58 protein-coding genes, 2 pseudogenes and 1 CRISPR repeat array (1 of these 61 running past the window's edge) are annotated in these 57,671 nt (G+C 33.5%); of the genes and pseudogenes, 25 read left to right on the forward strand and 35 right to left on the reverse strand.

Going from position 1 to position 57,671, the window contains the following annotated elements; genetic code table 11:
- The 9 genes from CCY99_RS03125 to CCY99_RS03165 all read right to left on the reverse strand — a co-directional run.
- A partial coding sequence (locus tag CCY99_RS03125; RefSeq protein ID WP_146744923.1) for a type II secretion system protein occupies window positions 1–324 on the reverse strand: 324 nt, incomplete at its 3' end.
- A gap of 128 nt (window positions 325–452) precedes the next feature.
- A complete protein-coding gene (locus tag CCY99_RS03130; RefSeq protein ID WP_112059963.1) occupies window positions 453–1,505 on the reverse strand; it encodes an LptF/LptG family permease in 1,053 nt (350 codons plus the stop codon).
- A gap of 7 nt (window positions 1,506–1,512) precedes the next feature.
- A complete protein-coding gene (pth, locus tag CCY99_RS03135; RefSeq protein WP_112059964.1) occupies window positions 1,513–2,109 on the reverse strand; it encodes an aminoacyl-tRNA hydrolase in 597 nt (198 codons plus the stop codon).
- Window positions 2,110–2,112: 3 nt separating this feature from the next.
- Complete coding sequence (locus CCY99_RS03140) at window positions 2,113–2,649, reverse strand: 50S ribosomal protein L25/general stress protein Ctc (protein WP_112059965.1); 537 nt, start codon at window positions 2,647–2,649, stop codon at window positions 2,113–2,115.
- 87 nt (window positions 2,650–2,736) lie between these two features.
- Window positions 2,737–4,077, reverse strand: a complete 1,341-nt coding sequence (radA, locus tag CCY99_RS03145) for a DNA repair protein RadA (protein WP_112060108.1) — start codon at window positions 4,075–4,077, stop codon at window positions 2,737–2,739.
- A 5-nt stretch (window positions 4,078–4,082) separates the two neighbouring features.
- Window positions 4,083–4,934: a signal recognition particle-docking protein FtsY gene (ftsY, locus tag CCY99_RS03150; RefSeq protein WP_112059966.1), complete on the reverse strand. Its 852-nt coding sequence runs from the start codon at window positions 4,932–4,934 to the stop codon at window positions 4,083–4,085.
- Window positions 4,934–5,446, reverse strand: coding sequence for a TlpA disulfide reductase family protein (locus CCY99_RS03155; protein ID WP_181646811.1), 513 nt, complete (start codon window positions 5,444–5,446; stop codon window positions 4,934–4,936). Before CCY99_RS03155 ends, ftsY begins: the two co-directional genes overlap by 1 nt.
- A 2-nt stretch (window positions 5,447–5,448) precedes the next feature.
- Window positions 5,449–6,015: an NUDIX domain-containing protein gene (locus CCY99_RS03160; protein ID WP_146744924.1), complete on the reverse strand. Its 567-nt coding sequence runs from the start codon at window positions 6,013–6,015 to the stop codon at window positions 5,449–5,451.
- The gene (locus CCY99_RS03165; protein ID WP_258443229.1) at window positions 5,999–7,168 is read right to left on the reverse strand and encodes a peptidoglycan DD-metalloendopeptidase family protein; all 1,170 of its coding nucleotides are present in this window, start codon (window positions 7,166–7,168) and stop codon (window positions 5,999–6,001) included. Before CCY99_RS03165 ends, CCY99_RS03160 begins: the two co-directional genes overlap by 17 nt.
- Window positions 7,169–7,293: 125 nt before the next feature.
- On the opposite strand from CCY99_RS03165, the gene CCY99_RS03170 reads away from it, so the two are divergent.
- From CCY99_RS03170 to CCY99_RS03195, 5 genes are all read left to right on the forward strand, one after another.
- A complete protein-coding gene (locus CCY99_RS03170) occupies window positions 7,294–7,482 on the forward strand; it encodes a hypothetical protein (protein ID WP_112059969.1) in 189 nt (62 codons plus the stop codon).
- A 109-nt stretch (window positions 7,483–7,591) separates the two neighbouring features.
- Window positions 7,592–7,846 (forward strand): flagellar biosynthesis anti-sigma factor FlgM, encoded by a 255-nt coding sequence (flgM, locus tag CCY99_RS03175; RefSeq protein WP_112059970.1) that lies wholly within the window; start codon window positions 7,592–7,594, stop codon window positions 7,844–7,846.
- A 25-nt stretch (window positions 7,847–7,871) separates the two neighbouring features.
- A complete protein-coding gene (locus tag CCY99_RS03180) occupies window positions 7,872–8,300 on the forward strand; it encodes a hypothetical protein (protein ID WP_112059971.1) in 429 nt (142 codons plus the stop codon).
- A 10-nt stretch (window positions 8,301–8,310) separates the two neighbouring features.
- Entirely contained in the window at window positions 8,311–10,131 is a 1,821-nt protein-coding gene (flgK, locus tag CCY99_RS03185) for a flagellar hook-associated protein FlgK (RefSeq protein WP_112059972.1), read from the forward strand.
- A 184-nt stretch (window positions 10,132–10,315) separates the two neighbouring features.
- Window positions 10,316–11,662, forward strand: coding sequence for a major outer membrane protein (locus CCY99_RS03195; RefSeq protein ID WP_112059974.1), 1,347 nt, complete (start codon window positions 10,316–10,318; stop codon window positions 11,660–11,662).
- Between the two features lie 34 nt (window positions 11,663–11,696).
- On the opposite strand, the gene CCY99_RS03200 is transcribed toward CCY99_RS03195, so the two are convergent.
- The 7 genes from CCY99_RS03200 to CCY99_RS03230 form a co-directional block, all read right to left on the reverse strand.
- The gene (locus tag CCY99_RS03200) at window positions 11,697–12,443 is read right to left on the reverse strand and encodes an amino acid ABC transporter ATP-binding protein (protein WP_112059975.1); all 747 of its coding nucleotides are present in this window, start codon (window positions 12,441–12,443) and stop codon (window positions 11,697–11,699) included.
- Window positions 12,440–13,156 (reverse strand): amino acid ABC transporter permease, encoded by a 717-nt coding sequence (locus CCY99_RS03205; RefSeq protein WP_112059976.1) that lies wholly within the window; start codon window positions 13,154–13,156, stop codon window positions 12,440–12,442. The genes CCY99_RS03200 and CCY99_RS03205 overlap by 4 nt, the downstream gene beginning before the upstream one ends.
- A complete protein-coding gene (locus CCY99_RS03210) occupies window positions 13,157–13,951 on the reverse strand; it encodes a transporter substrate-binding domain-containing protein (protein WP_112059977.1) in 795 nt (264 codons plus the stop codon).
- A 24-nt stretch (window positions 13,952–13,975) separates the two neighbouring features.
- Complete coding sequence (locus CCY99_RS03215) at window positions 13,976–15,136, reverse strand: PLP-dependent aspartate aminotransferase family protein (RefSeq protein WP_112059978.1); 1,161 nt, start codon at window positions 15,134–15,136, stop codon at window positions 13,976–13,978.
- Between the two features lie 79 nt (window positions 15,137–15,215).
- Window positions 15,216–15,968, reverse strand: a complete 753-nt coding sequence (fliP, locus tag CCY99_RS03220) for a flagellar type III secretion system pore protein FliP (RefSeq protein WP_112060110.1) — start codon at window positions 15,966–15,968, stop codon at window positions 15,216–15,218.
- A 77-nt stretch (window positions 15,969–16,045) separates the two neighbouring features.
- A complete protein-coding gene (locus CCY99_RS03225; protein ID WP_112059979.1) occupies window positions 16,046–16,759 on the reverse strand; it encodes a flagellar motor protein MotB in 714 nt (237 codons plus the stop codon).
- A gap of 13 nt (window positions 16,760–16,772) precedes the next feature.
- Window positions 16,773–17,537: a motility protein A gene (locus CCY99_RS03230; RefSeq protein WP_112059980.1), complete on the reverse strand. Its 765-nt coding sequence runs from the start codon at window positions 17,535–17,537 to the stop codon at window positions 16,773–16,775.
- Window positions 17,538–17,653: 116 nt separating this feature from the next.
- On the opposite strand from CCY99_RS03230, the gene glmU reads away from it, so the two are divergent.
- The 4 genes from glmU to CCY99_RS03250 all read left to right on the forward strand — a co-directional run bounded on the left by glmU (window position 17,654) and on the right by CCY99_RS03250 (window position 21,467).
- Complete coding sequence (gene glmU / locus CCY99_RS03235; RefSeq protein WP_346436787.1) at window positions 17,654–19,003, forward strand: bifunctional UDP-N-acetylglucosamine diphosphorylase/glucosamine-1-phosphate N-acetyltransferase GlmU; 1,350 nt, start codon at window positions 17,654–17,656, stop codon at window positions 19,001–19,003.
- Window positions 19,000–19,200, forward strand: a complete 201-nt coding sequence (thiS, locus tag CCY99_RS03240) for a sulfur carrier protein ThiS (RefSeq protein ID WP_112059981.1) — start codon at window positions 19,000–19,002, stop codon at window positions 19,198–19,200. Before glmU ends, thiS begins: the two co-directional genes overlap by 4 nt.
- An 81-nt stretch (window positions 19,201–19,281) precedes the next feature.
- Window positions 19,282–20,847, forward strand: a complete 1,566-nt coding sequence (locus CCY99_RS03245; protein ID WP_112059982.1) for a hypothetical protein — start codon at window positions 19,282–19,284, stop codon at window positions 20,845–20,847.
- Window positions 20,848–21,119: 272 nt separating this feature from the next.
- The gene (locus tag CCY99_RS03250; protein WP_112059983.1) at window positions 21,120–21,467 is read left to right on the forward strand and encodes a hypothetical protein; all 348 of its coding nucleotides are present in this window, start codon (window positions 21,120–21,122) and stop codon (window positions 21,465–21,467) included.
- A 355-nt stretch (window positions 21,468–21,822) separates the two neighbouring features.
- A CRISPR array of direct repeats spans window positions 21,823–22,841; the repeat unit is 36 nt; unit sequence GTTTTAAGAGCCCCCTAAGCGTCTAATCTGTATAAT.
- A 251-nt stretch (window positions 22,842–23,092) separates the two neighbouring features.
- Here the strand turns inward: CCY99_RS03250 and cas2 are convergent.
- The 3 genes from cas2 to cas9 form a co-directional block, all read right to left on the reverse strand.
- The gene (cas2, locus tag CCY99_RS03255; protein ID WP_181646812.1) at window positions 23,093–23,422 is read right to left on the reverse strand and encodes a CRISPR-associated endonuclease Cas2; all 330 of its coding nucleotides are present in this window, start codon (window positions 23,420–23,422) and stop codon (window positions 23,093–23,095) included.
- 36 nt (window positions 23,423–23,458) lie between these two features.
- A complete protein-coding gene (gene cas1 / locus CCY99_RS03260; RefSeq protein ID WP_112059984.1) occupies window positions 23,459–24,550 on the reverse strand; it encodes a type II CRISPR-associated endonuclease Cas1 in 1,092 nt (363 codons plus the stop codon).
- A gap of 104 nt (window positions 24,551–24,654) precedes the next feature.
- Complete coding sequence (gene cas9, locus CCY99_RS03265) at window positions 24,655–28,440, reverse strand: type II CRISPR RNA-guided endonuclease Cas9 (RefSeq protein WP_181646813.1); 3,786 nt, start codon at window positions 28,438–28,440, stop codon at window positions 24,655–24,657.
- A gap of 233 nt (window positions 28,441–28,673) precedes the next feature.
- Between cas9 and CCY99_RS09840 the strand changes: the two genes are divergently transcribed.
- From CCY99_RS09840 to CCY99_RS03285, 4 genes are read left to right on the forward strand one after another with little or no spacing between them, the layout of a single operon-like run.
- Window positions 28,674–29,924 (forward strand): NAGSA dehydrogenase family protein, encoded by a 1,251-nt coding sequence (locus tag CCY99_RS09840; RefSeq protein ID WP_112059986.1) that lies wholly within the window; start codon window positions 28,674–28,676, stop codon window positions 29,922–29,924.
- Window positions 29,914–30,798, forward strand: a complete 885-nt coding sequence (locus CCY99_RS03275) for a metallophosphoesterase (protein WP_112059987.1) — start codon at window positions 29,914–29,916, stop codon at window positions 30,796–30,798. Before CCY99_RS09840 ends, CCY99_RS03275 begins: the two co-directional genes overlap by 11 nt.
- Before the next feature lie 56 nt (window positions 30,799–30,854).
- Window positions 30,855–33,263, forward strand: coding sequence for a chemotaxis protein CheW (locus tag CCY99_RS03280; protein WP_112059988.1), 2,409 nt, complete (start codon window positions 30,855–30,857; stop codon window positions 33,261–33,263).
- 11 nt (window positions 33,264–33,274) lie between these two features.
- The gene (locus tag CCY99_RS03285) at window positions 33,275–33,763 is read left to right on the forward strand and encodes a chemotaxis protein CheW (RefSeq protein ID WP_112059989.1); all 489 of its coding nucleotides are present in this window, start codon (window positions 33,275–33,277) and stop codon (window positions 33,761–33,763) included.
- 824 nt (window positions 33,764–34,587) lie between these two features.
- On the opposite strand, the gene yedE is transcribed toward CCY99_RS03285, so the two are convergent.
- The 11 genes and pseudogenes from yedE to CCY99_RS03340 form a co-directional block, all read right to left on the reverse strand.
- Window positions 34,588–36,117 (reverse strand): selenium metabolism membrane protein YedE/FdhT, encoded by a 1,530-nt coding sequence (yedE, locus tag CCY99_RS03290; RefSeq protein ID WP_112059990.1) that lies wholly within the window; start codon window positions 36,115–36,117, stop codon window positions 34,588–34,590.
- A gap of 13 nt (window positions 36,118–36,130) precedes the next feature.
- A complete protein-coding gene (gene yedF, locus CCY99_RS03295) occupies window positions 36,131–36,370 on the reverse strand; it encodes a sulfurtransferase-like selenium metabolism protein YedF (RefSeq protein ID WP_112059991.1) in 240 nt (79 codons plus the stop codon).
- 445 nt (window positions 36,371–36,815) lie between these two features.
- Window positions 36,816–37,019 (reverse strand): hypothetical protein, encoded by a 204-nt coding sequence (locus tag CCY99_RS09845; protein ID WP_146744926.1) that lies wholly within the window; start codon window positions 37,017–37,019, stop codon window positions 36,816–36,818.
- Between the two features lie 22 nt (window positions 37,020–37,041).
- A pseudogene (locus tag CCY99_RS09850) lies at window positions 37,042–37,203 on the reverse strand (phosphate starvation-inducible protein PhoH); the annotation flags it as partial.
- A gap of 14 nt (window positions 37,204–37,217) precedes the next feature.
- Entirely contained in the window at window positions 37,218–37,994 is a 777-nt protein-coding gene (locus CCY99_RS03305) for a site-specific DNA-methyltransferase (protein WP_258443347.1), read from the reverse strand.
- 323 nt (window positions 37,995–38,317) lie between these two features.
- A pseudogene (locus CCY99_RS03310) lies at window positions 38,318–38,906 on the reverse strand (BsaWI family type II restriction enzyme); the annotation flags it as partial.
- Between the two features lie 246 nt (window positions 38,907–39,152).
- Window positions 39,153–39,854 (reverse strand): bifunctional phosphoribosyl-AMP cyclohydrolase/phosphoribosyl-ATP diphosphatase HisIE, encoded by a 702-nt coding sequence (gene hisIE, locus CCY99_RS03320; protein ID WP_258443246.1) that lies wholly within the window; start codon window positions 39,852–39,854, stop codon window positions 39,153–39,155.
- Window positions 39,855–39,856: 2 nt separating this feature from the next.
- On the reverse strand, window positions 39,857–40,117 hold the full coding sequence (locus tag CCY99_RS03325; RefSeq protein ID WP_112059995.1) for a hypothetical protein: 261 nt from the start codon (window positions 40,115–40,117) through the stop codon (window positions 39,857–39,859).
- A 53-nt stretch (window positions 40,118–40,170) separates the two neighbouring features.
- Window positions 40,171–41,286 carry an SPFH domain-containing protein gene (locus CCY99_RS03330; RefSeq protein WP_112059996.1) on the reverse strand — a complete coding sequence of 372 codons (1,116 nt, stop codon included), beginning with the start codon at window positions 41,284–41,286 and terminating at the stop codon, window positions 40,171–40,173.
- A gap of 10 nt (window positions 41,287–41,296) precedes the next feature.
- Window positions 41,297–42,223 (reverse strand): branched-chain amino acid transaminase, encoded by a 927-nt coding sequence (locus CCY99_RS03335; RefSeq protein ID WP_112059997.1) that lies wholly within the window; start codon window positions 42,221–42,223, stop codon window positions 41,297–41,299.
- A gap of 83 nt (window positions 42,224–42,306) precedes the next feature.
- A complete protein-coding gene (locus CCY99_RS03340) occupies window positions 42,307–44,499 on the reverse strand; it encodes a DNA translocase FtsK (protein ID WP_112059998.1) in 2,193 nt (730 codons plus the stop codon).
- A 173-nt stretch (window positions 44,500–44,672) separates the two neighbouring features.
- Between CCY99_RS03340 and CCY99_RS09310 the strand changes: the two genes are divergently transcribed.
- Genes CCY99_RS09310 through cutA form a run of 4 tightly spaced genes read left to right on the forward strand, consistent with a single transcriptional unit; the run spans window position 44,673 to window position 47,511 of the window.
- The gene (locus tag CCY99_RS09310; RefSeq protein ID WP_181646815.1) at window positions 44,673–44,849 is read left to right on the forward strand and encodes a hypothetical protein; all 177 of its coding nucleotides are present in this window, start codon (window positions 44,673–44,675) and stop codon (window positions 44,847–44,849) included.
- Window positions 44,834–46,282 carry a hypothetical protein gene (locus CCY99_RS03345; protein WP_112059999.1) on the forward strand — a complete coding sequence of 483 codons (1,449 nt, stop codon included), beginning with the start codon at window positions 44,834–44,836 and terminating at the stop codon, window positions 46,280–46,282. The genes CCY99_RS09310 and CCY99_RS03345 overlap by 16 nt, the downstream gene beginning before the upstream one ends.
- Window positions 46,283–46,307: 25 nt before the next feature.
- Window positions 46,308–47,144, forward strand: coding sequence for an FkbM family methyltransferase (locus CCY99_RS03350; protein WP_112060000.1), 837 nt, complete (start codon window positions 46,308–46,310; stop codon window positions 47,142–47,144).
- Between the two features lie 58 nt (window positions 47,145–47,202).
- Window positions 47,203–47,511: a divalent cation tolerance protein CutA gene (gene cutA, locus CCY99_RS03355; RefSeq protein WP_146744928.1), complete on the forward strand. Its 309-nt coding sequence runs from the start codon at window positions 47,203–47,205 to the stop codon at window positions 47,509–47,511.
- Between the two features lie 3 nt (window positions 47,512–47,514).
- On the opposite strand, the gene mqnE is transcribed toward cutA, so the two are convergent.
- Window positions 47,515–48,558: an aminofutalosine synthase MqnE gene (mqnE, locus tag CCY99_RS03360; protein WP_112060002.1), complete on the reverse strand. Its 1,044-nt coding sequence runs from the start codon at window positions 48,556–48,558 to the stop codon at window positions 47,515–47,517.
- Between the two features lie 215 nt (window positions 48,559–48,773).
- Between mqnE and CCY99_RS03365 the strand changes: the two genes are divergently transcribed.
- From CCY99_RS03365 to sodC, 4 genes are all read left to right on the forward strand, one after another.
- Window positions 48,774–49,589 (forward strand): ATP-binding protein, encoded by an 816-nt coding sequence (locus CCY99_RS03365; RefSeq protein WP_112060003.1) that lies wholly within the window; start codon window positions 48,774–48,776, stop codon window positions 49,587–49,589.
- Entirely contained in the window at window positions 49,579–50,214 is a 636-nt protein-coding gene (locus CCY99_RS03370) for an SH3 domain-containing protein (protein ID WP_112060004.1), read from the forward strand. Before CCY99_RS03365 ends, CCY99_RS03370 begins: the two co-directional genes overlap by 11 nt.
- Entirely contained in the window at window positions 50,211–51,032 is an 822-nt protein-coding gene (locus tag CCY99_RS03375) for a shikimate dehydrogenase (RefSeq protein WP_112060005.1), read from the forward strand. The genes CCY99_RS03370 and CCY99_RS03375 overlap by 4 nt, the downstream gene beginning before the upstream one ends.
- 111 nt (window positions 51,033–51,143) lie before the next feature.
- Window positions 51,144–51,677: a superoxide dismutase family protein gene (gene sodC, locus CCY99_RS03380; protein WP_112060006.1), complete on the forward strand. Its 534-nt coding sequence runs from the start codon at window positions 51,144–51,146 to the stop codon at window positions 51,675–51,677.
- A 186-nt stretch (window positions 51,678–51,863) separates the two neighbouring features.
- Here the strand turns inward: sodC and CCY99_RS03385 are convergent, their stop codons facing one another.
- On the reverse strand, window positions 51,864–52,832 hold the full coding sequence (locus tag CCY99_RS03385) for an SLAC1 anion channel family protein (protein ID WP_112060007.1): 969 nt from the start codon (window positions 52,830–52,832) through the stop codon (window positions 51,864–51,866).
- 209 nt (window positions 52,833–53,041) lie between these two features.
- Between CCY99_RS03385 and CCY99_RS03390 the strand changes: the two genes are divergently transcribed.
- The gene (locus tag CCY99_RS03390) at window positions 53,042–54,598 is read left to right on the forward strand and encodes a bifunctional anthranilate synthase component I family protein/class IV aminotransferase (protein ID WP_112060008.1); all 1,557 of its coding nucleotides are present in this window, start codon (window positions 53,042–53,044) and stop codon (window positions 54,596–54,598) included.
- Window positions 54,592–55,158, forward strand: coding sequence for an aminodeoxychorismate/anthranilate synthase component II (locus CCY99_RS03395; RefSeq protein WP_112060009.1), 567 nt, complete (start codon window positions 54,592–54,594; stop codon window positions 55,156–55,158). The genes CCY99_RS03390 and CCY99_RS03395 overlap by 7 nt, the downstream gene beginning before the upstream one ends.
- A gap of 158 nt (window positions 55,159–55,316) precedes the next feature.
- On the opposite strand, the gene CCY99_RS09855 is transcribed toward CCY99_RS03395, so the two are convergent.
- Window positions 55,317–55,448: a hypothetical protein gene (locus CCY99_RS09855; protein ID WP_258443258.1), complete on the reverse strand. Its 132-nt coding sequence runs from the start codon at window positions 55,446–55,448 to the stop codon at window positions 55,317–55,319.
- 104 nt (window positions 55,449–55,552) lie between these two features.
- Between CCY99_RS09855 and CCY99_RS03400 the strand changes: the two genes are divergently transcribed.
- Together CCY99_RS03400 and CCY99_RS09455 are read left to right on the forward strand one after the other, a co-directional pair.
- Window positions 55,553–55,786 carry a hypothetical protein gene (locus tag CCY99_RS03400; protein ID WP_112060010.1) on the forward strand — a complete coding sequence of 78 codons (234 nt, stop codon included), beginning with the start codon at window positions 55,553–55,555 and terminating at the stop codon, window positions 55,784–55,786.
- Window positions 55,787–56,038: 252 nt separating this feature from the next.
- Window positions 56,039–56,215, forward strand: coding sequence for a hypothetical protein (locus tag CCY99_RS09455; RefSeq protein WP_181646816.1), 177 nt, complete (start codon window positions 56,039–56,041; stop codon window positions 56,213–56,215).
- A gap of 162 nt (window positions 56,216–56,377) precedes the next feature.
- On the opposite strand, the gene CCY99_RS03405 is transcribed toward CCY99_RS09455, so the two are convergent.
- Together CCY99_RS03405 and aspA are read right to left on the reverse strand one after the other, a co-directional pair.
- Window positions 56,378–56,926 carry a YceI family protein gene (locus CCY99_RS03405; RefSeq protein WP_112060011.1) on the reverse strand — a complete coding sequence of 183 codons (549 nt, stop codon included), beginning with the start codon at window positions 56,924–56,926 and terminating at the stop codon, window positions 56,378–56,380.
- Window positions 56,927–57,018: 92 nt separating this feature from the next.
- Window positions 57,019–57,671, reverse strand: the end of a protein-coding gene (aspA, locus tag CCY99_RS03410; protein WP_112060012.1) for an aspartate ammonia-lyase. The gene runs 730 nt beyond the window's last position; only the last 653 of its 1,383 coding nucleotides appear in the window; the start codon falls outside the window, past its right edge — the gene reads right to left on this strand; its stop codon occupies window positions 57,019–57,021.

The raw sequence follows: 57,671 nt of genomic DNA on the forward strand, positions 1-57,671 counted from the left end.
AGTATTTGATGTTGCAAATGGTGCAACTCCACTTTGATTTCCTATTGTCATTGCCACCCATCTACCTCTATCTAATCCACCTGTATCTATTATCCATTCACCCCAGCTTGAGAATCCTGTTGGAGCAGAAGCTGTTGGGTCTAGATTCTCAGCGAAGATTCTAGCTGGAATTGCTTTTAGCGTTGAGGCTATATCACTTCTTAGCATTGCAACTTGTGCATCTGTCCTAGTTGTTACAAATCTAGGAACAGCAACTGCGGCTAAAACTCCTAGTATAACAATAACAAAAACTAATTCAATCATTGAGAAAGCATTTCTTTTCATATATTTATCCCCCTTTATTAATAGAAATATACAATTAAATAATATTAACGAATATTAAATAATATAATAAATGAATTATAAACAATATTTTTTTAATAATTCTTTAAATAAATGTATAAAATTGTATATTATATTTGTTTGTAATAATAAAGGGAGATAGAAATGAATAGAATAAGTGGAATAATAACACCAACTTCTGGAAATAAAAATCCACTTATAGATAGCTTAGTAAGCATAAAGAATAATCCCCATATAATCAAACAAAATAACACAAATATAAATCCTAATTTTGCTAGATTGGTATATCTTAAGAGATTAGGGACATAAAAAGATATGATGATGATAGAAAATGGGATAGAAAATGGAATAGCTATAAATGAATATAAAATGGAGCGGATTTTATCTGTGCTGGAATCTTGATTTGAGAGTAAAATAAATGCATTAAAAGCATCAGTTATTGAGACATTTGGTTTGTTTTGATAGATGGTATCTAGTATTTTTGGTTTAAAGTTTTTTAGTATTTGATAGTTTTGGACTTCTTGTATTTTTAGATTATCCTTATTGAATTCTAGATTTTTTGGGATAGATGTTATAGTGGCAGTTTTAAGATTCCACCAAGTGCCATCGAATTGTGCTTCGCTAGATTCTATAAATCTATTTACAAATAAACCCTCCGTTTCAAAAACCTTGATATTTTCTGCTTTTTGCAATATTGGGAAAATCTTGCCAATATAAACATAGTTATTATTATGCTTGACTAAAATATCCGTTTTTGCGTCATTAATACCACCTCTTTGTATGATATTATCGATATTTTCCTGTGCATAAACAAATGGCGTTGCATTAAGCCCGATATAAAATAGATTTAAAATAATAGATATTAATAGAATTGGAAATAAAATATTCTTTTTTGAGTATCCAATAGATAGAATCGCCGTTAGCTGATTTGACTTAATCAACATAATATAAGTAACGATTGAAGCTAGTAAAGTAGCGATTGGGAATGTGTAATTTAAAGCATATAAAAAATCATATGCGATAAATAAAACAAATAAATTCGCAGATTCAGGTAGGTTATCCGAATATTTTAATATATCAATTCCCATAAAAAATATTTGCAATGCGATAAAAATGAGAAATATAAACTTAAGATAAATAAAGCCTACAAACCTAAAAAGCATATTATTCCTAAATCACATTGCGTGTATATTTATTTTGTAAGGACATTAAACTTTCATCATTTATAAAAGATTCTATTGCATTTTTTGTTATTTCAAAAATATTCTGCAAAGATTCTAGCTCATTTGTGCTAAATTTTTCTAGCACATAGTCAATAACATCTTTTTGAATAATATTTTCGATATTTGTAGAATCTTGGGTATTTTTAGGCGGTCGTCCAATGCCTATCCTAAGTCTTAAATAATCTTTTGTGATATATTCATCGATGGATTTTAGCCCATTATGTCCGCCACTTCCACCACCAAATTTTAATCTAATAGCCCCCAAAGCCAAATCCAAATCATCGTGGATAACCATTATTTGTTCTATTTTATAAAAATCTTTAACTGCTTTTAGTGCTACTCCAGAGAGATTCATATAGGTTTGAGGTTTGATAAATATGGCATTATTTGTTTTTATAATCTGGGATTGAAATTTTTTATCGTTTATAAATGGTAGTTTGAAGCTGGCATCTTGAATATAATAATCAAGTGCCATAAAGCCTATATTATGCCTTGTGTATTGATATTTAGCACCCGGATTCCCGAGACCTACTACAAGTTTCAATTGTTATTTAGCCTTTATAACTCCAACAATAGCCACATTAGGCTTTTCTATAATTTTTATATTTTCTAATTCTCCTAAATCGCGTATTAAAATCGCATCACCAATATCAAGCTTCGTAACATCAATCTTAATATTATCTACTAGATTTTCTGGTAGGCATTTTACGGCGATTCTCTTTTTAGAAAATAACAAAATACCCTTATTTTTTACACCTACTGCATTTCCCTCTAGCACAACTGGAATCTTAAAGTTTGTTAGGATTCCCTTTTGAACGAGTAGTAAATCCACATGTAAAATTTTTGAAGTAACAGGGTCTTTTTGATACTCCTGAACAACAACATCTAAGGTTTTTTCACCAACTTTTACTTGAAAAACAATACCTTTTTTTGTCTTTAAAGTTTTTATAAACTCATTAGTTTTAAATGCACAATGTATATTTTCTGTGCCTTTACCATAGATATTTGCTATTAGATAACCATCATTTCTTAAAGCCTTATTTGAGGACTTCGAAACACTCTCTCTAATTATTCCTTCCAACATATTTGTCCTTTTTTTAAAATAAAGATGGAATTATAATAGTTTTTAACAAAAATAAAGTTTAAAAATCGATGAATTTTTTATACTACTCTACATCCATTGTAAGATTTTTGTTACATCTAATACCTCAAATATCTTTAATCCATAGCGATTTTTCGGCTTTTTTGGGATAATCACATTAGTAAATCCATAAGATTCCAACTCTTTTAATCGTAAATCAATATTGCTAACTTCTCTTATATCGCCAACAAGGCTTACTTCGCCTATGAATGCACTTTTAGAATTTAATGGGCGATTTTTATATGATGATATGATTGCAGCAACTAAAGCCAAATCCACCGCAGTTTCATTGATTTTCATACCACCTACAACATTTATAAATACATCATATCTACCAAATGGAAACTCCAATTTACGCTCCAATAAGGCTAAAAGCATATTTAAGCGATTTAATTCAAATCCTGTAGCAGAGCGACGAGGAAATGAGCTTTCACTAACAAGAGCTTGAATCTCCAATACAATCGGTCTGCTACCCTCTAAAATTACGCTAATCGCACTTCCAGACATTGAATCTTTTTGGCTAAAAAACATTTTTGAAGCATCTTTGGCACTTATTAATCCTTTTTGTCCCATTTCAAATATGCCTATTTCATTGGTTGCCCCGAAGCGATTTTTAAAACTCCTTAGGATTCTTATCTCACGACTTGGGTCGCCCTCAAAATACAGCACACAATCCACCATATGCTCTAAGATTCTAGGTCCAGCAATTGAACCCTCTTTGGTAATATGCCCGATTATAAAAATGCTAATTTGCAATTCCTTTGCTAAGCGAAGCAATAAAAATGTGCATTCTCTAACCTGCGACACAGAGCCCGGAGCAGATGAGATAGCAGAACTAAACATTGTTTGAATGCTATCTATTACGCAGATTTGATATTTTTTAGAGCGGAGATTCTGCTCGATACTTTCTAAATCAATGGAATTTAATAAATATAGATTCTCCTCAATCTTACCAAGTCTCTCCGCCCTTAATCGTATTTGTGCAGCACTTTCCTCGCCACTTACATATAGCACATTTTTATTTTTTGATAGATTTATTGAGGTTTTTAATAATAATGTGGATTTTCCCACACCCGGGCTTCCACCTATTAGATAAAGTCCACCGGGAACTATCCCACCGCCTAAAACAATATCTAATTCGCTCTCAAGTGAGCTAAATTTATCAACAATATCAATTTCTACTTTCTTAATAGAAATAGCTTGATTTTCTAGATTCAATATAGAATCCGCTTTTCGTATAATCTCTAAATCTTTTTGTTTTATTTCTATTAAACTATCCCAAGAGCCACAATTTACACATTTACCAGACCATTTTGTGCTTTGTGCTCCACAATGTTGGCATTCAAAAACACTTGATTGTTTTTTCGCCATAGGAATTAATCTTGTGAAAAAATATAATCTAATAGATTTTTCATATACCAATCCAAATCAAAAGGTATAAAATCATCTTTCCCCTCGCCTATACCCACATATAAAATAGGCAATCGCAAGGTAGACATTATGCTAATAAGGCTACCGCCTTTGCTTGTGCCGTCCATTTTAGTGATGATTATACCATCAATATTTAATGATTCATTAAAAACTTTTGCTTGACTTATTGCCTGTGTGCCTTGTGTGCCATCAAGAACAAGTATTTTATAAAATTCCGCACCATTTAATGTTTTTGAGCAGGTATTTGATATTTTTATCAATTCATTTTTAAGATTAATTTTATTATCTAATCTCCCCGCTGTATCTATTAATGCTATATCCATATCCCTTGCTTTTGCTGCATTTATTGTATCAAATGCCACAGATGAGGGGTCTGCACCAAATTTAGAGCTTACACAGGGAATATCCAATCTCTCGCCCCAAGCACAAAGCTGCGAAGAAGCTGCCGCACGAAATGTATCTCCTGCACCAAAAATCACCTTTTTATTTTGCTTTTTATAGATATTGCCAAGCTTCGCTATTGTAGTAGTTTTACCCGCACCATTTACACCAATAATTAGATATATCAATGGTTTTGTGGTAATCTGCCTTAATGATAATGTATCATAGAAACTTTCCTTATTTAGGAATCTAAGGAGATTTACTTCTAATTCGCTTCTTTTGATTTTTCCATTTGTAGAATCTAGGATTTTCTCGACAATATCATATTCAATATCACTTTCAATTAATCGCTCTTCAAGCAAATCTTTTGTAATTACTTCTTGTGAAGATTTAGTATTTTTAAAAAAAGAAAACATTATTTTACTTCTTGTAATATTTTTTTTATATCAAATGCTATCATTTCTTCAGGGGTGATTCCATCATAGCTCATTATAAGATTCCCATTTTTATCATATAAAAGTAGGAATGGAAAAGTTTTGATATGATAGAAATCCACTAAATGTGCTATATCGCCTTTGTAAAACCAAGTAAATTTCGTATTAGAATCTGCCACAAACTTTTTTAGTTCATCTATATTCTCATCTTTATCTACAAAGATTCCATATATATTTATATTATCGCTAAATTCTTCATTTAGATTCGCCAAATGCTGTGCCTGTCCTAAACAATAATCACACCAAGTGCTTAAAAATACCAAAAGATAGGGTTTATTATAGTTTGTAGATAAAATATCTTCTCTCCTATCAAATATAATCTTCTTAGAATCCAAGCTAATCAACGAATAAGATTCCTTTTTCTTTGCTGATTTATCATCACTACAAGACACAAACAAAAACACAATTAGTGTTAAAAATAATATTTTTTTCATTTTCATTCTTTAATATTTTTATTAAAAATAAACCACATAAATGCAAATCCAATTGATGGCGTGATATTTGGCTTATTTAGTATATCTTTTATTTGATTTAGCGGAATCTCAATAATCTCTATACATTCATTATCAACACCGCCTCCACAAGCCACTTTGTCATTGTTTGTTATTTCTGCATAGAATATACTCTGCCTACTAGCACTTGTGCCAACAGATGAGTAAAATTCTGCTATTTTTGTAACAGAATCTACCTTATATCCACATTCTTCATAAACTTCTTCTATGGCGATTTCTTCTATTGTTTTATTTGCTTTATCAACTAATCCGGAGCATAATTCATACATATATCCATTATTATTTCTTAGAAATACTGCTGGGCGAAACTGCTTAACAATAATAATAGAGCGATTATCTTTATTATAAAGCAAAATAGAAACACTATCGTGGGAGCTGACTATATCCCAAGTTTTTTGGATTCCATCTTCGATATAAGACATTTGTTTGATTTTTATATATTTAGAATCCTTGCAATCATAGATTCTTATGCTTTTAGTATCTATTGACATTTTTATTATATGCAAAATAACTTGGAGATTCACCGCTAAAATTATCCATTATGGCTATTCTTAACTTATCTTCATAGTTTTTTGCAATCTCTAAAAATTCTTTTTTCTGCGCTTTTGATAAAACACTCTTTGTGGATTTTATATTTGAGAGTGGGTTTATAGGTTTATTATTTTTATATAAACCAAAATGCAAATGCGGTCCCGTGCTTAAGCCACTATTGCCAACCTTACCAATAACTTGCCCTGCTTTTACACTTTGATTTTTTTTGACATTGATTTGATGTAAATGCGCATATAAGGTTTTTAAGCCATTATTATGGGTTACTTCCACAACCCTACCATATCCAGATTTACTTCCTGCAAATATTACCCTGCCACTAGCTGCAGCTCTAACACTTGTGCCTATCGGTGCGGCATAATCAACGCCATAATGTGGACGACGAACTTTCAATATAGGATGCATTCTACTTAGGGAGAATCTTGATGAGATTCTGGCATTTCTAACTGGAACTTGTAAAAATAATCCCGTTACTTCATTGCCTTTTTCATTGTAATATTTCCCATCATTAAACGCAAAAAGAAAATTTGGTTTTTTATTTGTTTCAATTAATGATGCTTTTATTTCAGGATTCCCAAAATTTCGCCCAAGTCGGTATTTGTAATGGTAAATTAATGCTAATTTATCATTTTTTATAACACTCTTGCTAAAATCAATGGCATTTTTGTAGATATTAATAAACTCATTTGCTAGATTTGTATCGCCACTTAATTCGACTAAATCTTGATAAGGGGATTTTTGAATAGCTAATGCAATTGAATTTGTCGAGGAGAAATATTTCACAGGGATAAAATCCACACTATAAGTATCATTATTTTTAAATATATGGATTTGTGTTTCGTCATTTAATGGGATTAAAGCTTGTAGTAATGAGCCATCTTTATCTACAAGAGTATAATACCTAACTCCTGCGTAAATCTCTGCTGTAAGCTCTTTATCTTCGCCATATAGATTCCAATATACACTAGCTGGTATATTATAAGATTCTAGGAATTTTAAAAAGGTATATCCCTTTTCCCAGATATAATTATTACTAGTTGCAGCAAAGCTAAATGTGCTAAACAACAATATACAAACAAGATTTTTAAGTATCACAACATTCCTTGATAGATAAAATTAAAATCTAAAAGCAGAATTATACAATAAATTTCATTTTAATAAATTATTTACATAATTGCGATATATTTACAATGTAATTTTGTAATTTTACGAGGTATATAATGAAAGATTGGATTTTCCCTTCGATGGCATTTTTAGTATTTTTATATGGAATATTTTTCGCGGGCTTATACATATATAATTATAAAAATTCAAGTGTAAGTATTTTTGCAGGCTCTAAAGATACGCCAGTAAATCAAAGTATTGGCATTGATGATTTCTTACAAGAAATTTCTAAATCTTTTAAGTGAAAGCAAAATTATGACGATTTATTCTTACTTTTGTTAAAAATTTACTTTAAGAATCCAAGCCATATTCTTAAAGTAAATATAATGGAGAATTTTTTAAGGAGAATCTATAATGATAATTAGAACAGGTGGATTGCCTAGCACATTAACCACACATACACAGCAATCTCAGCCAAACGATACTAATACCAAAAAACAAGATTCTACTACAAATATATCGAGTGCAGCCAATGTTGTTGAGAACGCAAATGGAATTGATAATACTAAAAAAGTAGAAGATATTAAAAAACAAATTGATGATGGAACATATAAAGTTGATGTAGAAAAGAGTGCCGATAAAATGGCACAAGATTTGCTTTTAAAATAATTAAATATTTATAAAGGTAGATTCTATGTTGCATAAATTCTTAAGTGATGCTGTAAGTGATTTAGAATATTTGATAAATATCAGCAATCTTGATATTAACGACATAAAAGAAGCTAATCACGAAGCTATTTTTTCGCGACTAGAATCTAAAAATAAAACTATTTTTTCATTTGAGCATAATAAAAATCTAGCAAAAGATGAAATGCTTAGACTCGCAAAAGAAAATCCAAATAAAAATATAGAAGAGCTACTAGATTCCAACACTGCTATATTAATAGATAAAATGCGGAATAATCTAAAAATATTGCGAGATTTGAATAAGCATTATGCAAAAAGTGTTGTAGCAGTTTATGAATTTTATAATTCATTACTAGAATCCATTGTGCCAAGCCAAAGAGATGGATACTCAAATAAATCTTATTCAAAAGTAGATTTACTACATATAGAAGCCTAAGAAGTTTAAAATGGGCGGAATCTTATCATCATTAAACACATCACAAACAGGACTTAATGCACATCAATTAATGGTTGATGTAACGGGCAATAATATCGCAAATGCAAGTGATGAATTTTACTCAAGGCAGCGAGTTGTAGTTAGCCCAGAAAAGCCACTTTATTTTCAAAAGTATAATTTAGGTCGTGGCGTAGATATAGAAACAATCCAGAGAATCCACGATGAATTTACATTCTCACGATATAGAAAAGCCGCAAGCGACGCACAATTTTACGATACAGAATTTACCACTTTAAGAGAGGCTTCGGCATTTTTCCCGGAAGTCGATGGCGTTGGAATTTATAATGATATTGAGCAGTATTTTAATGCATGGAAAGATGTTGAGAAAAACGCCTCCGACCCAGCACAAAAGCAAGTTTTAGCACAAAATACCCAAACGCTAATAACCAATATCAAAGACACGAGGCGACGACTTTTTGAACTCCAAGTAAAGCAAAGCGAGGAATTAAAAGTTACGATTGAAGAGATTAATTCCATAGGAAAACAAATCGCAGAAATCAATAAAAAATTAGGCGAAATGGAAGATTCTAGAGAGCTAAAACAAGCAAATGAACTGCGTGATAGGCGAGATGAATTAGAATTTAATCTCTCTAAATTAATTAGTAATAATGTTTTCAAAGATAAGCTAAAAAGCCAATCCAAGCTAAATAGCGAGAGTGCGGATTTTGACTATGGATATACGCTAAATATCGCAGGAGGATTTAATATCGTAGATGGTCCAATCCACCACCCAATTATCATCGATAATAGCGACAATGAAAACGGGCTTTATAGCATATATTTCCAAGGAGATGATTTTAAAAGAGTTGATATTACAGATAAAATCACAGGCGGAAAAAGTGGGGCATTGCTAGATTTAGTAGCATATGGGAAAAATGGCGGAAAGATTGGCAAACTCCAAGAATATATCAATAATCTAGACACATTTGCAAGAGGATTTATCGAGGCTACAAATGGGATATATGCACAAAGTGCGACAAATGAGATAAAAAGTGAAGTATTAGCAATAAGTAAAGATGATGTTTTGTCAAATTCTATCTACAATATTAAAAATGGCGGATTTGATGTAATAGTTTATGATACAAAAGGTAACGAGATGCTTCGCAAAAGTATCCAAATTGATGGAATTACCACAATGGAAGATATTGTAAATACTCTAAATAAAAACACTGATGATAAGAATGACAATAATCCGCTAAATGATTTTGATGATTATTTTACAGCGTATTATGATGATGAAGCAAGGCAATTTCAAATATTACCAAAAGATAGCTCGATGGGATTAAATGTTAGTATCGAGGATAAGGGGAGCAATTTCACCGGGGCAATAGGTATTAATCGCTTTTTTGATGGAAGTAATGCAAATGATATTGCATTAAATACTACATATGTCAATGACCCAACTTTGATTCGCCAGTGGAAAGCTCCTGTTAGTGGGAATTTTGACATAGCTACTATGATGTTAGAATTGCAACATAATAATAGCGAGTTTTATCCCGTGCGTGGGGCAAAGCAAGAGATGAGTATCCCACAATATTTTCAATTTGTTACAGGCAAAGTCGCCACAGATACCAATGAAGTTCAAGTTTTAGGCGACACAAAGCAATCCGTTCTAGCTGCTGTAAAAAAAGAATTTTTAGCCATTAGTCAAGTTAGCATTGATGAAGAAATGGTAAATCTAATCAAATTCCAAAGCGGATATGCCGCAAATGCCAAAGTCATAACTACAATAGATAGAATGATTGATACACTTCTAACTATCAAGCAATAGATTCTCCAAATTAAATTTTATATGGCTTTTAAATATCCAATTTTGCATAAAATTAGGTGTTTTTATAAAGATTCTATGATTTTTTGTCAAGATTCTATGATTTTTTTGTGTTTGTTGTTTAAATAAAGAAATTTTTTTGGCTATAATATTAGCCGTTCCAACTAAAAACAAGGAGATTAAGAATATGAAGAAGATTTCATTAGTTACAGCTTTGGCTTTGGCAGCTTCATCTTTGAGTGCTGCACCTATTGAAGAGCTTATTAAAGGTGCTTCGATAGATGGTTCAGCATTTTTTAGATATATTTCCAATAGCGGTAGAAATGCTGGTGGTCAAGGATTTGTATCAAGGGTTGTGGCAGATTTGAATAGCGGTAGTATAGAAGGATTTAGCTTTAACTTAGGGCTTTTCTACCACTATGGCGGAACACCTACACAAGGAAGTAAATCCGATGGTAATGTAGGTGGCTCAAGGGCAACTAGAGATTTATTTACGACTGGTGGAAATGCTTTTGGTGTTAGCACACTATATGGTAAATATGCTTTTGAAGCTAGTAAAACTTCTATAGTCGCTGGGAAGCTAAAGTTAGCTACTCCTATAACTAGTGCTGCTACTGATAGAGGTTTAGGTGTGCAGGTAACAAACTCCGATGTTAGTGGGCTAACTATGGCTGCTGCATTCTTCGATAGCTGGGCGGCAGACCACGAGTATATTAGTGGTGTAATGTCAGTTAGAGGAACTACTAACCCTGAAGTTGATACTAGAGGAAGTAGTTTTGGAAATAATCTATCTGCAGTTGCATTTATAGGAAACTATGACCCTGTTACTTTCCAAGTATGGTATTTTAATGCAGATAAATTGCTAAATTCCGTATTTGGTGAGATAGCTATTGGTAGCACATATCAATTTAAAGCTCAAATAGCATATACAGATATGTATAATAGCCCAACATTAAAATTAGGATATGGGGGAAACTATAGTGGTGCAACTAGATTAGCAGGACCATTCTTTGATGGTGGTGCTAATGGTGCAAGTGCAAGAGGTCTTTATACACTTCAATTCTCAGCTAAGCCTATTCAAGAATTTGGTGTTAGAGTGGGCTTTGTAGGTAGCTTTGCTAATGGATATGGTGTATCTGTAAATAATGAAGGGGCATTCTCCAAAGGTGGTAAATACTGGTTTGACAACTGGGGGGATGGTAGAAGTGGATTCTCCGCATTTGGTGATGGTGGATTTGACAATACCCATATAAATGTATGGTATCTAGCTCTTACTTCTAAAGTATCTATTGTAGATATTGGATTAGATATAGCTGGAATCAGCGGTAAAAACCACTACACAGTTGATGCTGACAAAGCTCCTAATGGAGATAAGATAACTTCGACTAATCATGGCAATAGAACTTTCTATGAAGTAACTCCATCTATAGATATAAATATCACTAAACAAGCTAAAGTTACTGCTTACTATGCGGTAGTTTTCGGGCAAATCAATGCTCAAAGATTCTGGACTCAAATGAGTTATAAATTCTAAAAAATATTAGATTCTAGCTAAAGCTAGAATCTAATTAAATCACATAATCTACATTATTATTAAATTTACTTAGAAACATTTTTGCCCTTTGGGTTTGTGGATGATTAAAAAATGCTTCTGGTGTGCTCTGCTCTATTATCTTTCCATCACTCATAAATATAATCTCATTAGCGATTTTTCTAGCAAAATTAAGCTCATGTGTTACTAGAATCATTGTTTTATTTTTAATGATTTTAATGACATTTAGCACCTCATCAACAAGCTCTGGGTCAAGGGCACTTGTAGGCTCATCAAATAATATAATCTCCGGATTAAACGCCAAAGCCCTAGCTATGCCTATCCTTTGCTGTTGTCCGCCACTTAACATACTTGGATAATGATTTGCCTTATCACTTAGCCCAACAATATTTAGATACTCAAATCCTATCTCATTTGCTTTCGCTTTGCTGTATTTATGAACAGTTATTAAGGACTGCGTTATATTTTGTAATGCTGTTTTATTTGCAAATAGATTATAGTTTTGAAAAACCATTCCTACATTTTTTCTAATCTTTAACATATCATTTTTATGGATATTGCTAAAATCTATATCTAAATCCCTTATTTTCATATGCCCACTATCTGGAATCTCAAGTAGGTTTATACATCGTAAAAGTGTGCTTTTCCCACTACCACTTCGCCCAAGAATGGCATAAATCTTATTCTTAGCAATATGTAGATTAATGGAATCTAAAACGAGATGTTTATTAAAACTTTTATTTAGATTTGTTATTTCTATCATTTAGCACCTACGATTTTCTTATATGTTGTTACTCGCTTTTCTAAGATGGCAAATATTTTTTCCAAAACAATACTTATAGTCCAATAAAATAATGCTGCGATTATATATACTTCTAGGAATTTTGAGCTTCTATCTGCTTCTAGTGTCGCTACTCCCATAATCTCCGGAACGGAAGCAGCAAATACTAGCGATGTTTCTTTTATCAACATTATAAAGAAATTCAATATATTTGGTAGGGCTAATAATAGGCTTTGAGGCAGGATTATGAGTATTAGACTTTGTGCTGTAGTCATTCCTACGCTATAACTTGCCTCTAATTGTCCTTTATCTATGCTAAGTATAGCACTACGAAAAATTTCGCTTAAATAAGCAGAGCAATAGAGGGAATAAACGAGATACATAAAATAAATTGCCCCGATATTTGATATATCAATATCTAATCCATATTTTTGATTAAAATACCTAATCACAAGCGGAATCCCATAGTATGCCAAAAATATTTGCACCAAAACGGGAATGCCACGAAAAAATGATATATAGATTGTCGCTAATTGAAATAAAACGGGAATCTTATATATCCTAATAAGACTTAATATCAATCCAACAATAGAGCCTACGATAAACCCCACAATAGCTATCGCTAAGGATAAAGGAACACCTTTTGAAATAGCTGGAATGGCACTTAGGGCATATTCAAAATCGAATAATTGCATTTATTTGCTTTGGTCTATACCGAAAAATCTAATTGACAATTCGCTAAGCTTCCCTGAATCTTTGGCTTTTTGCAATGCTGTATCGATTTTGTCTATTAACTCTTTTGATTTATCCTCTTTTCTAAATATAAAATAAACATTGCTTTGTGAGATTCTCTCATCTAGTATTTTTAATGCTAGATTCTGCTCTCTTACAATATCAATGATACTTGCTGGGTCATTCAAATGCACATCTATACGCTTATTTACCAAATCTTGTAAAAGCGGACTTAAATCCTTGTAATATCGTATTTCTAGGATTTTTCCATTTTTATTATTCCAATCTTCTAGTATCTTCGTATGTGCTGAGCCTACAACGCCACCTGCAATCTTGCCTTTGAAATCATTTGTAGAATTTATAGTATTGTCATTGCTTCTTGTTATAAATTGCGAGGTTGAGACAAAATAACTATTATTGTTAAGCAAATATCGCTCTTCGCGTTCCTTTGTCTTTATGATTTGATTCGCCAACATATCAAACCTAGCGGAATCTAGCCCCAAAAATAGCGAATTCCAAGGTGCATAATTAAAATCAAATGATAGAGTGGAATCTATTTCTTGTAATAATCGTAAAACCTCTACATCATATCCTGTTATTTTCCCATCTTTATCTACATAGCTAAATGGTTTATAAGCCCCTTCACTGCCAACTTTTATCGTTACTTGTGGGGTTTGTGTATTTTCTTTGCTATTTTCACCGCCACAGCCGATTATAAATAATGATATGCTTATTAAAAATATATGTATAAATCTCATTATATTCCTTTGATAAATCTTGCTCTATATTTTATTTAAAGCAGATTTTAATGCCTCTATTAAATCATCTATATTTTCGATACCGATAGATAATCTAAGTAGATTTTTAGTGATATTTAATTGTTCTTTAATGCTCTCATCTACGCTTCCATGACTCATATAATAAGGACAACCAAAAAGGCTTTCCACGCCGCCCAAGCTTTCAGCTAAAATAAAAATATCAAGATTCTTGGCAAATATTTCCATTTGCTTATCATCTGCATCTAAATACACAGAAACCACACCGCCAAAAAGCCCATTCATTTGCTCTTTTGCTAGTTTGTGTTGCGGATGTGAGCTAAGCCCGGGGTATATTACTTTTTTGATTTTATTGTGAGATTCCAAGAATTGTGCTATTTTTAGGGCATTATCACAATGTTTTTCCATTCTTATTTGTAATGTTTTTAAACCTCTTGCATTTAGATATGAATCAAATGGCGATAAAACCATTCCCGTAGAATTTGATACAAATCGTAATCGCTCATATAATTCATCATCATTTAGCACAACTGCCCCAGCAATGCTATCACTATGCCCGTTAATATATTTTGTCATACTATGGACTACGATACTAGCACCCAAATCAAGTGGTTTTTGTAAAAAAGGAGTTGCAAATGTATTATCAACAATACTTAGGATATTATGTTTTTTTGCAATACCGCAAATAGCTTTTATATCGCAAATCTGCAAAAGTGGATTTGTTGGAGATTCTAACCAAATAGCCTTTGTTTTACTTGTGATTGCGGATTCTACATTTTCTATAATCGTCATATCAATATATCTTACATTTATATCAAAACTATCAAAAACCTTACTTAGCAATCGCCTAGTGCCACCATAAATATCATCAAAACATAGTATTTCATCGCCTGATTTTAAAAAGCTAAGTAAAGTAACACATTCCGCTGCTTGACCACTAGCATAACAAATCGCATATTTTGCATTTTCTAAAGCTGCTAATTTATTTTCTATTACTTCTCTTGTGGGATTTGTAAGTCTTGAATATCCGTGCCCCCCTGTAGTGCTTTCAAAATCGGCTTTTGCAAAAGTGCTGGATAAATGTATGGGGCTTATTACATCGCTTGAGGTTTCGCCGCTTAGGTTTGGATTTTCAGCTGTTATTACTGCTTTTGTGCTAAATTTCATAATAGTTCCTTATATTTTATAGATTAAATTTGCGTATTTTACTATTAAATCTTTATAAATACAATATGTTTTTATAAAATTATTTAAAACTATGGACAAGATTCCCCACAAGTAAATTAAATCCATCTACTAATATAAAAATTAGAATCTTAAAAGGCAATGAAATCATAATCGGTGGCAACATCATCATTCCAAGTGCCATTAATAGTGAGCTTACCACCATATCAATTACCAAAAATGGCAAGTAAAGCAAGAATCCAATTTGAAATGCCGTTTTTAGCTCACTTATCATAAATGCCGGAAGAAGCACGGTTAGCGGGACATCTTCTATTGTTTGGGGATTTTCCAAATTACGGATTCTAAAAAATAGGGCTAAATCTTTTTCCCTCGTATTTCTTAGCATAAATTCCTTAAAAGGCTTTACCGTGCGGACAAACGCCTCATCATATGGAATCTCCTTTGCGATATATGGCTTTATGCCATTTGTATAGCCCTCCGTTGCCACTGGCTCCATAATAAAAAAAGTTAAAATCAACGCTAGGGATACTAGAATCTGCGTTGGTGGCGATTGCTGTGTGCCCATCGCTGTCCTTAAAAATCCAAGCACGATAATAATCCTAGTAAAGCTAGTCATCACAAGAACGAGCGATGGAGCCAAAACTAAAAGCGTTATGATAATTACGATATTTAGCGTCGTTACTAAATCGCCGGGCTCTTGTGGAGCGGAGAGCGAGAGATTTACAGTTGGGATTGTGGGGGAATTTATCGGCGGATTCGTGGCATTTTGCGGGGAATCTAGCGGAGCGATATTGGTATTTGGGACGCCCTCCATTATTAGATTCCCATTTTCATCTAGTGCACCAAAGGCGATATTTATCACGCAAATAAAAACTAGTATAAATCTAAACATTATCTATCTAATATACCTTTTGTTTTTTCGATAGGAATATCTTTTGCGTAGAATCTAATATTGATTATTTCGCCCTCCTTACTAGAATCTAAACTTTTATCTTCTTTTCCTATGATATTAATTTTATTACCATTAATATTTAAACTATAAAGAGCTCTACCTATGCTAAGTGCGATATTTGAGGCTCTATCCAAATTTATTTGGGCTGTTGATATATTTGATTTACCTAGCACTTCAACTTGTGTATTTTTTGGCATTTTTGTGGCGATTTGTGCGATTCGCTTTAGAAATAATCTACTATCTTCGTTTATTTGGAAATTATCATCAAATACGATATTTGCTGGTAGTGTGATTATAAATCCATTTACCCCATCTCCCATAATACTTGCTTGACCTTGCGATACATTTGGCATTTCATTAAAATCTATGATGGATTGCTCTATCATTCTAACTTCTTCGGCAAACTCTGGGGGAATGGTTATATCTGCTGGGAGTGTTATTCTATTCTTACTAGGCTCGATTTTAATACCACCCTCTAATATACTCATCGCCCCTTTTATACTAGCCTCTGCTTCTGTTAGCTTTCTTGCATCAAAAGTCGCCATTGATAAAAGCAAAATAAAAAAAGTAAGCAATAAGCTCATCATATCGCCAAATGTCCCAAGCCATAATGGCAATCCGCTGAATTTTTTTTCGCTTGTAATCTTTTTCATTATTTAAGAGCTATTAGTCAAATTGACTAATTCGTTTGCTTGGTGGAAGAAATGATAATAATTTTGTTTCCAAAACCCTAGGATTATCTCCTGCTTGTATGGATATTATCCCCTCGATTACCAATAGTTTCATTAACGCTTCATCTTGTGCACGGATTCTCAATATATTTGCAATAGGCGTTCCTATCGTGTTTCCTATCAATGAGCCATATAATGTCGTAATTAACGCAACCGCCATCGCAGGACCAATCGAGCTAGGGTCGCTCATATTTACAAGCATCGCAACTAGCCCAATAAGTGTCCCAAGCATACCATAAGAACCAGCCAAAGCCGCCCAAGTATCGAAAATATCGGCATTGCCATTATGCCTAGCTAAGCTTTGTTCCATATCGATTTCTAGCAATTCCCTAATAGAATCTGGCTCTGAGCCATCAACCGCCATACTAAGCCCTTTTCTTAAGAAATCATTTTCCTCTTGATTTACATTTTGTTCCAGCGAGAGAATCCCATCTCTACGAGCTTTTATCGCATATTCAACTATCGTTTTTATTAAAACCGGGATATTGTATTGATGTGGCTTAAATGCTATACCTACATATTTAAAGATATTTTTCATTTGCTCTAATTTAAAAGCAATTAATAATGCAGATATTGAGCCACCAATGGTGATTAAAACAGACGGAAAGTCAATATATACTTGCACACCGACGCCAAGTGCCATAGCACCAACCATAAGCAATGTAACAAGAAATAACCCTATAATGGTCCCTAAATCCATAGAGTTGCAACTCCTAAATTAAAATTAAACCTTCCAAACAATAGAATTTTACCTTAATTTGAGATTATAGCTTTTATTGTGTTAAAATTGTATAAATACAAATCAAGGAATATTAAGTGATAGAATTTTCAACATCTGTCATTATTTTAAGTGCTGGATTCGGCACTAGAATGAAATCTAAAATCCCAAAAGTTTTGCATAAGATTTGCGGGAAAGAAATGTTAGCTTGTATTATCGATGAAGTTAGTAAAATTAGCGATGATATTCACATAATCCTATATAACGAAGCAGAGTTAATCAAGCAGATTCTAAATGATAAATACCCAAATAACAATTTTCACTTTCACCTACAAAATCATCAATCATATCCCGGAACTGCTGGGGCTTTGATGAAAGGATATGGCGAGAATCCAAAAGATTTAATCGATATAAAATACCATAAAACATTAATTTTAAGCGGTGATATGCCACTTGTAGAATCTGCAACATTGCAAGATTTTATTAATAGTGATTTTGATATTACACTTGGAATATTAGAGCTGGAAAATGCAAGTGGATATGGTCGAGTAGTCCTAAATGATGATAAGGTCATAGAAATAATCGAAGAAAAAGACGCATCTTTAGAGATACAACAAATACGATTTGCGAACGGCGGAATCTACTGCATTAAAAAGGATATTTTGTCTAAATATCTCCCAATCCTAGAATCTAATAATAAACAAAATGAATTTTATCTAACAGATATAATAAGCTTAGCTAGAAATGATAATTGCGATATTTTGGGTATAAAAGCTAAGGAAGAGATATTTATCGGTGTTAATTCTAAGATTGATTTAGCTAGAGCGGAGAATCTTATGCTAGATAAGATTCGATTAAGAGCAATGAAAAATGGCGTAACTTTAAGGATTCCACAAAGTATTTATATTGAATGCGATGTGGAGTTTATAGGAGAATGCGAGGTTGAGAGTAACTCCGTGTTAAAAGGTAACACTAAAATCATAAATAGCATAATCCACTCAAACACCATAATCGAAAATAGTATAATAGAAAATAGCACAATTGGACCATTTGCTAGAATCCGCCCTAAATCAACTATTTTAGATTCTCATATCGGTAATTTTGTAGAGATAAAAGCATCAAATCTAAATGGCGTAAAAGCGGGGCATTTAAGCTATATTGGCGATAGTGAGATTGATAGCGGGACAAATATCGGTGCAGGGGTGATTACCTGTAATTATGATGGAGTAAAAAAGCATAAAACGATAATCGGTAAAAATGTATTTGTAGGAAGTGATTGTCAGCTAATCGCCCCGCTAACGATTGGCTCAAATGTGCTAATTGCTGCAGGAAGCAGTGTCTCTCGCAATGCAAAAGATGGCGATTTGGTGATTTCACGAGCAAAGCAAGAAAATAAAAGCGGATTTTATTATAAGTTTTTTAATTCAAATACAAAGGAGAAAAAATGACTTTATTTATCAATGGAACATCTATGAATTTTGATACTCAAAAAAACATACAAGAGATTTTAGAAGCCCTAGATATAGAATCTAAGATTATTGCAATTGCATTAAATAGTAATTTGGTTAAAAGAGAAGATTATAAAAGCACATTTCCAAATAATGGCGATAGAATCGAGTTTTTGCAATTTATGGGTGGCGGGTGAAACTTATTTTAATACTTGAATCTTCTATGTGCTATCTTAAATTTTAAAAAATATTGCAAATCTTTATAAGGAGTATTAAAAATGAAAAAAATAAATTTATTGGCGATTGGAATCCCACTTATAGCAAGTGTGTGTTTCGCCAATGATATATCAATAAAAACTAGTGAATTAAAAAAAATTGGGGTTGTAGATAAGCATTATCAATCCTATAATATAGAAATGGTAGAGCTTACCGGCGGATATTTTTGGAAACCTTATGGAGATAAGAATACAAAAGATAACACAACCCAAAAGGGGATTCCAGCTGGAATGAATCCGGATATTTATGAATATCTCCCACCGATAGATTTAACCAACAAAAAGCTTATAATGTTAGCAAAAGCATTATCACCTGCCTACATTAGAGTTAGCGGAACTTGGGCTAATACAACATATTTTTCTCCAGATAGCAAAGTAAAAGCACCACCATCAGGATTTAATAATGTCCTTACAGGTGAGCAGTGGCTATCACTTATCAATTTTTCAAAATCAGTGGATTCTCCCATAATCACTTCATTTGCAACTAGTGATGGAACGCGTGATAAAAATAAAATATGGAATAGCAAACAAGCCAAAATATTCCTTGATTTCACTAAAAAACACGGCGGAAATATTGTGGCTGCTGAATTTATGAATGAGCCGACATTAGCTGAAATGGGAGGGGCATTTAAGGGATATTCGGCAAAAGATTATGCTAATGATTTTGATGTTTTTTATTCATTTATGCGAAAAAATGCACCCGAAATTAAGATTCTAGGGACTGGCTCTGTGGGTGAAAATGTAGGAAAATGGCATATTTTCTACGGCAATAATGAATTCATAAGCACACCTGATATGATGAAAAATATCGGTGCAAATAAATTTGATGCATTTTCTTATCATCACTATGGTGCAGTATCTCAACGATGCTATATGAAAGGGCAGGAATACGCACAAACTAGCATTAAAGAAGCATTAAGCAATCAATGGCTAAGTAGGACTGATGATTCTTTTAATTTTTATAAAAAATTACGAGATGAATATCTAAAGGGAAAAGAAATTTGGGTTACAGAAACGGGTGAAACTGCCTGTGGTGGGAATCCTTGGGCTGGAACATTTCTCGATACATTTAGATATATTGACCAACTTGGTCGTTTAGCCAAAGAGGGTGTTTCAGTTGTAACACATAATACCCTAGCAGTTAGCGACTATAGCCTATTAGATGAAAAAACATATGACCCTAAGCCTAACTATTGGGCTGCTTTACTATGGAGTAGATTAATGGGAACTACTATCTTAGATATTTCTTCTACTAATCCAAATCTACATCTATATGCACAATGTATGAAAAATAATATGGGAGGAGTTTCCATCATAGCACTAAATATTGATAGCAAAGAGGCATTTTCTATATCTACAGATAAGCCCCTAGAAACATATACTTTAAGTGCTGATGGGGATATTAACACATCATCATCAGTGCTATTAAATAATACAAAATTGCAACTATCTAATGATAAACTACCAAAATTATCCCCTATAAAAAATAACGATTCTAAGCTAACCATTCCGCCACAATCAATAGTATTTATCACTATTAAAGATGCACGAAATCCACATTGTAAATAATTATAAGCTATAGATAATATCTATAGCTTTATACCAATAACTACCATTAAAAGATATAAAAACTTCAATAAAATCTCCTAAAAAGATTCCAAAAAATAATAATGATTTCATTCAATAATAGAATCTACAAAATCAAAGAATAAAGAGAATCTTTTGCTATTTCATAGTGCATAAATCACTCAAAATCAACTTATAAAACAATCTTTAAGCTTGGTTTTATGGGGGGGGGTATAATTAAGCGTTTAATTAAAAATTAAAAGAAAGGAAACAAAATGAAAGGTATTTTATTGGCTATATTTGGTGTTTTTTTGGTTGGGTGCTCTACGAATCTAGCGAATTATTCTATAGTATCAACAGGAAATGTGCCAATACCGACGGAAAAACACGAGAATTATGTAGAGGGAGAGAGTTGCTTATTCTACTTTCTTGGTATTCCATTTGGTAACTCGGCAAATAGGCATAGCGCGGCAACAGCAGACGCGCTCGAAGAAGCCTCAAAAGATGGATTTCCAGCAGAGGGTTTAACAAATGTAACTGTATGGGAAAGTGCTTGGTCGATTATACTTTTTGGCGGAGACTGCGTTAAAGTGCGAGGTGAGCCATTCCAATTTGAAAGATAAAATTTCAAACAAATCTTACTATATAAATTTAATATAGAATCTCTCATTATAAATGGGAGATTCTACCCACAAACTATCTAATATCAATCAACAAAATCATATCTATCTATGTCTAATAACTACGGCTTATTAATGGGTATTAGGGGTAAGGGTAGCTATATGGGTGAAAAATGGGGAAAGCATTAATGACTAATATCGAACACGGAATGTTAAACTCTGCTACATGAGTGTAAAATGGAGGGATATTTTTTGGGAAAGAGATAGGGGATAATATGGGGTATTTGTAGAATAATAAGTAACTAATTTATATAATTAATTTCAAATGATATTCCGCTCCGTTTGTTTTATCCATCTTATTTTAAGAGCCCCCTAAGCGTCTAATCTGTATAATTAAAAGGTTTAAATGGCGGCGAAGGAAAGTGTTTTAAGAGCCCCCTAAGCGTCTAATCTGTATAATTCAAGCGTAATCCTGTAATATTCGTCATCGTTTTAAGAGCCCCCTAAGCGTCTAATCTGTATAATTCAATTCATCCGTTAATTGTAACATCTTAGTTTTAAGAGCCCCCTAAGCGTCTAATCTGTATAATTGTTAAGATTAATGTTAACGGATTTAAGGTGTTTTAAGAGCCCCCTAAGCGTCTAATCTGTATAATTTTGGTAAATCGCTATTTGGCATAACAACTGTTTTAAGAGCCCCCTAAGCGTCTAATCTGTATAATTTTAATTATTTGAATTTCGCAAATTTGATGTTTTAAGAGCCCCCTAAGCGTCTAATCTGTATAATCTTATAGACAAACATCTTGTAGTTTTCTATGTTTTAAGAGCCCCCTAAGCGTCTAATCTGTATAATAGCGTTATTGAAATTGATAGAATAATAAGCGTTTTAAGAGCCCCCTAAGCGTCTAATCTGTATAATTCTTTGTATATAATCAATTTCGATGAAATGTTTTAAGAGCCCCCTAAGCGTCTAATCTGTATAATATCGTCCATTTACTTATATCGACTGAACTAGTTTTAAGAGCCCCCTAAGCGTCTAATCTGTATAATAAATGACTTAATAATTAGTTATACTGGCGAGTTTTAAGAGCCCCCTAAGCGTCTAATCTGTATAATTATTATCTCTATCGTTTTATTGTTTCTTAGGTTTTAAGAGCCCCCTAAGCGTCTAATCTGTATAATTTACTTACACTAGGCAAAAGTGAGCTATCGTTTTAAGAGCCCCCTAAGCGTCTAATCTGTATAATTCTTTTTCATCATTGACAAATTTAAAATTGTTTTAAGAGCCCCCTAAGCGTCTAATCTGTATAATTGATTCTATGAAATACTTTGGCGGATTCTGTTTTAAGAGCCCCCTAAGCGTCTAATCTGTATAATAGAATCTTAACGGGTAGCGTTAAGCTGGGAAATATTAAGATTTTTCATTGCTTAATATAACTTTAAAATACATATGCTACAATTACAAAATACAAATTAGAGGCTTAGGGATTGCTTTTAAAATAACTCTTTTAATTAAGAGGACATCACTTGTATTTTAAACCTAGTTTTAAAATACAAGCCAAACTATAAAGCTACTTTAAAATAGAATCTTAATCAGCACAAACCACAAAAATATTAATCTATCTAAATTAAAACTCAAATAGCAGTTGCTCTCCCGTGATTTTCTCGCTCTTACTTTTTGGCTCACCGATTAGGATATCCATATTTTCGTATTGCTTTTCAGTTATCGTTAGCATTCGCACGCTTCCTTTTGGTGGTAGGTGGGCTTTGACCTTGTTCGCCACGCTTTGCTGTCGCTCATTTCCTCGCACTACACGCACATACACGGAGTATTGAATCATAAAAAATCCCAGATTCTGTAGCTCCTTGCGGAATCTTGCAGCTTTTTTTCGCTCCGCCTTTGTATTCGTCGGCAAGTCAAACATCACTAGGATTCTCATAAATACTTCGCAATTCATTCTAAAATCTTTGTAGAATCTGCCATTTTTAGCCCCCTAATCGCAAAATCGCGTATCTAAAAGCGGCAGTTTGAGAGCAGAATCCTTACCCAAAACTATCCGCAAATACTGCGAAATCACCTCATCAATGCCCTTATCAAATAGATACATTTTCCCATTTAGCGGAATTTCTTTTTTAAAGATTCCAAGCAAATAGAGCTTATCCTCTTTATTAAGCTCATTTGGGCTACAAAGCAAATCGCTAATGCTTTTTCTCGGGGCGATAGTCCCCGAAGCTTTAGGGGTTTCGAAAGGGCAACGCCCTTCGTCGCAAGGAGGGGCTTTGCTCCTCCGCGAAGTAAATTCAATGTATTTATAAGCATAAATATCCACAAAACCACGAAAAACCTCCAAGAAATCATCTGCCAAATTAAAGGCATTCAAGCTACTATCGTGGAAAATCCCAAAGCTAGGCAATAGCCCCTTGGCACAAATACTTCGGGCAATTTTAGCGCGGATTATGGCATAGCCGTAGTTTAACATCGCATTTATGATGTTTTCCTCTCTCCTCTTAAAGTCGCTTTTGCTCCGCTTAAAATCCTCGCTAAATAGGGAGCTAAAGTAGATTCTAGCAGCCAAAGCCTCCAAGTTTGAGCTGTCGTTTAATAGCACCTTTTTTGCCATTTTCCGCAAAACCTCGCTATTTTCCTTCCCCAAAATCTCTAAAACGGCGGCTTGATTTGCGATTTTTACTTTTATGATTTCTTGCCAAAGGGTGGCTTTTGTCTTTGAATTTAGCTTGATTTGCGTTCTTAAATGAAGTGAAGTTTTGGAGTGATTTAAAAGAGAGAGCAGAATCCCGCTTGGGAGATGTTTATCATCGCAAACAATTAAAACGATATTTTTTTGAGCCAAAAAGTCAAGCAAAGTGTGGGTAAAAATGCACATAGGATTATCAACGATAATGCTAGAGATATTATCTAATGGGATAAAAACCTCATCGCTTGGGGCTTTAGCGTTTTTAGAATCTTGGGAATCTAGCGAATCTAAAGATTCCGCTTCGCTGGATTCTAAGCTTTTAATATTAAGATTCTTGGACTTTATGCTTAGCTTGGCGGGATTTGAGATAAATATATTTAGCTCACCCATTTCGCCCCCATTTTTGGAATCTAAACTTATCGATTTATCGCCTCTAAGCGTGGAATCTAAAGTTTATGTAATTAAATCGGCTTAAATGGGCTTTAAAGAAACATCTAAGATTCTAAAGACTTTTTAGACTTTTTGGATTCCTTGCTTTTTGCTTCTGCTTTTTGGGCGTGCATAATGGCTAGAGCCTCTTTTGTGAAATTAGTTTTTTCGCCATTCACTATCCTATACACATTCCCAAGCAAGTCGATTTCCAGCTTTTCTAGCTTGGTGATATTATTGTGACTAAGTTTGCCAAATTTCACACTTGGACTATACTTCTCATCTGCCGTTTCTCCTTTTTTGTTTGTTTTCAATGTTTGTGATACAACTGGGTCTTTAAAAAACATTTGTGCACTTTTTCTCGCCGTATTAAACAAATCGATATAATAAACATGCCTTTCCACGCCATCTTTGAGAGATTTATTTTCTTGCTCGTAATAAATTAGGTCGTTTTTATGTAGGGTCATCTCGTAGCTATAGCCATTATCGCTGTATTCTCGGTATTCGTAGTCCTTGTCTTTGTCGGTGATTTGCACCCTAGCATTTTTATCATCGCCTATATTGTCGCCAAAATACACCAAGCCAATATAGTAGAATCCATTCTTTTTATACACCAAATACTTTTGCTGTAAGCTTCTAGTTGCCACGCCACCACGGATAAAAAGTGCAGTTGGAGTAAATTTCTCGTAATATTTAAAGCCCCTTACGGCAACCCCAGCGTATTTGCACTCGCTCTCATCGCTATTTATAAAGGCTTTTATAGCCTCATATAGCTTTTTATTCCTAGTGTCTTTATCTATCATATTTTCTAGGTTTTTTTCTAGCTTAGCTTTGCCGTCTTTTGCATATTTATCACTTAATTTCTGCGTCTTAATTATTACTAGGTTTTCTATATCTTTAGCTTGGATTTTTTCCTCTACTTCGGCTTTTGAGAGCTTTTTGTAGTTATTACTTTTATCTCGCACGGAGTAAATCGTATCATCGTGAATCTGCCCATATTGCTTTCGTCTCGTAGCCATTCTAGAGGGGAAAATATTTCTAATGGCATTTTCCACCTTTTGTGGCATATTTTCCAGTGGTGCGGAGGAATGCAGTCGCTTTTGTATTGCTTTGTGCTTGGCGTTTTGGGCGGATTCTGTTATGGTAATTTCACCGGTGGTGTAGTCCATGGCTTCTTTAGTATCGTGTGAGAGGCTAATTTCTGTGGCTATTGTGTGGATTTTCTGCACTATACCTTGCGTGGCAAAAGCGAGTATTATGGCATCTTCTGCGTGGTGCGTGTGGATAAGCCTATCTTTCTTATACCTTGCCATACTTTCATCTATGTTATTAGAATCTTGCGCTCCAATATGCCAATAATTCCGCAAGATATTAGTTACACCCCCATTTCTAGTCTGCACCCGCTGGAATCTAGCTCCCTCCTTGCTTTTTGGCAGATTAGATTCTGGTGAAAATCGCTCAAAATCCAAGTGCTTTTCTATGTAATTTTTTAGGAATCTCACTGCATATCGACTCTCAGTTAAGATTCTAGGATTTTCAATATCCTCATCTTTTATCTCTAACATTAAAAGATTCTTTAATTTCCTCTTGCCAATATTGGCAAGTCCCTCAACTCTCACCCTATATTTTTCCGCCGCCTCGCCACTTAGCCACTCTAGCGGGAGACGCATTCCCTTACTTTGATTGCAAGATTTGTGTGCCAAAACCTTATTTGAGTAGGTATTATCATAGCTTCTAGGAAGTGGCTTGATGTGGTCTATGTCAAAATGCCCCCAATCCGTTCGCACCAGCTTTTCTCCGCAGTAAGGACATCGCTCATTCTGCTCTAGCCACAAACGAGCTTTTAAGATATCTTTTGGATTTGGATTAGCTCCTAAAATATCGCTTAGTGGCTCTATTGCTTGTTTTTTTAGCTTTTCAACTTCTTTATTTGATTTGGCTTTTTCTATAGCTTCGTTTTTGGTTTGTGGAATATCGCGGGCTAGTTCGATGTGGATTCTATCAAAGTAGATTTTGCGTCGTATTAGCTCGTTTATTAGCTTTATAACTTGATTGTTGATTTTCCTTACGCGTGGGTTATTTACGCCAATAAGCCCCATTTTCATCGCATCTCTCATTAATGGGAGATATGTAAATCGCTGCGTGCTTTCCTCCTTGCTGTATCCAGCTTTTTCACACGCCTCAGTGTATTTATAGCCTTGCAATAAAAATGGCTCGATTTTCTTTAATGCCTTTAGGCTTAGGTTCGAAGTGCCTTTAACCTTTTGAAACAGCTCATTTGCGACTTTATCCCTAGCATTTTTATCCGGAACTTTAAGGCTTAAATGCTCCTCTAACTCCAAATAATCCTTATAAAAGAAAAAATCAAAGATTATGCTATCGATAAAATCCCGCTTCTCAAAGATAGATTCCACGCTATCAAACTTCAAGTTTAACGCCTCTAACGCCTCTGCAATCATTTTCAGGTTTTTATCCGCAAAGAGATTCGCCTCTTTTTCAAGCCCACTTTTATAATTAGATAGCTTCTTAAGGGAGCTAATGCGGGATTCTAGGTTTGAAATATCGCTAATTGCTTTATTTTGAGCCAAATTAGATTCTATTATCATTTTAAATGTGCTAGATTCTGGCACTTTGGATTCGACGAATTGGCTAGATTGAAGTAAGCCATATAAATCTTGGGCGAATGTTGGGAAGTGCTTAAATACATTTGGATTCTTAGAATTTTGGGACACATTTGCAGAATCTATGGAATTTGCAGAATCCCCATTTTTAGCTTTTTGGGAAGTTTTTGGCAAATAGTCTTTAAAAATCTTGTAGATTTCCTTAATTACAAATTCCTTATAATTCAAATCCTTAAATATCGCATTTTCGTCTAGCTTGGCGATTTCGCGGATTTTAGCATAGGAGAGTTCGTAATCTTTGAAAAATGCCAATAGTAGTTTTTGGACTAATTGGGCGGTTTCTGCAGATTTAGATTCCCCAGATTCCGCATTTATTAAATTTTTTATTTCCCCATTTTCAATTATTTTTATATTATTAATTTTTTGCAAGATTCTAGATATTATGGCAGTTAGCGTGTCGCTACTCGTGCGTTTTTCCTCCTTTTCAAATTGGCAATTCCCAAGCATATTTTCTATAAAATCTTTATTTATAGAGGCAGATTTTTGATTGATTATATCGATGATTTTTTGTATAAATGCGGAATCTAGCGTGTCATAATAACATTCCCCTTGCTTCTCTAAAATCGCCCGCACCTCGCACTCAATCATATCCTTATCTGCCATAAATCTCGCTTCCTCGCCCCTATTGCGATATGTAGGCTGGGTGGCATTGGCATTGTTTTCGACTAAAAATTGAGCGAAAGTTTTCCCTTGCAATTTTTCCCTTGTCTCTAAAATTTTTACCTTACTGCCCTCCTTTTTGCCTACATTTATCACGGGTCCGGAGCGATAACCACGATGTTTGGCAAGATGATAAATACACGCAAAAATCTCTATTTTTTCTATTTTTTCTTTGAGCGATTTGGCACGAAGTGTGTAGATATTTTCGCCCCTTTGGTAAAGATTCTTATGGAAAGCCTCAAAATCAAAGCTAAAATCTATAAAGCCAATCGCCTCAAATACCTTTTTAATTTCATTTAATCGCTTTCGCCTCGCCTTAAATCGATTCCTACTTGATTTCGCACTCGCCCAAATTGCACACTTTAAGTTCTCATGCCTATCTTGAGCTACGCCCTCAAAGAGCCGAACGCCACATTTTTCAATTTTATTCTTACTTTTATCATCATTATCCACACTCACAACCGCCCAGCCAACGCTAGTAACGCCCACATCAAGTCCTAAAACTCTCAAACTCAACCCCCTTGCAAATTACTAAAATTATATAAACTAGCGACTTAAGGGTAGCTTTACTTGCGTAATTATCAGGGTAAAAGCAAAGTTATATCAAATTTACTAGCCTTATTATCGGCATAGTATTAATAGAAAATAGGAATTAAGATTTTATTTTTCGCTAGAATTATGATTTAGTTTTAAAAATGGCTTAGAATAATCTTAAAACAGGATTTGAAGCAATGGAGCGAATTATGCAGAAAAACATTGGGATTGTCGGTGTGAGCGGATATACGGGCTTAGAGCTAATTAAGATTCTCCTAAATCATCGGCATTTTAGGATTGCATATCTTGCAAATACTAGCGGAGGAGCGAGGCTGGGCGAGATTCACCCCTCGCTAGTGAATGCCCAAAGCTGGACTAGTGAGCGTGAAAGCGAATCTAAAAATGGTGTGAAAAATCGCACAAAAGATTCCGCAACTCAAAAAACCCCCGCAAACACCGATATTTCTAATATGGAAGTGCAAAAAATCGATTTGAAAAAAATTAAGGATTTGGAGCTGGTTTTCCTAGCTTTGCCACACGAGGAATCCATGAAAATCGTCCCAAAGATTTTGGAATCTGGCGTGAAAGTCGTGGATTTATCGGCGGATTATCGCCTGAGCGAGGCGAATTTCAATAAAACTTATTCCAAGCATTTAGATTCCAAAAACCTTAAAAACGCCGTGTATGGGCTGGTTGAGTGGAATAGAGAAAATATCAAAACCGCGAATTTAATCGCAAATCCGGGCTGCTACCCTACAGCAAGTCTGCTTGGAATCTTGCCATTTCTCCCATATTTGGGCGATGGGAGCATTTTTATTGACGCAAAAAGTGGTGTAAGCGGGGCTGGGAAAAAGCTAAGCGAAAATACACACTACCCTACCATTAACGAAAATATTTTTAGTTATTCGCCGTTAACGCACCGCCATCAAATCGAAATTACTGAAAAATGCGAATTTTTTGGGCGGAATCTGGCAAACTTAAAAAATTCGCGGAATCTTGTGGAAAAAAATGTGGGGAATCTGGCAGATTTGAAAAATTTACGGAATCCAGCGGATTTAAAAAATACGACAAATCTAAAAGGGAATCTAAAAAGCATTTTAAACGAGCTAAATATCAGCTTTATCCCGCATTTAAGCCCATTTACACGCGGAATGTTGGCGTCGATTTTTATCCGCTTGGATAAGAAAATCGCCCAAAAACTTGACCCACTTGAAATCCTAAAAGAGACCTACAAAAACGAGCCCTTTATCCGCATAAGGGAAAATCCGGTCGATGTGAAATCCGTCGCCGGGACGCACTTCTGCGACATTTTTGCCAAGAAAAATGGGAGCGATTTGTATGTGAATACGAGCATTGACAATTTGCTTCGTGGTGCTAGCTCCCAAGCGGTGGCAAATGCAAATCTAATGTGCGGGATAGATGAGAGTTCCGCACTGCCAAGAGTGGCGTATGTGCCATAAAATGGAAAAAACTTCTTTAGATTCTATAAAATTCCCTGAATTTGGCAATTCTATAGAATCTAATAATTTGAAAGATTCTAAAAAAGCGGATTCTAGCGAAAATCTAAATATGCAGAATCCCAAAAAAAAACCCCATAAAAATCAAAAAAATATAGCAAATGATATTATCACAATCAATGATGATGCGATTTTTATCGCAGATTCTCACACGCAAGAAAATAGGGATTCGCTAGTTTTAAAACTAAATAATCTATCTAATATTCCAAGTCAAATATTCTTAGTTGGAGATATTTCAAATATGCTTATAGGTGGTATTAAAAGCAGTGTAGCTACAAATAAAAATTTGATTGACTCGCTTCATACATTATCACAAAAATCACAATTAATATATTTTGAAGGGAATCATGATTTTGATTTAGAGCCCATTTTGCCGAATATAAAAAAGATTCCTAGAATCTCTCAGCCGATTTTAGCAAACTATAAAAACAATAATATCTTACTTGCACATGGAGACTTATTCCTAGATGCAAAATATGAAATATATATAAGAATCTTGACTTCCAAAAAAACAATAAGTTTTTTAAGAATCCTAGATATTGTATCTTGCGGGAAAATCTATGCTTTTATAAGAAAAAAAGTTGAAAATAAAAAAATTAAATTACCTTACAATGCGGATTCTATAATCAAAAGCAGGATTCAATCTTATAGAAATTATTTAAAATCGCAGAATCTTAGTATTGATATGATTATAGAAGGGCATTTTCACATAGGGAAAATTGCTAAAAATAAAGATTTTACTTACATTGCTTTATCGTCATTTTATTATGACGAAACGGCATTTAACATCAAAAATAATTGTTTTAGTGTAATATAATTTTATATTTAATAAAAAAAAGATAGAATTTAAAATTAAATTTTGGAGTTGCCTTTATGGACGAAATGCAAGAAATACTAGAAGATTTTCTCATCGAAGCCTTTGAGATGATTGAGCAATTAGACCAAGACCTAATTGAGCTTGAAAATAATCCAAAAGATTTGGATTTACTAAATCGAATCTTTCGTGTGGCACATACGATTAAGGGTTCTAGCTCGTTTTTGAATTTTGATATTCTAACGACTTTAACGCATAATATGGAAGATGTATTAAATAAAGCTAGAAGAGGCGAGTTAATCATTACTCCAAATATTATGGATGTTGTTTTAGAATCTATAGATTTAATGAAAAATCTACTTATCTCCATAAGAGATACTGGAAGTGATAAAAATGATATTGATATTAATGATGTCGTTAAAAGATTGCAAAATATTCAAAATGAGCAAGTAAATCAAGAAAATGATACTAAAGTAGAATCTACTACAAATAATGAGCCTTTACAAAAAAAAGAAGAGATTGAAACCCAACCCAAAAATGCAAATAATGCTAATGTAGCAGAATCTAAAACATCACAAGATGGCGAAGAAACCACAGATTATTCGAATCTTACTGCAGACGAGATTGACAAAGAAATTGAAAGATTATTAAAACAAAGACAAGAAGAAGATAGAGCAAGAAGAGCTGCAAAAAAAGCACAAGAAAAACAATCAACCCCACCTAAATCAAACGAAGAAACCAAAAATATAGAATCTAAAAAACCGGAAATAAAATCTACTGCGAAAAAACAAACAACTCCAAAGAAAGATGAAAATACAGTTACGACAAGTTTAGAGCAAACAGTTCGTGTTGATGTGAAGCGATTAGACCATTTGATGAATCTAATTGGTGAGCTTGTGCTAGGAAAAAATCGCTTGATTAATATTTATGATGAAGTCGAAGAGCGATACGATGGAGAGCAGTTTTTAGAGGAGTTAAATCAAGTTGTTTCTACTATCTCTATCGTTACTACTGATTTGCAATTAGCCGTTATGAAAACTAGAATGTTGCCTGTAAGCAAGGTTTTCAATAAATTTCCGCGAATGGTTAGGGATTTAGCCCGTGAGATGGGGAAAAATATCGAGTTAGTTATAAGTGGCGAGGAAACCGAGTTAGATAAATCAATAGTAGAGGAGATAGGCGACCCATTAATTCACATCATTCGAAATTCTTGCGACCACGGGATAGAGAGTGCAGAAGAGCGACTTGCTGCAGGTAAAAGCGAAACAGGAAAAATAGAGCTAAAAGCTTATAATGAGGGAAATCATATTGTAGTTGAGATTGCAGATGATGGAAGAGGGCTTAATGTTGATACTTTAAAGCAAAAAGCATTAGAGAAAGGTATCATAAATGAACGAGAAGCCGACACAATGACAGACAAAGAAGCGTTTGCGTTAATTTTTAGAGCTGGATTCTCCACTGCAAAGGTCGTTACAAATGTGAGCGGAAGAGGCGTAGGAATGGATGTTGTAAAAACAAATATTGAAAAATTAAATGGTATGATAGATGTAGAATCCGAGCTTGGCAAGGGAACTGCTCTAAAACTAAGAATTCCTTTAACCTTAGCTATTATTCAGGCATTAATTGTAGGTGTCCAAGAAGAATATTATGCCATTCCGCTTGGGTCTGTGGTAGAAACTGTTAGGATAAATCAAAACGAAGTTTATATGGTCGAAGGAAAAAGTGTCCTTAGGCTTAGAGATGAGATTCTAACTTTGGTTAGATTATCTGATATTTTCAAAGTTGATGCTGTGCTTAAAAACTCAAATGAACTTTATGTGGTTATTATAGGACTTGCTGCAAGTAAGATTGGGATTATTGTTGATTATCTTGTAGGTCAAGAAGAAGTTGTTATTAAATCACTTGGTTATTATCTCAAAGGCACGGAGGGCATTGCTGGGGCAACTGTTAGGGGAGATGGGAAAATCACGCTAATTGTCGATGTCGCAAGTATGATGCAAATGGCAAAATATATAAAAGGCACTGTTAGTAATCTACAAGAGGATGACGAAAGCAAAGAAAAAACAAAAGCTAGTGATTATGTCATTCTAGCTGTTGATGATAGTCATACTGATAGAGCTATAATGAAACAATATCTAAAACCACTAGGTGTTACTATACTAGAAGCAACAAATGGCATAGATGCATTAGAAATAATAAAAAATGGCGATAGACATATCGATGCAGTTTTGGTAGATATTGAAATGCCTAGAATGGACGGATATTCGCTTGCCACAGAAATAAGAAAATATAATAAATTCAAACATCTGCCATTAATCGCAGTTACAAGTAGAACAGCAAAAACCGATAGAATGCGTGGTGTGGAATCTGGTATGACAGAATATATCACAAAGCCATATTCTGCAGAATATCTAGTAAATGTTGTAAAAAGAAATATCAATTTTAATATTCAAAACAACAATCAATAAAGAGGTGAAAAATGGCTGATAAACTAAAAGAATTATTTCAAACTCAAGTGAAACAAAATATAGAAAGCGAACATGAAGATGTATTACAAGTAGTTGGCTTCCTAGTAGGGAGCGAAGAGTTTGCAGTGCCAATTTTAAGTGTGCAAGAAATAGTAAAACCGATAGAATACACTAGAGTGCCCGGAACGCCTGATTATGTCTTAGGTGTGTTTAATCTAAGGGGAAATATTTTTCCAATTATAAATTTACGAATGAAATTTGGTCTTCCTGCATTGAAACAAAATAAAGACGCTAGATATATAGTTATTAAACATAATGATGAAGTTGCTGGTTTTATTATTGATAAGCTTACAGAGGCTGTTAGGATAAAAGAAAGTGATATTGACCCTACACCTGAAACATTACATGAAGAAGCCAATTTAGTATATGGAATAGGAAAACAAAAAGATAGGCTAATTACTATCCTAAAAGTTGAATATTTACTAAAAAGGGCTTTTTAAAGTTATATGATTTTTACATAACAAAAGATTATAAATTTAATTTTGGAGGGGTTGTTCTTAATATAATCTTAAGTATAATTATAGATAGGGCTTAAATCTACATTACTGCAAAGTGACACCATATACTACTTGGCTTCCCATATGTAATACAAAAAAAATTGTTATAACTCAAAATATTATAAAATATTTTGTTTTGTCTTTCGACAAGAGAAGTATAAAAGAAAAATGTTAATAGTTTGTTAATTTATTATTTTTATAAAAAATTTTTATAAATTATTTTTCAATGCGATTTTTATTGCATTATGGCAAGTTTTTTATAAAATCTATCGTTTATAAATTGTTAATTTTTACCAAAATTTTTAATATTTTTAGCAAAAATTCTACAATTTTCACAATAAAACTTTGCTAGATTCCATAGATTTCCAAATACAAAAATTATCCAAAATAAATCTAGAATCTCCATAGAATCTAAGTTTTTATCATTTTGGGCGAAAATAGATGTAGGAAGGAATAATGTGGCTTAAATGATGATTTAGCACTTTGTGACGAAACGTAACTTCTTATAAAAAAGATTCCTTATAACGGCAAAGTTCGCTCCCCATACCTTACAATCACCCCAAGCATTAACTTCTTATAAAACGAATGAAATAGATTTTTGCAAGCTAAATTCCTATCAAATAAGCAAAGTGAAGTTTCCATTTCAACCCCAACGACGCTTTTTGTGTTTCGCATAAGAACTTAATCTTTAAAATCTAGCAGATTCCAGAATCTTTTCTAGAATCTAACTTGTTTTAAAATCCCACTTAGCTCAATTTAGCCCAATCTTACGCACATTTTAAATAAATCGCTTGTTTTTTTGCTTTGAAAAAATACCTTGAATACATTATTATTAGCCCAAGCATCGCAAGAAGTAGCACATAATTCACCACCAAACCGCCATAATTCCCAAATACGCCAAGCAAATTTAGCTTTGGATATGGGTAAGCGATACTTGGTGCATAAATATCCCAAGTTAGAGCTAAAATTATCGTGCCGATGATATTTCCAACCCCAGCAATCCAATAATGCACCTGTCCCTCAACCGCTCGATATATCCAGCCACACTCGCACCCACCAGCTAAAACTATCCCAAAGCCAAATAAAAATCCGCCGAGGACGACATTTGGTCCAATCCAAACCATCTTTATGCCATTCCCTAGCATTATATAGCTAAATGCGCCGAGGGAGGAAATCATAATGCCGATAAATACGGCTTTTGCCATCTCGCTTCGCCCAGTTAAAAACAAATCTCTAAATGCTGAGGTAAAGCAGATTTGTGCCCTTGATATTAAAAATCCAAATGCAAGTCCAAAGCCAAGTGCTAAGCCAAGTAGCGGAATAGCCTTGTTTTGTTGTGGTGTGCCAGTGATTGTGAGATAGGCTATCCACACGATACACGCCACAAAAATCACGCTCCCAAGATAGAATAGAAACTTCGCTCTATCTTGCTCTTGGTGGAGATTGTGGCTTTTGGTGGCTTTTTGTAGCTTCGCTTTTGAGTGCATAAAAGGCAAGTTTATCACCTTAATTCCAAGATAAATCCCAATTATCATAAAAACCACGAAAACCCAAGTATGCAAGGAGAAATAAGGCAATCCAGTAAAGAAATTCGCCAAATTGCAGCCCATCGCAAGTCTAGCTCCAAATCCACTTAGGATTCCCCCGATTAGGGCTTGAGCCACGCGAATCTTGGAGGCTGGGAAGCGGAGCTTGACATTATTCGCCCAGAGTGCGGCGATAAAGCAGCCCAAAAACATTCCAATTAGCATAATGCCGTCGTTTCGCGTGAGCGGAGAGCCGTTTAGATTTGTCAAATTATAATATTCATACTTGCTTAAATCTGCCCCAAAAAGCTCCAAGATTTCTCCGCCCCAGCGTGTCATCTCGCCAGTTACCGCCCACACGCTCCCAAAAAATCCAAAATAATAAGTCGCCAAAATCCCAAGTGCGATGACTGCTGGAAGTGGCTTGTAGAAAGTGATTAGATACTTTTGTTTGAAATACTCCCAAAAACTGGGGTTTTTCACGCTTCGGCTCTCGTGTATGTTTAAATCTACGAGAGTGGCGGAAGTGGCACTTGCGGAATTTAGATTCGCGGAATCTACCCCACAGCACGCGGAATTTATAGCGTTTAGAGAATCCGCGGAATCTAGATTCCCGCAACAGCCATAATCGCTAGAATCTATAGAATTTGCAGAATCTGCGGAATTTGTTCCACAGCACGCAGAATCTATAGCATTTACAGAATTTGTGGAATCCGCAGATTCCAAAGCGATATTTTTGGCGGAATCCGCCCTATTTATAACTTTTCTCATTAGATTCCGCCCCCTATTTGCGTATCAAAAATCGCAAATTTGGACCAAACTGCTCGACGCTTAAGACCTCGTAGCCGTGATTTTTGCAATCAAATTGAATGTTATTTATGCTCTGTGGGCAGTCCCCAAGCACTTCCAAAACCTCACCTTTTTGCAAACTCTCCATTGCCTCAAGCGTTTTTATCGCTGGGTAAGGGCAAGTCTCGCCTTTGACATCAAGTGTGTAATCTGGTGTAATCTCTGTATTTTCCATAAAAATCCTTAAAAATAATTTTTACAAATTACTTTATAAAGAATCTAGAAGTCGAAAAGAAGTCGCGAAAATCGCTTCTTGCATAAAATTCGCATAAAAAGTTTTCGATATAGAAGTCCTAAAAGTAATATTCAAACCTTGAATCTGCTTGTAGAAGTTGAAATTATAGCAGAAATCAACAATAAAATTTGATTAATTTTTGAAATTTTATGAGATTAAAACCACATAAACTTCGCTTTCTCAAGGCGAATTCCTAAAACTTCGGGGAGTCTCAAGTAGATTGATATTTTAAGGATAAATTTTATAGAAAATTACCTTATTCATTTTATTTGGCTTGGTGTTTGAGTATTTAACATAATATTTATTTTATTTTAACTTAAGCAAATAAATCCCCAACCTTGCGACAATGAGAGATAAAACTCTTATAGGAAACTTCTAAGAAAAATTATTTCGCATAACGCAAAAATTCATCGCCTATACGAAATAATGATATTATTTTAAAACAAGGCGGAATGTTTAAAATCCGCCTAAATCGCTTAAAAATCGCTAGATTTGGCTTAAAAATCTGCTTTAGAATCCAAAGGCGGAATCTAACGCAGAATCTGCCACAGAATCCGCTACGAAAACCCCAAAGCTGGAATCCAAGCACAGAATCCCAAAAGCCAGAATCTCTACATATTCATCTCAAACCATTGTGCGATGTCGCTGCGAATGGTATTTTTAAGCTGGATTCCACTGATAAAGTCGCCATTTTAGGCTTTTTGGAGCAAGGTAACCGCACCATTGCGGAATTTACTTAGATATGAGTGGTCGATTTGCTTCCAGTCTCCTATTTTTGAGTTGCATTCTAAGTTATTTTTAGCACATTCCCCCAATCTTGGATTCTTTTCTTGGAGAGTTCGCAGTATCCGCTATCTATCTCCAGCCCTACGGCTTTACGAGCATTTAGACTTGCCTCTAAAATCGAAGTCCCACTTCCGCTAAATGGGTCAAAAACCACATCGCCCACAAACGAAAATAGCTTCACACACCGCCTAGGCAACTCCCTTGGGAATGGGGCTGGGTGCCCTATATGCTTTTTAGATTCGCCATTGAAGCTCCACAAGCCATTTGTCCACGCCATAAATTCCTCTTTGGTGATGTCATTCTGCCCCCTACCCCTCCGCCATTCATTCTTATAAAGCACGACGATAATCTCTACAGGAGCGATGACATATGGTGCAGAGGCAGACAGCCAGCTCCCCCACGCCGTCCGCCTTGAGATATTTCCCTCATTCCAAATAATGGTGCTGTGATACCGCCAACCCACGCACTTAGCGATATTTGTCAAGTCCGCCCCAATGCTTTGCTGACCGCCCTTGTTCTTATCAAGCGGGATATTTAGGCAGAATCTTGCCCTATCCTTAGCCCAAAAATAGCAGTTTTGAAGCCACTTTTGGCTAAATTTGAGATACTCCTCATAGCTGATTTCATCGTTGTTTGAGCCATATTCAATGCCTAGATTATAGGGTGGCGAAGTAATGCCTAAATCAAAAAAGCCTCTTTTAAAATTGCTTTTATCCAGCACATCGCCCTTGTATAGGGCAATATTATCAAATGTGAAATATGGGGTTTTGGCAGAGATAGAATCTAGATTCGGCGTATTTGTAGGATTTTCGGCGGTTTGTGGATTCGTAGGATTCTTTGGATTGTTTGATGGATTCTGTGGGTTTTCAATGCTTGGTGGATTTGCTAGATTTTTCGCTGGATTTTTCGCTGGATTTTTCGCTGGATTTTTAGCATTTTTGGCAATTTTTGGATTCGCTAGATTCTTAGCATTTGGCGAAGTTTTCGCACTTTTTAGATTCTCCACATTCGCTGTATTCACATTTTTCATAACATTTCCTCCAAATCTATTAAAAGATTTTCTATGCCTTTTATTTTATTTGAACTATCGAATTTCTCCATTCAATAAACTTCGCGGACGAACAAAGTCCGTCCTTGCGACGAAGGGCGTTGCCCTTTCGAAACCCCTAAAGCTTCGCCTTTGGCGAGAAAAGCTAAAGATATTCCATCTAGCTCATATTCCATTACAATGCGTGATTTTGATATTTTCTTACTCGAATTTGCAAAGCTTATTTCATCGTCATTATCGGGCGTTATCATAAAGACTTTTATGTGCCTCGTGGGCTTTTGAGAGAGCAACTTAAGCTTCCAATACGGCGTCTCGCTATAACGCTCCCTAAAGGAATTTTTGATAGATAGGATAGCAAGAATCTTGGGCTTTTTAGATTCAAACTTATAGATTATAATATCGCCATCTGGCAAGATACTATACTCGCCAAAATCCACCAGCAGCGACCTTTTAAGAGAATCTAGCTCATCGCTTAGGTTCTTAGACTTTAGGATTTTATCATTGGTGGTTTTTAGATTATGCTTTTTGCAGAAATCCTCAATTAGGATTTCAACGACCAGCTCCAAGCTCCCACCACATAATTAAAAATTTTGCCACGCTAACCCAGCCCTGCCTAGCCTTGATAATGGAATCTTGCCTATTAATGCCCCTTGCTTGTAGCTCCAAAATCTTAGCTTCATAAAAATCCTCTTTTTGCCTTTCAAAGAATTTTTTAAGATTTTTATAAGCACTCTCACCCCTTTTGGAGAGCAAATCTCTAAAATCCATTGCTATTTTTTCGTGCGGTTTCACTATGTGTCCTAATTTTATCAAATTGCCAAACTTAGCTAAAATTACTTAAATCTAGAATCTATAAGATTTTGATGAAAAGATTTTAGTATATAGAAATTATTTCTTGCGATTTCGTTTTTCCTCCAAGCCACTCATACCAAATCGCCTTTGTAATTCCTGCATAACCCTATCTGGCGAAATATCTCTATAGCTAAGCCCAACTAGCGTGTGGTAGAGTAAATCCGCACACTCAGCGATAATCTCACCCTCTTTATCATCTTTCAATGCAAATGCAAATTCCGCTGCTTCTTCGGCGATTTTTTTGCCAATGGTATTTTCGCCCTTTTTATACAAACTCGCCGTATAGGAGCTCTCGCTACTTTCATTTTTTCGGCTTTGCAAGATGTGATAAAGTTTATCAAGCGTATTGTAGGGAATGTCGATTTTATCGCTCTCTAAAGATTCTATTTTTAGATTTGCTAAATCTTGATTTTGCTCGACATTTTTTAAATCAATTTTCTTATAAAAACAAGTTGGATTTCCCGTGTGGCACGGCACTCCAACCTGCTCCACACGAAATAAAATCGCATCATTATCGCAATCAATATAGATTTCTTTAATGTGCTGGAAATGCCCGCTTTCCTCGCCCTTTTTCCAAATGCGATTTTTCGAGCGAGAAAAGTAATGCCCCAAGCTAGTTTTTAGGCTCAAATCAAAAGATTCCTTATTTGCAAACGCAAGCATTAGAATCTTAGAATCCTTAATATCCTGCACGATTACGGGGATTAAAGGGCTTTTATCCCAATCTATTATATTCACTCCTAGCAAATCTCATCCTTGCAATAAGGAGCTATTCGCCCCTGCTTTGTAAAACTAGCGTTAGCAAAATTTCCTATAAAAGATTCAGTAGCTTCACCCTGAGAAAACGAACAAAGCAGAGTTTCCTTTACAACAACCATTGGAAACTCACTAGAATCTATGGAATCTAAACTTATGAAATTGCTAGATTCCACGCTTAAATTGGCAATATTACTAGAATCTAGATTCTTAGATTCCGCCTTAAAATCTACATTTTTTGCCATCTATTTTCCTATTTTTAAGATTCTTACCGAAATTCATATTTTCAAATCTTAGTCTAATTTCCACTTTGCCCAGCTACTGAACTTCGCTGTTTATTCTTAGAATCTACCCAGATATTTGGCACTGCACCGCCGGGCGTTAGGAAAATTTGTGCGTCTTTATTATCCCTTAATGCCTCGTTAAATTTCTGTTGCGTTTCAATCTGTCTTAAATCTAGTAATTGATTAGTCAAGCTACCTCCAATAAGCTTATTTGCCTGACTTTGTGCTTTTGCTTGGATAGCTACTGCGTCGGCACTACCTTGTGCTTTTGTTCGATTTACATCAGCTTCACCTTTTGCTAAAGTTACGGCTTTTTCGGCTTCCATTTTTGCTTGTTCTACCTCATATCGTTTTCGCTCGGCTTCTTGTCTTGCGACTTGGACTTTTTCAATTTGGTCTTTGATATTTTGTGGTAAAACTATCTCCCTTAACTGCACGGAGCTAAGTGAAACGGGGTGATTTGGAAATTTAGCAATTTCAGTTTCAATATTTGTGCTAATTAGATTTGCAATATCATTTCGTTTAACAGGCAACTCCTCAGCTGGATATTGCCCAACTACGCTTCTAACGACATCTCTAACAATTGGATTTATGATTTTCTGCTCCCAAGAAAGTCCATAAGTGGCGATTGTCTGCGGAGCGGAAAGGGCGTTTAGCTGGTATTGCACGGTTAGCTCAATTGATACTGTTAACCCACGCGAATCCATCACACTTATCGCATCATTTCGAAAAATGCCTTGATTAGCCCCCACTACGCCCATATCTTCAGTGCGAGAGAAGTTTATCGTTCGCACACGAGTATCGACCACAATTACATTTTGAATAATTGGAATAAAGAAGTGAAAGCCCGGCTGTAAGGGGATATTATCATATTTCCCTGCTGTAGCTTTAATGCCAACTTCTCCAGAGTTTATAATAACAAATGGCTTTGCTAGAATAAAAATAAAAACAATTATAACAGCGATAATTATCCCTGTAATAGTTTTGTTATTTGGCATATTGAAATTTGGTGTATTAAAGTTTTTTAGTGGATTATTTGGCGGTTTTTTATCACCATCTCCTCTATCATCATTATTTTTATCGTTATTGCGATTTTTTCTTTTTAAATGTTCGTTTAAGTCAATTGGCATTAATGCTCCTTCAATTTACATAAGTTAAAAATTTATTATATTTTGGATTCTTTCCTGAAACTACTTCAAAAAAAGCATCTTGTAATTTCCTTGTCATCTCGCCTCTTTTCCCAGCACCAATAATCCTAAAATCAAGCTCTCTAACAGGCGTAACCTCCGCAGCGGTTCCAGTGAAAAATGCCTCATCAGCGGTATAAACCTCATCTCGTGTGATTTTTCGCTCAATTACTTTTATACCTAAATCATTTGCGATTTTTAGCACTGTATCTTGTGTGATAGATTCTAATGAATTTGCGTGTGGCGGGGTAACAAGCTCTCCATCTTTAACGATAAAAAAGCACTCACCGCTACCCTCTGCTATAAAGCCATTATCATCTAAAAGCAATGCTTCATCAAAGCCACATTGCGTAGCCTCGTATTTTGCCATTTGTGAATTTAGATAATTCGCACTTGCCTTTGCTTTTCCCATCATTGATTTTACAGAGTTTCGCACAAATGAGCTAGTTTTGACACGGATTCCATTCTTAATTCCATCTTCGCCAAGATATGCTCCCCAATTCCACGCCGCAATTATCATATTAACTGGTGCGTTTGCGTGATAGAGCCCCATAACGCCATAGCCTAAAAATATAAGCGGACGAATATAGACATTTTCAGTATAACACTCCATATTTGCCTTTAAAAGGTCGATATGTGCCTTATTTATCTCCTCAAAGCTATAAGGACACTCAATGGCTAGAATCTTAGCGGAATTCAAAAGCCGCCTTGTGTGGTCTTCTAACCTAAAAATCGCCAAACCTTTATCAGTCTTATACGCTCTAGTGCCCTCAAATGTGGCATTTCCATAATGCAAAGAATGCGTTAAAACATGTGTTTTAGCATCTTTCCAATCTACTAATTTCCCATCTTGCCAGATATATTTTGCTTCATCTAACATTCATTTCTCCTAAAAAATAGTGTTGTGATTTTATCATACATAAATCAAAAAATATAAAATATTACAGAATCCTAAAATACTATTTAAGAAATAATTTCTCTTATTCCCTTTGAATTTGGTGGCGATAAAAAGCCTTCTTTCTCTAAAGATTCTATAATATTTGCAGCCTTATTAAAGCCTATCCCCAATGCTCTTTGTAGATAGCTTATAGAGGTTTTTTGAGTTGATGTTATTATCTCTTTCGCTTTATTTATATACTCCTCTTCTGTGGTTGGCATAGTATTCATTAAGGTTTGTTGGGTTGCTTCTTTTGGTTCCAAAGAAAAAAACTCATCATATTCTACTTTTTGCTGATTGCGAATAAAATCCGCAACCCTTTCTATTTCTTTTTCATTGCTATAAGGTGCGTGGAATCTTGTAATAGAATTTGTATTTGAAAATAGCATATCGCCATTTCCAAGTAATGATTCAGCACCTGTTTTATCTAAGATAACCTTAGAATCCATCTGCGAGCCAACACGATAGCTTATTTTTGATGGAAGATTGCTTTTGATTAATCCCGTTACGACATTCACAGTTGGTCTTTGGGTGGCGATTATTAGGTGGATTCCACTCGCTCTTGCCTTACTTGCAAGAGATATTAAATACTGCTCGGCATCTTTTCCGCCCATAATCATCAAATCTGCAAATTCATCAATAATTATTACGATATATGGAAGTTGTTCTAAATCTTGTTGTTTGGCGATTTCATTGTAACCTATAATATTTTTCACACCTGCTTCATTCATAACTTCATATCGTCTATTCATTTCATCAACTGCTTTACTTAGGGCGATTACGGCTTTTTTAGAATCTGTAATAATAGGAGTAAGCAAATGCGGAATATCCTTATATAAACTTAACTCAACCCTTTTTGGGTCAATCATAATAAAGCGTAAATCTTTTGGTGTTTTCTTATAAAGTAGAGACAAAATCATTCCATTTAAACCAACACTTTTTCCACTGCCTGTTGTTCCAGCTATTAAAAGATGGGGTAATTTTGCTAAATCTTGGACTACAGGTCTGCCGATAATATCCTTTCCAAGCACAATTGCTAAACTAGCATTTGAATGGACAAATTCATCACTCTCAAAAATCTCTCGTATATAAATAGTTTGGATTGTATTATTTGGAATCTCGATTCCAACTACATCTTTCCCCGGAATTGGAGCTTGAATCCTAATACTCTTTGCTTTAAGTGCCATCGATAAATCATCTTGAAGCCCTTGTATCCTAGATACTTTTACATCATAGGCAGGGCGAAACTCAAAAGTCGTTACCACAGGACCGCTATAAATATCTGCTATATCACCATTTATTTTAAAAACCCTTAATTTATTAATTAGATTATTTGCTTTTAAATCAGCTTCACCATCATCAATATCAATTCTTTGCAATCTTGGTTTATCTAATAAATCTGTAGGTGGCAGGACAAATTCGCCATCTTGTAAAGATTCTTTTATAATTTCTACAGAATCCACTATAAAATCATTTTGTTTATTGTAAGAATCTTGGGTAGATTGAATATATTGATTATTATCTAGTTGATTACTATCTTGAAGCTCTTTTTTATCCGTATTTATAGATTTATTATTATTTATATTTTCTTTAATTATGATTTGTTCTTGCGAATTCATAGTTTGTGTTAATTTATTTGCATTCATCTTAGCCAATCTCAATCGTTCAGCTAAGGTTTGAGGTGGATTCTGCTTAATATCTACATCATTTAGATTCTGCTTTGCTGTATGATTTGATAATCTTGTTTCTGTTGATTGTAAGGTAGATTCTGTATTGCGATTTAGTGGCTCTCTAGCAATTGGTTCTCTAGTCGGTTCTGTTTTATGTAGCTCTATTATTGGAGCTGAATCTTGCTCTTTTTTAGCACTAGATTCATAAAAATTTCTATAAGAGAGTATGTCATTATCATCTTTGATATAATCGAGATTAAAATCATCATTTTTTATCTTTGTTGTTTTTATAACAATATCACTAGGGCGTTTGGAATCTTGTAATTTTTGTGCTCGAATCCTATCTGCTTCTTCTTTAAATTCGATTTCTATTAACTCATCATCACTCAATTCTTTCCTATTTCTATTTCTTTCCTCCGCTTCTTTTAATCGCTTTATAATAGGGCTATTTGCTGTTATAACAGAATCTTTGCGTCTAAAAGTTGGCGATTCTTTTGGTGTGTTAACTTGCTCTTGTTCTTTTTTAATAAGTCGAATTTCATTATCCATATTATTTTGCTCGTATTGTTTGTTAAAAATTAATTTATAATTATAACATAGCTTAAAACCTTGATTTTATACATATATTCATAATATTCGCTTTAAAATAAGTAGCTATTTAAAATTAACAATCTAAATATGTTAAAATATGCGATTATATAATATTTGTAAAGTAGATGAAAATGATGAAAAAAGTTGCATTAGAGGATTTTATAAAGCAACCTAAGGATAGCGATGCCTTAGTAACATTAAATGAGTCTCCACTTTTTATATTTGTGAAAGATACAAAAGAAATACTACAAATAATCAAACCTAAAAAATTATCAGCAAAAGAGTCTTCAAAATGCACGGAAAAATAGTGCAGTATTCTCACGATACAGGAATTGGGATAATAATCAATGCATCAAAAAAATTATTTGATTTTAAACTACAAAATTGGCACGATAATACAAAGATTCCAGAAATAGACCTTTTAGTGGAATTTAGATTAGAAGATGAAAATCACAATGTAATAGATGTTCGTAGCTCAAAATATCAAAAATTTGGCGAAGATAGTATCGTAAAAGAGCGGGATTTTTGGAAAACAAATAGCGATGATGAATTAGAAAAGCTAGAATCTAATGTCTTTGATGAATTGGTTATGGAAACCTATAAAAAAACAGATTATATGATTATAAGCCACATACAAACAAGCATTTCTATCGATAAATTTATACAATATCATTTTGAGAACGAAACACAAATCATCAAAATCGCATATAAATTTCCCATTGATGGGTATGAAAAACTTGATTATCGTATTGTTAGTAGATTTTTAAAACGAACTTTGGATTCTCTAATATACACCGATAAGCGAATCACAAGGGATACATTTTCTGTTTATTTGCAAGTATTTAGCAAATTGCAATATTTTATGACAGCATTCTACAAAGCCCAGCAAGATTCCAAAAAGGTTTTTGAGGAATATTTTTTACCACATCAATTATATTTGAATGCAGCAAATAGAAAGCTTTTGAATCTAAAAGATGATATTCTACGATTGGAAACAAGAAAGAGAAATATTAAAAGTGAGATTTATGCAATCAATATTAAACTAACTAACACGGGAATAAAGAATGAGCAAATATTGAAAGAGAAAATAATAAAATTAGATTCCCAGCACAAAGAATGCACCAAAAACATAGAGGTTTTAAAGAAAATCCAAGAACGAGTTGCAAATCTCATAACATTATTTATAAAAACCTATGAAAAAGATTTTTTAATACGATTTGACAAGGTAAAAGAACAAATTTTTGAGCATATAAAAAATGCACTAAATATTACTATCACTTCACTAGATAATAAAATGTGGCAGCTTGGAATGAGGAGTGAGCCTATCAAAAATCACTTTTTTAAACTTCAAAGTAGCTATTCATTTTGCACTTTAGCTTTTATACAGCAGTATATAAAAACACTTGATAAAAATAAACTAAGCGATAATGATAAATTACTAAGTATGTATATCAATAAATATACAGAAAAAAATACAAAGAGAATTTTGATTGTTTCTAATAGAATCGAATTTGAGATGAAATTAAAGATTGATATTTTGAGAGAATATAAAGATTTTTTGGTAACACAAATAAATAAAAAAATGGAATATCTAATAATAATAACAAATCAAAAATTCGACTTTGTGATAATAGATAATAATATGAAAGAAGATAAGCCAATCGAAATGATAGTGCAAGGTAAAAGCACAAAATTAAATAAAGATTCTACTTTTATTTTAGTTCAAAGCGAGAGCAAATAAATTAATATTTTACAAGGAAAGTAAATTGAATATAAAAAAGATTCTTAAAAATATCTTGGGCGAGGGCGTAGTAGGCAAAATGCGAAATATAAAAAATCTATATTTCGATGGATACAGCACAAAGATTTATTCCCAAGAGGGCGAAGATATGATTTTGGGGCGGATTTTTACCAAGCAAAAGGGAATCTATGTCGATGTGGGGGCTCATCACCCATTTAGATTCTCCAATACTTATCTATTTTATAAACGCGGTTGGCGTGGGATAAATATCGATTGTATGCCAAATAGTATGAATCTTTTTAAAAAATTTAGACCACAAGACATAAATATCGAAGTCGCTATAGGGGGGGGCAGTAAGCAAGAATTAACCTACTATATATTTAACGAACCTGCTTTAAATACATTTTCCAAAGATATTGCCACTAGGCTAGAAAATCACCCAACTTACAAGCTAATCGCCACTAAAAAAATCAAAATGCAAACACTGGCTAGTATCTTGGATGAGAATCTAAATACAATTTTAGAAAGGCTGAATATAGCGGAATCTAGCAAACTGAAAAATGAGTCGAAAAATGGCGAATCTAACGCAGAATCTAAAAACATGGAATCTAATGCTGTAAAATCTAAAGTGGAATCTAATAAAATAGATTTTTTAAGCATTGATGTTGAGGGGCTTGATTTGGAAGTTTTAAAATCAAATAATTGGGAAAAATATCGCCCAAAAGTGGTGCTAGTGGAGAGCTATTTGCGTGATTTAGACGATTTAAGAAATAATGAAGTTTATAATTTTTTGAGCGATAAAAATTATGCTATCCTTGCGAAAACCTTTAATACAATGATTTTTCAAACAAAAGATAAATAATTTCTTGGCAAATTTGGGGCGATTTATCCAAGTTAAATTAATAGAAAATGGAGTGCAAATGAAAATCCACATAATAACCACAACCTTTGGAGATTTAAGCGAAGCAGAAAAGATTAGGGATTTGCTACTTGGCGATTATCTTAGCTCTTGCATTCAAATCCAAAAAATCCAAAGTAGCTATATTTGGCAAGATAAAATCTACAATGAAACAGAATATAAAATGTCGATAAAAACCACCAAAAAGAATCTTAAAAAGCTAAAAAATAGGATTCTCTCCACGCATTCATACGAGATTCCAGAGATTTTGATTTATAAGGCAAAAAGCACGAAAAAATATCTAAAATGGCATAAAAGTAGCATAAAATAGAATCTAAAAACTTGTTAGCTCATTATACATACTATCTCGTAATACAGGGACAAAACCAGCATCTTTTATTTGAAAAATAAGCTCTTCTTTGCTAAGCCCTTTTTTGCTATTTGCTCCACCTGCACTTTGGATATTTTCTTTTTCAATCGTGCCATCAATATCATTTGCACCAAATTCCTGTGCAACAAGTGCTAGATTCAATCCTAAAGTCGCCCAATATGCCTTTATATTTGGTATATTTGGGAGTAAGATTCTACTTATTGCAATAGTTTTTAAAATCTCAATTCCACTTGGAAAATTATTAACATTTAAAAAATTATTTTGTTTTTGATATAGCAATGGAATAAACGCATTAAATCCCCCGGTTTTATCCTGCAATTCGCGGATTCTCAATATATGGCTTATTCTATGCTCTTTAGATTCTATATGTCCAAAAAGCATTGTTGCATTGCTTTTATAGCCCATATTATGCCAAATGGAGTGAATCTTTAGCCAATTATCGCTATCAACCTTTCCTTTACAAATTTTTTCTCTAATTTCTTTATCAAATATTTCAGCTCCGCCACCGGGCATAGAATCTACACCAGAATCTTTCATATCATTTAAAATCATTTCGTAGGATTTATTAAATTTTCTATGCAAAAAATCCACTTCCGCGGCTGTCATAGCTTTAATATGAATATCATTAAATTTTTGCTTTATGGTTCTAAAAATATCAAAATACCATTCATATAGATAGTTTGGATTATGTGCACTAACAATGTGAAATTCTCTAGCACCTCGCTCATAGGCACTTTTTGTATCGCTTAATATTTCTTCTTTTGTCATCTCATAAGGATTTGGATTTTTTCTATGTGATGAAAATGCACAAAACTTACAAATATCTACACAAATATTGCTTGGATTTATATGTCTATTCATATTGAAATAAACCTTATTTTTATGAAGATTTTGTCGAATATCATCAGCAAGATTCCCAAGTGTAAATAAATCATAATCATATAATTTAACTAAGTTTTTGACACTCAAATCATCTAAATCAATCATACTTTATACCTTAGTAAATTTTATTTTTCGTTGGAAATTCTAGCATATTTTATTATCAAACATAATAAAATAGAATATTATAGTTGGAATATTATTTGCTTTTTTAATATAAATCTTAAGATAAATGGGCAAGATTTTGTATAATTGATTTATATTAGTCAAGATTTAGAATATAATTGCGATATTTATGTGTAATTTTCGCCTAAGGTTAAAGAATGAATCCATTTAGTGATGCAAAAAATGTATTTTTAGAAAAAGTTGATAATATGGATTATATTGATTTAGACATCAATATAACCGCTAGAAGCAAATTAGAACAGCTAATAAAAAAAGTTCCATTTCAAATTGTTATTTTGACAGGGAAACCCGGAGTTGGAAAAAGCTATCTCATACAACAATTAGCAAGGAGCATTCCGCCTGAAACCTTACATATACAACTTTTTCCTTTTTTATCATTAAATGGATTCTTAGCACAACTTCATTTAAAGTTTCTGCCACATTTGCCAATAAATAAAAATATGACAAGAGATGAGTTTTTCAAAAGTTTCTCTACGAATTTACCTAAGAATGATTTAAGTCCCACAATCATAATTGATGAGGTTCAACTTTATGGAGATAAAGAGCTTGAAGTTATAAGAATGCTTTCGGATTGTCGAGTATTTCGATTTATATTAGTAACTCACGCATTAAAACACAAAGAAGTATTAAATGAAAGTTATTTTACTTCAAGAATTTGGGATAAAATCATAATCGACCAATTAGATGTGAAAAATGTTCGACTTTTTGTAACACAAAAGCTAACTAAAGCTAGATTGGAATCTGTTCTAAACCTACTCAATGATAGCCATTATAAATTTATGTATAAACAAACAAGTGGAAATCTAAGACTATTAACTAGAATGTGCTTTTTATTATTCGATATTTGTGAATATTATTATAGTGTCGAGCCTACCACATTTCACAAAAATATTATTCCTAAGAAATACATAGAAATGGCTGCCATAGAATTAGGGGGGCTGGATGCAAGGTAAATATAGAATTTATCTTTCATATTTCATAGTAATACTAATTGGAATCTTACTTTATTTATTTTTCATATTTTTCATATCATATAAAATAGATGATGAATTAGAAACATTAAGCGATAAAGAAATTATCACAAAAGATTTAGAACAATCCCCAATAGAATTAGAAACATCAATTATAATAGATTCAAATGCTACATTAAAACAAGATTCTGCAATAGAAAATCCAGAACAAATCTATACAATCAAAGCCGATGTTTTAAATATAAGGGAAGAGCCAAATACACAATCAAAGATTATAAAACAATATGTGCAAGATGATAATATCATAATCACAAACATCAAAGATGGTTGGGGTGAGCTAAAAAATGGCGGATTTGCGTATATGGAATTACTAAGTAAAAATAATAATCCAAATGCAAAAATAGCACCTGATACGGGAGTGCAAATCTATACAATCAAAGCCGATGTTTTAAATATAAGGGAAGAGCCAAATACACAATCAAAGATTATAGACAAGCTTCTTAAAGATGAAAAAGTCCAAATACGAAACATAGATAAAGATTGGGGAGAATTGCTTGGTGGCGGATATGTGTATATGGAACTATTAGAAGAAAGCGATTTTGATTGAAACTTTTTGCCGTTTTTGGGAATCCAATAAATCACTCAAAATCTCCAATATTACATAATTTTGTATTCTACAAATTAGGAATTGATGCACGATATATCCGCTATTTATTGGAATCTAGCGATAATTTTAGAGATTTATTTTTTTCACTTGGTTTAAATGGAGCTAATATCACACTCCCTTATAAAGAATCCTTAGTAAAATATTGTGATGAAATACGAGGAATTGCCAAAAATATTGGTGCGATAAATACTATTGTGCGAGAAGATTCTAATCTTATTGGATACAACACAGATGGGATTGGATTCTACAAAAATATAGAAAATGAAAATATTAAAAATGCTCTAATACTAGGTGCTGGAGGCAGTGCAAGGGTGATTGCATTTGTATTAAGGCAACATAATATTAATGTAAATATTGCAAATAGAAACTCTAAGAATCTAGATTTTTTCCACAACAATGGCTTTAAAGTATGCCTAAATAACGAGATTGTATATAATGAAAGTTTTGACATCATCATTAATGCAACCTCATCATCAATAAATGATAGTTTGCCCATTCCACGCAATAATTTGGAAAATCTATTTAGCAAAACAAACATTGCTTTTGATTTGATGTATGGCAGGGAGTGTAGATTTCTAGAGTTAGCAAAGATAGAGAATCTAAAAAGGAATAATCTAAAAACACAAAATATAAAAATAATAGATGGTTCAAAAATGCTTTTATATCAAGCAATATCCGCTTCAAGTCTTTTTCTAAACATAGAGGAAAATATTATCGCCAAACCTATGAAAGAAATGTATAGCATTATAAATCTTTGAAATTTTTAGATAATTCTAAAAAGAGAAATAATAATTTTAAATCTTTTTATATTTTATTTATAAATTTGTAATAAAATATAAATGTTTAAACTAAATTTTAAAGGAAAGATGATGAAAAAAATATTATTGGCTATTTGTATTTTAAGCGGTTTTTTGTTTGCTGCAGATATGTATAATCCAAAGGCAGAAAAAAAGAATTTGACAATAGAAATCGAGCTATTGGGTAAAGATGGAAATACTAAAGTAGGCGAGATAGTAGCAGTAGAAACTAAATATGGTGTGGCTTTCTATCCAAATCTAAGCGGATTAGAGCCGGGACTTCATGGATTCCACATACATCAAAATGCCGATTGTGGTCCAACTGATAAAGGTTTAGGAATGAAAGCTGGCGGGCATTGGGACCCAGATAATACTGGAAAACATTCATATCCATGGGACGATAAAGGACACAAGGGCGATTTACCAGCACTTTATGTAGATAAAGATGGCAAAGCTACTAATCCAGTTCTAGCTCCAAAAATCAAATCCCTTGATGAAATCAAAAATAAATCTTTAATGATTCACATCGGTGGAGATAATCACCACGACCACCCTGCTGCACTTGGTGGCGGTGGAGCTAGAATGGCTTGTGGTGTTATAAAATAACATAATCTTATGATATTTGATATTAGAGATGGATATTTATCCACTCTAATTATTCAAGATTCCAGCCATTGCTTGGAATCTTTATTTAATTCTTTCAAATAAATCTATCATAGAATCTAAAAAATGAGATTCTGCAATAAACCCATAAAAACTTTAAGATTCTAATAATTAGCTAAAAATAGATTCTTAAGCGATATTTGGCAGATTTCCTTGAAAAATATCCTTTAACGTTCGCACACTAAGCCATAAAAGCGTAAGTGTAACTATGAATAAAAATATTATAGATAACATATGCAAAAATGGCTTATCAATAGCATTTGCCATTTTAAGCGTAGCTACTAATGTCGCACTTAATGGGAAGCTCACAGCCCACCAAGTTACTTTAAATGGACAGCAAAAGCGACTTTTTAGCATTTGTGGAATCATAGATATAAACATAAAAATGGCGATAAAATAAAGCATTTGAGCAAATAAATCCACACTCCCCACAACTTCCACATAAGCGGAAAATCCCACAGAAAACGGAGCTATTAATATCATCAAAGATGGCTTTAGTTTCTCTGGCATTGGCTCAATGAATAATATCCTAGAAAGAACAAGAGTAAAAATAGGCAATGCGAAAAAAAGCCCGATAGATAGGGCGATTAACGATATATCGTAGCCAAAAGAAAAATCAAAAAGATGAAATGCTAAGGGAATATCCAAAGTCCCTACTACAGGGATTATCCACGCTGGAGTAACATGAGTGTGCTCTTGGGTTACGCCAAGCCAAAAAGAAACGATATGAAGTGCAAAAAGAAACATTAATATAACCCCCAAAACCCATAAAAAAGCCGCAACTCTTGGCATATATGAATATAGGATTATTGGCAAAAGCAATATTGAGATAATAAAAGTGCCAAAAAAGCTCCTTGTAAGTGGGCTTTTGTATTCGGCTTTGAAAGAATCATAGCTAGTGATGATTTTTAAAAGATAACATACACATAAAGCAATAAAAGATATTATAGCGATAGCCCCGATTATTTCCCCTATTATCTTAGGAAGTCCATATATATTAGATGCTAACCTCCACCCAATACTTAAGCCAGAAAGTCCCATAACAGAACCAAAAAAGCTCACAGGCAAATAGCTAAATAATCCCTCTTTTTTATCCATAATTCAATCTCCATAGATTTATAAAACATAATTAAGCAGATGTTTCTTAAATATCGCATAAAAGCATAGAAAATCTCTTTTAATTTTAATTTGAACTTGAAATAATAATACCTATACTCTTAAGTAAAGCTTTTTGATTATTGGTTATTTATTTTTATAATAAGATTTATTCTCATTTGAAAAATTATTAGTTTATATTATAATAATCTATGGCAATATATTCTAATAAAGTTTTTGAAAACCCCATTGAAATAATAGATATAAAAGGAAAACAAAATATCTCATCAGCACTTAATAAACTTGAAAGGCTAAGCAGAAAATTCTATGCACTTGGGTATATAAACTATGATTATACACATTTATATTTTGAGATTTTTGATAGCTATAAAAAATATATCCCCAGCAAGATTCCAACAAAATTAGGAATTATAAAAAATCCACTAATCACAAAGAATGAATATCTAAAAAATGTTGAGATAATAAAAGAAAATATTGCAAATGGCATAACTTACGAAGTGAATTATACCTATCCATTTCACATTAAAACCAATTTAGATGGCTTGGAGCTTTATGAATCTTTATTAGCTAAGCAAAAAACACCCTATACTATGTTTATGCAAAATAAATATATATCTTTGCTTTCCTATTCCCCAGAATTATTTTTTAGAATAAAGAATAATAAAATATATACTAAGCCTATGAAAGGAACCGCCCCTAGGGGAAAAGGGATAGATGATAATGAAATGTATAATTTTTTATATAATGATATAAAAAATCGAGCAGAAAATATAATGATTGTTGATTTGATACGAAATGATTTAAGTATAATTGCAAAATGTGGAAGTGTGCGTGTAGATAAGCTATTTGATATAGAAAAACACCTAACATTATTCCAAATGACATCGAAAATATCAGCTGAATTAAAAGATGATGTTAGACTTAGTGATGTGTTTAGAGCCATTTTTCCTTGTGGTTCTATAACAGGAGCTCCAAAAATATCAACAATGCGTATTATTAAAGAAATAGAGTCATTCAATAGAAATATATATTGTGGGGCAATCGGCTTTTTATCACCAAAAGAAATTATATTTAGCATACCAATAAGAATCCTATATGGGCAAAATCATAATTATACTTACCACACAGGTAGTGCTATCATCTGGGATTCTGTAGCAGAAGATGAGTTTGAAGAAACTATTATAAAAACAAAATTTCTTGATACAGATTTTCAGCTTATAGAAACAGCTATTGATGATTGGGATAGGCATTTGCAAAGATTAAAAAAATCTGCAAAAGAATTAGGTTTTATATGGAACAAAGAGTTAGAAAATATCACATTACAAAAAAACAAAATAACTAGGGTTATTTTAAATAAAGATGGGTTTTTTAAGCTTGAAATAAAAGACCTAAATCACATAAAAACTAAAAAGATTTGTTTAAAAGGTCAAGTAAATAGTAAAAATCCATTTTTATACCATAAAACAAATATTAGAATAGAAAAGAGTGGCGATTATTTTGATGAAATTCGAATAAACGAAAAAGGAGAGATAACAGAAGGAACATTCACAAATATCGCAATTAAGACTAAAGACGGCATATTTACACCACCTATTGCCTGTGGATTACTAGCTGGAATATATAGAGCAAAACTTTTAGATGAAAATTTTATGAGCGAAAAAGTATTGTATCCAAAGGATTTAAAAACGGCTGAAAAAATATATTGTTTTAATTCTGTTAGAAAACTAGTAGAAGTTGAGTTATGCTAATAATAGATAATTATGATTCATTTACATATAATATTGTTCAATATTTTCAAATACTCGGCATTAAGCCAATTATTATACAAAATGATAAAAAAAGCCTTAGCCAGATAAAACAACTTAAATTTAATAGGATTGTATTAGGTCCGGGTTGGGGAACGCCTGATAATGCAGGTATAAGCCTTGATATTATTGATTTTTATAGAGATAGATTGCCCATTTTAGGGGTATGTTTAGGTATGCAATGTATAGCAAAATATTATGGAGCGAGTATTATAAAAGCCACAAAACCATATCATGGTAAAACATCACAAGTTTATTTTAACCAGCATTACCCATTATTTAATAACATCAAACAAGGTTTTAATGCCATAAGGTATCATTCGCTTATAATCGACATTCCAAAAAATAATTTTTCAATAAAAGTAATTGCCAACACAGATGAAAATATTCCTATGGCAATAAAAATAAAAGATAAAAATATATATGGAGTGCAATTTCACCCAGAAGGAATTCTAACAGAAAGTGGCATTGAGATTTTTAGAAATTTCTTAAATACTACTTGATTTTTAGGCTATTCGACAATTATCATTAGTTGATATATGCTAGAGATATGTATGACTTTGTATAGATATTTTTTATACAACTTATGAGAATACACAAAAAATAAAATGTAAGATGAGAAGCAAAAACCACAATTGCAAAAAATTATTACAAAAGATTTTCAAGCAACATTCATCTTGACAAAAAACCTAGTTTTTACTAGAAACCGCGTTTTATCATAAAGGGGAGTAAAGCTTTTTAGCAAAACTTCGACTAAAACCTCATAAATGAATATAAAAATTACTAACTTCATTTATTTTAGTTCGTAAGACTTGGATATTTGTTTAAAATAATTTAAACTGGGATTCTGCGAATTTAGATTCTGGCTTACGCTTAAAAGCCGGGAACAATATCGATATGCTAATAAGGGCGAAAAACCCGAGTGGGACGATAGTGGTTGGGTATGATATGGTAACTAAATTTGGCAGTGATAATTTGGTATTTGTGGAAACTGCGGGCGACTTTATGCCAACAAAAATCAATATTATTAAGGAAGTAAATGGCGGATATTTGGTCGCTAGAGATAATTTCAGCGAGAAAAGCAATCTAGCAACTGGAGCGATAATCGTGCTAAAAAGGGGTTATGAGTGATTTGAGTTTTGAGTAAATGGGATTTCGTGGGGAATCTTAAAAAAGCTAAAAGTGTGTGTTTTGGAATCTAGATTCTACGAAATGCGTGGAATAGGAATCTAGAATCTACGAAATTTTATGAATCTAGATTCTTGTGTTTAGAGAAATGTTTTAAAGTATTTTGCTCTCGATAATCTATGAACTTCATTTTACGAAGCTTTGCTTTCCCGCCCATCGCCCTTTTTTGGGTGTTAAAGCATAGGATTTTAGTTTATGAAAAATTGCTACGCAATTTTTAAAAGAGATTCTATTGTAATAAATACCTTAAACTTCTCATTTTTGGGCGAATCTCAAAACGAGGCGAAAGTCGAAGTTTCTTTATCAATAAACGAATCTTTTACTAGAAACTTCACTTCGCTTGTTTTACCACTAACGCCTATTTTTCACTAAAACACAGAATCTAAAAAACCCACTCTTTTTATTATTTAAAAGATTCCATAAGATTTTTAAAGCTACAAACAAGAATCTAAAAGAATCCGCTTAAAAAATATCAAGCAAATTCCAGATTCTAAAATAGCTAAAATGGGCTTTAAACAAAAGCTACAAGGCTTTTTACTTCGCAATTCCCTCGATTGCAATGGCAATTCTCACTTCCTCGCCAAGTGCGGCATTTGGAGTGCTTTTTGCAATATCAAAATCTTTTCGATTGATTTTACCGCTGATTTCTAAGCCTACGATTTCCTTACCTTGATTATTTTTCGCTACTCCGCCAAGCTCTACATCAAAAACCACTTGTTTTGTAATGCCCTTAATTGTAAGGTCAAATGTGCCTTTTTCGCCATCTAATTTTACTAATTTAAGCGTAGCTTTAGGGAATTTCGCCACATCGAAATACTCAGGGTCTTTGATATGAGCGTCTCTACCTTCGCTGTTTGTGTTGATTGAATTCACATCTACTTCGCCATTTAGGGCAATTAGCTTATTATTTTCTACGCTAATCACACCGCTAAATTTACCAAAATTCCCACTAGTTGTGCTAACTGTCATATGCTTAATCTTGAATTCTATCGCTGAATGCGATGGGTCCACATTATAATCTTTCGCCGATAAAATACCAAATGACAAAATACTTGCCACAAAAAACACTAATATTTTTTTCATTATTTCTCCTTGATTTTTAATTAAAATTTCTAAATTTTTAAATTTAGTGCATTATTATACTTAACAAACCCCCTGAAAATCAATTTTTAAGCCTAATTTATCATATTTTTAATGCTAAAGATTCTATCCAACTCCTCTTTACTTAAATATCCCCGCTCTAGCGTGATTTCATAAACATTACGATTGCTATTTAACGCCTCTTTTGCGATTGATGCGGACTTTTCATAGCCAATAATTGGGCTAAGTGCCGTTACAATCCCAACGCTATTTAACACAAAATTCTTACAAATCTCTTTATTTGCGGTGATTCCATTGATACATTTTGTGGCAAGTGTGAGATTTGCATTCTCTAATAAGATTATCGAATTAAGCAAAGAATACACGATTACTGGCTCAAATACATTTAGCTGGAGTTGCCCGCCCTCGGCTGCCATAGTGATTGTCATATCGCTTCCTATCATTAGATAGCAGACTTGATTTACCACCTCTGGTATTACGGGATTGACTTTGCCGGGCATTATAGAGCTTCCGGGTTGCATTTTAGGGAGATTTATCTCATTTAGCCCAGCTCTTGGACCCGAGCTTAAAAGCCTTAAATCATTGCAAATTTTGGAGAGTTTCACAGCCGCCCTTTTTAAAACACCCCCAAGTTGCACATATGCCGAAGTGCTTTGGGTGGCTTCGATTAGATTCCTAGCAGTTACAAAGTCGATATTTGTTACTTCTCTAAGCTTAGATTCCACGA

The sequence above is a fragment of the Helicobacter sp. 16-1353 genome (assembly GCF_003288815.1).
Lineage (GTDB): Bacteria > Campylobacterota > Campylobacteria > Campylobacterales > Helicobacteraceae > NHYM01.

What these genes read in the sequence shown, in the direction of transcription:
- CCY99_RS03130 (WP_112059963.1), bottom strand. Translation starts at nt 1,505, where the DNA reads ATGCTTTTTAGGTTTGTAGGCTTTATTTATCTTAAGTTTATATTTCTC.
- CCY99_RS03140 (WP_112059965.1), bottom strand. Translation starts at nt 2,649, where the DNA reads ATGTTGGAAGGAATAATTAGAGAGAGTGTTTCGAAGTCCTCAAATAAG.
- radA (WP_112060108.1), bottom strand. Translation starts at nt 4,077, where the DNA reads ATGGCGAAAAAACAATCAAGTGTTTTTGAATGCCAACATTGTGGAGCA.
- ftsY (WP_112059966.1), bottom strand. Translation starts at nt 4,934, where the DNA reads ATGTTTTCTTTTTTTAAAAATACTAAATCTTCACAAGAAGTAATTACA.
- CCY99_RS03155 (WP_181646811.1), bottom strand. Translation starts at nt 5,446, where the DNA reads ATGAAAAAAATATTATTTTTAACACTAATTGTGTTTTTGTTTGTGTCT.
- CCY99_RS03160 (WP_146744924.1), bottom strand. Translation starts at nt 6,015, where the DNA reads ATGTCAATAGATACTAAAAGCATAAGAATCTATGATTGCAAGGATTCT.
- CCY99_RS03170 (WP_112059969.1), top strand. Translation starts at nt 7,294, where the DNA reads ATGAAAGATTGGATTTTCCCTTCGATGGCATTTTTAGTATTTTTATAT.
- flgM (WP_112059970.1), top strand. Translation starts at nt 7,592, where the DNA reads ATGATAATTAGAACAGGTGGATTGCCTAGCACATTAACCACACATACA.
- CCY99_RS03180 (WP_112059971.1), top strand. Translation starts at nt 7,872, where the DNA reads ATGTTGCATAAATTCTTAAGTGATGCTGTAAGTGATTTAGAATATTTG.
- flgK (WP_112059972.1), top strand. Translation starts at nt 8,311, where the DNA reads ATGGGCGGAATCTTATCATCATTAAACACATCACAAACAGGACTTAAT.
- CCY99_RS03195 (WP_112059974.1), top strand. Translation starts at nt 10,316, where the DNA reads ATGAAGAAGATTTCATTAGTTACAGCTTTGGCTTTGGCAGCTTCATCT.
- CCY99_RS03200 (WP_112059975.1), bottom strand. Translation starts at nt 12,443, where the DNA reads ATGATAGAAATAACAAATCTAAATAAAAGTTTTAATAAACATCTCGTT.
- CCY99_RS03205 (WP_112059976.1), bottom strand. Translation starts at nt 13,156, where the DNA reads ATGCAATTATTCGATTTTGAATATGCCCTAAGTGCCATTCCAGCTATT.
- CCY99_RS03210 (WP_112059977.1), bottom strand. Translation starts at nt 13,951, where the DNA reads ATGAGATTTATACATATATTTTTAATAAGCATATCATTATTTATAATC.
- CCY99_RS03215 (WP_112059978.1), bottom strand. Translation starts at nt 15,136, where the DNA reads ATGAAATTTAGCACAAAAGCAGTAATAACAGCTGAAAATCCAAACCTA.
- fliP (WP_112060110.1), bottom strand. Translation starts at nt 15,968, where the DNA reads ATGGAGGGCGTCCCAAATACCAATATCGCTCCGCTAGATTCCCCGCAA.
- CCY99_RS03225 (WP_112059979.1), bottom strand. Translation starts at nt 16,759, where the DNA reads ATGAAAAAGATTACAAGCGAAAAAAAATTCAGCGGATTGCCATTATGG.
- CCY99_RS03230 (WP_112059980.1), bottom strand. Translation starts at nt 17,537, where the DNA reads ATGGATTTAGGGACCATTATAGGGTTATTTCTTGTTACATTGCTTATG.
- thiS (WP_112059981.1), top strand. Translation starts at nt 19,000, where the DNA reads ATGACTTTATTTATCAATGGAACATCTATGAATTTTGATACTCAAAAA.
- CCY99_RS03245 (WP_112059982.1), top strand. Translation starts at nt 19,282, where the DNA reads ATGAAAAAAATAAATTTATTGGCGATTGGAATCCCACTTATAGCAAGT.
- CCY99_RS03250 (WP_112059983.1), top strand. Translation starts at nt 21,120, where the DNA reads ATGAAAGGTATTTTATTGGCTATATTTGGTGTTTTTTTGGTTGGGTGC.
- cas2 (WP_181646812.1), bottom strand. Translation starts at nt 23,422, where the DNA reads ATGAATTGCGAAGTATTTATGAGAATCCTAGTGATGTTTGACTTGCCG.
- cas1 (WP_112059984.1), bottom strand. Translation starts at nt 24,550, where the DNA reads ATGGGTGAGCTAAATATATTTATCTCAAATCCCGCCAAGCTAAGCATA.
- CCY99_RS09840 (WP_112059986.1), top strand. Translation starts at nt 28,674, where the DNA reads ATGCAGAAAAACATTGGGATTGTCGGTGTGAGCGGATATACGGGCTTA.
- CCY99_RS03275 (WP_112059987.1), top strand. Translation starts at nt 29,914, where the DNA reads ATGTGCCATAAAATGGAAAAAACTTCTTTAGATTCTATAAAATTCCCT.
- CCY99_RS03280 (WP_112059988.1), top strand. Translation starts at nt 30,855, where the DNA reads ATGGACGAAATGCAAGAAATACTAGAAGATTTTCTCATCGAAGCCTTT.
- CCY99_RS03285 (WP_112059989.1), top strand. Translation starts at nt 33,275, where the DNA reads ATGGCTGATAAACTAAAAGAATTATTTCAAACTCAAGTGAAACAAAAT.
- yedE (WP_112059990.1), bottom strand. Translation starts at nt 36,117, where the DNA reads ATGAGAAAAGTTATAAATAGGGCGGATTCCGCCAAAAATATCGCTTTG.
- yedF (WP_112059991.1), bottom strand. Translation starts at nt 36,370, where the DNA reads ATGGAAAATACAGAGATTACACCAGATTACACACTTGATGTCAAAGGC.
- CCY99_RS03325 (WP_112059995.1), bottom strand. Translation starts at nt 40,117, where the DNA reads ATGGCAAAAAATGTAGATTTTAAGGCGGAATCTAAGAATCTAGATTCT.
- CCY99_RS03330 (WP_112059996.1), bottom strand. Translation starts at nt 41,286, where the DNA reads ATGCCAATTGACTTAAACGAACATTTAAAAAGAAAAAATCGCAATAAC.
- CCY99_RS03335 (WP_112059997.1), bottom strand. Translation starts at nt 42,223, where the DNA reads ATGTTAGATGAAGCAAAATATATCTGGCAAGATGGGAAATTAGTAGAT.
- CCY99_RS03340 (WP_112059998.1), bottom strand. Translation starts at nt 44,499, where the DNA reads ATGGATAATGAAATTCGACTTATTAAAAAAGAACAAGAGCAAGTTAAC.
- CCY99_RS09310 (WP_181646815.1), top strand. Translation starts at nt 44,673, where the DNA reads ATGATGAAAAAAGTTGCATTAGAGGATTTTATAAAGCAACCTAAGGAT.
- CCY99_RS03345 (WP_112059999.1), top strand. Translation starts at nt 44,834, where the DNA reads ATGCACGGAAAAATAGTGCAGTATTCTCACGATACAGGAATTGGGATA.
- cutA (WP_146744928.1), top strand. Translation starts at nt 47,203, where the DNA reads ATGAAAATCCACATAATAACCACAACCTTTGGAGATTTAAGCGAAGCA.
- mqnE (WP_112060002.1), bottom strand. Translation starts at nt 48,558, where the DNA reads ATGATTGATTTAGATGATTTGAGTGTCAAAAACTTAGTTAAATTATAT.
- CCY99_RS03365 (WP_112060003.1), top strand. Translation starts at nt 48,774, where the DNA reads ATGAATCCATTTAGTGATGCAAAAAATGTATTTTTAGAAAAAGTTGAT.
- CCY99_RS03370 (WP_112060004.1), top strand. Translation starts at nt 49,579, where the DNA reads ATGCAAGGTAAATATAGAATTTATCTTTCATATTTCATAGTAATACTA.
- sodC (WP_112060006.1), top strand. Translation starts at nt 51,144, where the DNA reads ATGAAAAAAATATTATTGGCTATTTGTATTTTAAGCGGTTTTTTGTTT.
- CCY99_RS03385 (WP_112060007.1), bottom strand. Translation starts at nt 52,832, where the DNA reads ATGGATAAAAAAGAGGGATTATTTAGCTATTTGCCTGTGAGCTTTTTT.
- CCY99_RS03390 (WP_112060008.1), top strand. Translation starts at nt 53,042, where the DNA reads ATGGCAATATATTCTAATAAAGTTTTTGAAAACCCCATTGAAATAATA.
- CCY99_RS03395 (WP_112060009.1), top strand. Translation starts at nt 54,592, where the DNA reads ATGCTAATAATAGATAATTATGATTCATTTACATATAATATTGTTCAA.
- CCY99_RS09855 (WP_258443258.1), bottom strand. Translation starts at nt 55,448, where the DNA reads ATGAAGTTAGTAATTTTTATATTCATTTATGAGGTTTTAGTCGAAGTT.
- CCY99_RS03400 (WP_112060010.1), top strand. Translation starts at nt 55,553, where the DNA reads ATGCTAATAAGGGCGAAAAACCCGAGTGGGACGATAGTGGTTGGGTAT.
- CCY99_RS09455 (WP_181646816.1), top strand. Translation starts at nt 56,039, where the DNA reads ATGAAAAATTGCTACGCAATTTTTAAAAGAGATTCTATTGTAATAAAT.
- CCY99_RS03405 (WP_112060011.1), bottom strand. Translation starts at nt 56,926, where the DNA reads ATGAAAAAAATATTAGTGTTTTTTGTGGCAAGTATTTTGTCATTTGGT.